53 protein-coding genes (2 of these 53 cut by a window edge) are annotated in these 56598 nt (G+C 64.7%); 22 read left to right on the forward strand and 31 right to left on the reverse strand.

Annotated features, from left to right (window positions below):
* Window positions 1-935 carry the 5' portion of a TRAP transporter substrate-binding protein gene (locus tag FOY53_RS03995; RefSeq protein ID WP_146585953.1) on the reverse strand. It extends 73 nt beyond the left edge of the window, so the window shows 935 of its 1008 coding nt (coding positions 1-935); its start codon is at window positions 933-935; its stop codon lies beyond the left edge, outside the window.
* A gap of 35 nt (window positions 936-970) precedes the next feature.
* The gene (locus FOY53_RS04000) at window positions 971-1453 is read right to left on the reverse strand and encodes a gluconokinase (RefSeq protein ID WP_281289548.1); all 483 of its coding nucleotides are present in this window, start codon (window positions 1451-1453) and stop codon (window positions 971-973) included.
* A gap of 142 nt (window positions 1454-1595) precedes the next feature.
* Between FOY53_RS04000 and gntR the strand changes: the two genes are divergently transcribed.
* Window positions 1596-2621, forward strand: a complete 1026-nt coding sequence (gene gntR / locus FOY53_RS04005) for an HTH-type transcriptional regulator GntR (RefSeq protein WP_146585957.1) — start codon at window positions 1596-1598, stop codon at window positions 2619-2621.
* 18 nt (window positions 2622-2639) lie between these two features.
* Here gntR and FOY53_RS04010 read toward each other — a convergent pair whose 3' ends face one another.
* The 7 genes from FOY53_RS04010 to FOY53_RS04040 all read right to left on the reverse strand — a co-directional run bounded on the left by FOY53_RS04010 (window position 2640) and on the right by FOY53_RS04040 (window position 9798).
* Window positions 2640-4010 (reverse strand): FGGY-family carbohydrate kinase, encoded by a 1371-nt coding sequence (locus tag FOY53_RS04010; RefSeq protein WP_146585959.1) that lies wholly within the window; start codon window positions 4008-4010, stop codon window positions 2640-2642.
* Window positions 4007-4321: an L-rhamnose mutarotase gene (locus FOY53_RS04015; protein ID WP_186766497.1), complete on the reverse strand. Its 315-nt coding sequence runs from the start codon at window positions 4319-4321 to the stop codon at window positions 4007-4009. Before FOY53_RS04015 ends, FOY53_RS04010 begins: the two co-directional genes overlap by 4 nt.
* Window positions 4321-5325 carry an ABC transporter permease gene (locus tag FOY53_RS04020; protein ID WP_146585963.1) on the reverse strand — a complete coding sequence of 335 codons (1005 nt, stop codon included), beginning with the start codon at window positions 5323-5325 and terminating at the stop codon, window positions 4321-4323. The genes FOY53_RS04015 and FOY53_RS04020 overlap by 1 nt, the downstream gene beginning before the upstream one ends.
* On the reverse strand, window positions 5322-6305 hold the full coding sequence (locus FOY53_RS04025; protein ID WP_186766498.1) for an ABC transporter permease: 984 nt from the start codon (window positions 6303-6305) through the stop codon (window positions 5322-5324). Before FOY53_RS04025 ends, FOY53_RS04020 begins: the two co-directional genes overlap by 4 nt.
* Window positions 6302-7843 (reverse strand): sugar ABC transporter ATP-binding protein, encoded by a 1542-nt coding sequence (locus FOY53_RS04030; protein WP_146585964.1) that lies wholly within the window; start codon window positions 7841-7843, stop codon window positions 6302-6304. The genes FOY53_RS04025 and FOY53_RS04030 overlap by 4 nt, the downstream gene beginning before the upstream one ends.
* An 82-nt stretch (window positions 7844-7925) precedes the next feature.
* Window positions 7926-8921, reverse strand: a complete 996-nt coding sequence (gene rhaS / locus FOY53_RS04035) for a rhamnose ABC transporter substrate-binding protein (RefSeq protein ID WP_146585966.1) — start codon at window positions 8919-8921, stop codon at window positions 7926-7928.
* Window positions 8922-8994: 73 nt separating this feature from the next.
* Window positions 8995-9798 (reverse strand): DeoR/GlpR family DNA-binding transcription regulator, encoded by an 804-nt coding sequence (locus tag FOY53_RS04040; protein ID WP_146585968.1) that lies wholly within the window; start codon window positions 9796-9798, stop codon window positions 8995-8997.
* A gap of 188 nt (window positions 9799-9986) precedes the next feature.
* Here FOY53_RS04040 and FOY53_RS04045 point away from each other — a divergent pair, with 188 nt between their 5' ends.
* Both FOY53_RS04045 and rhaI read left to right on the forward strand, forming a co-directional pair.
* Window positions 9987-12089 (forward strand): bifunctional rhamnulose-1-phosphate aldolase/short-chain dehydrogenase, encoded by a 2103-nt coding sequence (locus FOY53_RS04045; protein WP_146585970.1) that lies wholly within the window; start codon window positions 9987-9989, stop codon window positions 12087-12089.
* 25 nt (window positions 12090-12114) lie between these two features.
* The gene (gene rhaI / locus FOY53_RS04050) at window positions 12115-13389 is read left to right on the forward strand and encodes an L-rhamnose catabolism isomerase (protein WP_146585972.1); all 1275 of its coding nucleotides are present in this window, start codon (window positions 12115-12117) and stop codon (window positions 13387-13389) included.
* Window positions 13390-13433: 44 nt separating this feature from the next.
* On the opposite strand, the gene FOY53_RS04055 is transcribed toward rhaI, so the two are convergent.
* Complete coding sequence (locus FOY53_RS04055) at window positions 13434-13937, reverse strand: prepilin peptidase (protein WP_186766499.1); 504 nt, start codon at window positions 13935-13937, stop codon at window positions 13434-13436.
* Window positions 13930-14808, reverse strand: a complete 879-nt coding sequence (locus FOY53_RS04060) for a helix-turn-helix transcriptional regulator (RefSeq protein ID WP_146585975.1) — start codon at window positions 14806-14808, stop codon at window positions 13930-13932. Before FOY53_RS04060 ends, FOY53_RS04055 begins: the two co-directional genes overlap by 8 nt.
* 344 nt (window positions 14809-15152) lie before the next feature.
* Here FOY53_RS04060 and FOY53_RS04065 point away from each other — a divergent pair, with 344 nt between their 5' ends.
* The 8 genes from FOY53_RS04065 (at window position 15153) to FOY53_RS23390 (ending at window position 22933) form a co-directional block, all read left to right on the forward strand.
* Window positions 15153-15344, forward strand: coding sequence for a Flp family type IVb pilin (locus FOY53_RS04065; protein WP_146585977.1), 192 nt, complete (start codon window positions 15153-15155; stop codon window positions 15342-15344).
* Window positions 15345-15432: 88 nt separating this feature from the next.
* Window positions 15433-16878 (forward strand): pilus assembly protein TadG-related protein, encoded by a 1446-nt coding sequence (locus tag FOY53_RS04070; protein WP_146585980.1) that lies wholly within the window; start codon window positions 15433-15435, stop codon window positions 16876-16878.
* The gene (locus tag FOY53_RS04075; RefSeq protein ID WP_146585982.1) at window positions 16875-17366 is read left to right on the forward strand and encodes a TadE/TadG family type IV pilus assembly protein; all 492 of its coding nucleotides are present in this window, start codon (window positions 16875-16877) and stop codon (window positions 17364-17366) included. Before FOY53_RS04070 ends, FOY53_RS04075 begins: the two co-directional genes overlap by 4 nt.
* Entirely contained in the window at window positions 17366-17986 is a 621-nt protein-coding gene (locus FOY53_RS04080; RefSeq protein ID WP_146585984.1) for a TadE/TadG family type IV pilus assembly protein, read from the forward strand. The genes FOY53_RS04075 and FOY53_RS04080 overlap by 1 nt, the downstream gene beginning before the upstream one ends.
* Before the next feature lie 11 nt (window positions 17987-17997).
* Window positions 17998-19536, forward strand: a complete 1539-nt coding sequence (locus tag FOY53_RS04085) for a CpaE/TadZ family protein (RefSeq protein WP_146585986.1) — start codon at window positions 17998-18000, stop codon at window positions 19534-19536.
* Window positions 19536-20972 carry a TadA family conjugal transfer-associated ATPase gene (locus tag FOY53_RS04090; RefSeq protein ID WP_146585988.1) on the forward strand — a complete coding sequence of 479 codons (1437 nt, stop codon included), beginning with the start codon at window positions 19536-19538 and terminating at the stop codon, window positions 20970-20972. The genes FOY53_RS04085 and FOY53_RS04090 overlap by 1 nt, the downstream gene beginning before the upstream one ends.
* Window positions 20969-21940 (forward strand): type II secretion system F family protein, encoded by a 972-nt coding sequence (locus FOY53_RS04095; RefSeq protein ID WP_146585990.1) that lies wholly within the window; start codon window positions 20969-20971, stop codon window positions 21938-21940. Before FOY53_RS04090 ends, FOY53_RS04095 begins: the two co-directional genes overlap by 4 nt.
* Window positions 21941-21949: 9 nt before the next feature.
* Window positions 21950-22933 carry a type II secretion system F family protein gene (locus tag FOY53_RS23390; RefSeq protein ID WP_222435218.1) on the forward strand — a complete coding sequence of 328 codons (984 nt, stop codon included), beginning with the start codon at window positions 21950-21952 and terminating at the stop codon, window positions 22931-22933.
* Window positions 22934-23033: 100 nt separating this feature from the next.
* Here FOY53_RS23390 and FOY53_RS04105 read toward each other — a convergent pair whose 3' ends face one another.
* The 3 genes from FOY53_RS04105 to FOY53_RS04115 are packed head-to-tail and all read right to left on the reverse strand — an operon-like array spanning window position 23034 to window position 26179.
* On the reverse strand, window positions 23034-24416 hold the full coding sequence (locus FOY53_RS04105; protein WP_146585992.1) for an aspartate aminotransferase family protein: 1383 nt from the start codon (window positions 24414-24416) through the stop codon (window positions 23034-23036).
* A 15-nt stretch (window positions 24417-24431) separates the two neighbouring features.
* Window positions 24432-25466 carry a histone deacetylase family protein gene (locus tag FOY53_RS04110; protein WP_146585994.1) on the reverse strand — a complete coding sequence of 345 codons (1035 nt, stop codon included), beginning with the start codon at window positions 25464-25466 and terminating at the stop codon, window positions 24432-24434.
* Complete coding sequence (locus tag FOY53_RS04115) at window positions 25463-26179, reverse strand: GntR family transcriptional regulator (RefSeq protein WP_246107274.1); 717 nt, start codon at window positions 26177-26179, stop codon at window positions 25463-25465. Before FOY53_RS04115 ends, FOY53_RS04110 begins: the two co-directional genes overlap by 4 nt.
* A 134-nt stretch (window positions 26180-26313) precedes the next feature.
* On the opposite strand from FOY53_RS04115, the gene FOY53_RS04120 reads away from it, so the two are divergent.
* The 6 genes from FOY53_RS04120 to FOY53_RS04145 all read left to right on the forward strand — a co-directional run bounded on the left by FOY53_RS04120 (window position 26314) and on the right by FOY53_RS04145 (window position 33130).
* Window positions 26314-27081 carry a class II aldolase/adducin family protein gene (locus FOY53_RS04120; protein WP_146585996.1) on the forward strand — a complete coding sequence of 256 codons (768 nt, stop codon included), beginning with the start codon at window positions 26314-26316 and terminating at the stop codon, window positions 27079-27081.
* Window positions 27082-27137: 56 nt separating this feature from the next.
* Complete coding sequence (locus tag FOY53_RS04125; protein WP_146585998.1) at window positions 27138-28685, forward strand: ABC transporter substrate-binding protein; 1548 nt, start codon at window positions 27138-27140, stop codon at window positions 28683-28685.
* A 104-nt stretch (window positions 28686-28789) separates the two neighbouring features.
* A complete protein-coding gene (locus FOY53_RS04130) occupies window positions 28790-29767 on the forward strand; it encodes an ABC transporter permease (protein ID WP_146586001.1) in 978 nt (325 codons plus the stop codon).
* Window positions 29764-30603: an ABC transporter permease gene (locus FOY53_RS04135; protein ID WP_146586002.1), complete on the forward strand. Its 840-nt coding sequence runs from the start codon at window positions 29764-29766 to the stop codon at window positions 30601-30603. The genes FOY53_RS04130 and FOY53_RS04135 overlap by 4 nt, the downstream gene beginning before the upstream one ends.
* A complete protein-coding gene (locus FOY53_RS04140) occupies window positions 30600-32225 on the forward strand; it encodes an ABC transporter ATP-binding protein (RefSeq protein WP_146586005.1) in 1626 nt (541 codons plus the stop codon). The genes FOY53_RS04135 and FOY53_RS04140 overlap by 4 nt, the downstream gene beginning before the upstream one ends.
* Window positions 32222-33130, forward strand: coding sequence for a 2-hydroxyacid dehydrogenase (locus tag FOY53_RS04145; RefSeq protein ID WP_146586007.1), 909 nt, complete (start codon window positions 32222-32224; stop codon window positions 33128-33130). Before FOY53_RS04140 ends, FOY53_RS04145 begins: the two co-directional genes overlap by 4 nt.
* 35 nt (window positions 33131-33165) lie before the next feature.
* Here FOY53_RS04145 and FOY53_RS04150 read toward each other — a convergent pair whose 3' ends face one another.
* Window positions 33166-34107 carry a LysR substrate-binding domain-containing protein gene (locus FOY53_RS04150; RefSeq protein ID WP_186766501.1) on the reverse strand — a complete coding sequence of 314 codons (942 nt, stop codon included), beginning with the start codon at window positions 34105-34107 and terminating at the stop codon, window positions 33166-33168.
* Window positions 34108-34212: 105 nt separating this feature from the next.
* Here FOY53_RS04150 and FOY53_RS04155 point away from each other — a divergent pair, with 105 nt between their 5' ends.
* Together FOY53_RS04155 and FOY53_RS04160 are read left to right on the forward strand one after the other, a co-directional pair.
* The gene (locus FOY53_RS04155) at window positions 34213-35196 is read left to right on the forward strand and encodes a fatty acid desaturase (protein ID WP_146586011.1); all 984 of its coding nucleotides are present in this window, start codon (window positions 34213-34215) and stop codon (window positions 35194-35196) included.
* Complete coding sequence (locus FOY53_RS04160) at window positions 35193-36035, forward strand: sugar phosphate isomerase/epimerase family protein (RefSeq protein WP_146586013.1); 843 nt, start codon at window positions 35193-35195, stop codon at window positions 36033-36035. Before FOY53_RS04155 ends, FOY53_RS04160 begins: the two co-directional genes overlap by 4 nt.
* Before the next feature lie 54 nt (window positions 36036-36089).
* Here FOY53_RS04160 and FOY53_RS04165 read toward each other — a convergent pair whose 3' ends face one another.
* Entirely contained in the window at window positions 36090-37202 is a 1113-nt protein-coding gene (locus FOY53_RS04165) for an iron-containing alcohol dehydrogenase (RefSeq protein ID WP_146586015.1), read from the reverse strand.
* Window positions 37203-37651: 449 nt separating this feature from the next.
* Between FOY53_RS04165 and FOY53_RS04170 the strand changes: the two genes are divergently transcribed.
* Complete coding sequence (locus FOY53_RS04170; RefSeq protein WP_146586017.1) at window positions 37652-38533, forward strand: dihydrodipicolinate synthase family protein; 882 nt, start codon at window positions 37652-37654, stop codon at window positions 38531-38533.
* A 16-nt stretch (window positions 38534-38549) separates the two neighbouring features.
* Window positions 38550-39515, forward strand: a complete 966-nt coding sequence (gene pdxA / locus FOY53_RS04175; protein ID WP_146586019.1) for a 4-hydroxythreonine-4-phosphate dehydrogenase PdxA — start codon at window positions 38550-38552, stop codon at window positions 39513-39515.
* A gap of 105 nt (window positions 39516-39620) precedes the next feature.
* On the opposite strand, the gene FOY53_RS04180 is transcribed toward pdxA, so the two are convergent.
* The 13 genes from FOY53_RS04180 to FOY53_RS04240 all read right to left on the reverse strand — a co-directional run bounded on the left by FOY53_RS04180 (window position 39621) and on the right by FOY53_RS04240 (window position 53392).
* Window positions 39621-40772 (reverse strand): sialidase family protein, encoded by a 1152-nt coding sequence (locus FOY53_RS04180; protein WP_246107275.1) that lies wholly within the window; start codon window positions 40770-40772, stop codon window positions 39621-39623.
* Window positions 40773-40880: 108 nt separating this feature from the next.
* Entirely contained in the window at window positions 40881-41603 is a 723-nt protein-coding gene (locus tag FOY53_RS04185; RefSeq protein WP_146586023.1) for a FadR/GntR family transcriptional regulator, read from the reverse strand.
* A gap of 45 nt (window positions 41604-41648) precedes the next feature.
* Window positions 41649-42671, reverse strand: coding sequence for a four-carbon acid sugar kinase family protein (locus FOY53_RS04190; protein WP_146586025.1), 1023 nt, complete (start codon window positions 42669-42671; stop codon window positions 41649-41651).
* 48 nt (window positions 42672-42719) lie between these two features.
* A complete protein-coding gene (locus FOY53_RS04195) occupies window positions 42720-43670 on the reverse strand; it encodes a 2-hydroxyacid dehydrogenase (protein WP_146586027.1) in 951 nt (316 codons plus the stop codon).
* Entirely contained in the window at window positions 43670-44575 is a 906-nt protein-coding gene (locus FOY53_RS04200; protein ID WP_146586029.1) for a 5-dehydro-4-deoxyglucarate dehydratase, read from the reverse strand. The genes FOY53_RS04195 and FOY53_RS04200 overlap by 1 nt, the downstream gene beginning before the upstream one ends.
* Window positions 44576-44598: 23 nt before the next feature.
* On the reverse strand, window positions 44599-45285 hold the full coding sequence (locus FOY53_RS04205) for an SDR family NAD(P)-dependent oxidoreductase (RefSeq protein WP_146586031.1): 687 nt from the start codon (window positions 45283-45285) through the stop codon (window positions 44599-44601).
* A gap of 10 nt (window positions 45286-45295) precedes the next feature.
* Window positions 45296-46327, reverse strand: a complete 1032-nt coding sequence (locus FOY53_RS04210; RefSeq protein ID WP_146586033.1) for a DUF475 domain-containing protein — start codon at window positions 46325-46327, stop codon at window positions 45296-45298.
* A gap of 1 nt (window position 46328) precedes the next feature.
* The gene (locus FOY53_RS04215; RefSeq protein ID WP_146586034.1) at window positions 46329-47303 is read right to left on the reverse strand and encodes a 2-hydroxyacid dehydrogenase; all 975 of its coding nucleotides are present in this window, start codon (window positions 47301-47303) and stop codon (window positions 46329-46331) included.
* A 1-nt stretch (window position 47304) separates the two neighbouring features.
* Window positions 47305-48927 carry an ABC transporter ATP-binding protein gene (locus tag FOY53_RS04220; protein WP_146586035.1) on the reverse strand — a complete coding sequence of 541 codons (1623 nt, stop codon included), beginning with the start codon at window positions 48925-48927 and terminating at the stop codon, window positions 47305-47307.
* Entirely contained in the window at window positions 48920-49843 is a 924-nt protein-coding gene (locus tag FOY53_RS04225) for an ABC transporter permease (RefSeq protein ID WP_246107276.1), read from the reverse strand. The genes FOY53_RS04220 and FOY53_RS04225 overlap by 8 nt, the downstream gene beginning before the upstream one ends.
* A gap of 7 nt (window positions 49844-49850) precedes the next feature.
* Window positions 49851-50783: an ABC transporter permease gene (locus FOY53_RS04230; protein ID WP_281289547.1), complete on the reverse strand. Its 933-nt coding sequence runs from the start codon at window positions 50781-50783 to the stop codon at window positions 49851-49853.
* A 39-nt stretch (window positions 50784-50822) separates the two neighbouring features.
* Entirely contained in the window at window positions 50823-52322 is a 1500-nt protein-coding gene (locus FOY53_RS04235) for an ABC transporter substrate-binding protein (protein ID WP_146586040.1), read from the reverse strand.
* Window positions 52323-52519: 197 nt separating this feature from the next.
* The gene (locus FOY53_RS04240) at window positions 52520-53392 is read right to left on the reverse strand and encodes a DMT family transporter (protein WP_146586042.1); all 873 of its coding nucleotides are present in this window, start codon (window positions 53390-53392) and stop codon (window positions 52520-52522) included.
* A 206-nt stretch (window positions 53393-53598) separates the two neighbouring features.
* Here FOY53_RS04240 and FOY53_RS04245 point away from each other — a divergent pair, with 206 nt between their 5' ends.
* Window positions 53599-54537: a LysR family transcriptional regulator gene (locus tag FOY53_RS04245; protein WP_186766502.1), complete on the forward strand. Its 939-nt coding sequence runs from the start codon at window positions 53599-53601 to the stop codon at window positions 54535-54537.
* A 73-nt stretch (window positions 54538-54610) separates the two neighbouring features.
* Here the strand turns inward: FOY53_RS04245 and FOY53_RS04250 are convergent, their stop codons facing one another.
* Together FOY53_RS04250 and FOY53_RS04255 are read right to left on the reverse strand one after the other, a co-directional pair.
* The gene (locus FOY53_RS04250; RefSeq protein WP_146586046.1) at window positions 54611-56137 is read right to left on the reverse strand and encodes an aldehyde dehydrogenase (NADP(+)); all 1527 of its coding nucleotides are present in this window, start codon (window positions 56135-56137) and stop codon (window positions 54611-54613) included.
* A gap of 24 nt (window positions 56138-56161) precedes the next feature.
* Window positions 56162-56598 carry the 3' portion of an SDR family oxidoreductase gene (locus FOY53_RS04255; RefSeq protein WP_146586048.1) on the reverse strand. 304 nt of this gene lie beyond the right edge of the window, so only the last 437 of its 741 coding nucleotides appear in the window; the start codon falls outside the window, past its right edge; it ends in the stop codon at window positions 56162-56164.

Below are 56598 nucleotides of genomic sequence, written 5' to 3' on the forward strand. Positions count from 1 at the left end.
GCGACCTTCTCCCATTCGCCCTGGGCGATCTGGCGGAACTTGGCGCGCTCTTCGGCCGACCAGTCATGCACGGTGATCTTGCCACCGGCCTTGGCGTCGGCAACGGCTGCCTCATCCGCTTCCTTCAACGCAGCAACCTGCATCTGGCCGAATTCCTTGACCGACTCTTCCAGTGCGGCGCGCTGTTCGTCGCTCAGCGACTCCCACTTGGCCTTGTTCATCGAAATCTCGACCAGCGGCATCGAATGGAAGCCGGGGTAGATCGGGTGCGTGGCAACGTCATGCATGCCCTGCGCCTGGTTGGTCGAGAACACGGTATAGTCCGCCGCGTCGATCACACCCTTGTCGAGCGAGGTGAAGACCTCGGACCCGGGCAGGTTCACCGGCGCGGCGCCGGCCGCAGCAAAGACCTGCTGGACCAGACCTTCGGGGGCACGCATCTTCAGCCCCTTGAGATCCGCGACACCGTCAAGCGGCACCTTGGACACAAAGGCTTCGAGCCCGGGCGTGGTCGCGCCGATGAAGTGCAGGCCGTAGGGTTCGACCAGATCGTTCAACAGCTCAGCACCGCCGCCCTCGTACATGAAGTCGAACATTTCCTGCGGCGCGCCCCAGGCACCGACCGGGTTGGCGATCAGGCCAAAGGCCGGGTCCTTGCCCGAGAAGTACGAGGTGTCGGTGATGTGGCCGTCCAGAATGCCCGCGGCAATCGCGTCCTGGGTTTCGTTGTGCGCAACGATGGATTCCACCGGCAGCAGGTCGATGGCGATGGACCCGCCGGTCTTTTCCGCGACCAGCTTGGCCCAGTCCTGCTGCAGCAGGAAGTTGGGATTGCCGGCCGGGTCCGACGACTGGAACCGCAGGGTCATGTCCTGCGCCCAGGCGCCCGTGGCGACGGTGGCGGCCAGGATGGCCGTAAGTGTGAAATGTCTCATGTCTTTTCCTCCCATGATGACGTTGGTTTCAGGTATTACTCCGTGCCGAGCACGGTGTTGGCAAAGTCACTGGCCCGCGCGACAACTTCGTCGCGTGCAAGGGCCACATCGATGGCCAGAACTTCGGGTCCCGACGGTGGTTCAAGATCGGCAAACTGGCTTTCCAGCAGGCTGGCCGGCATGAAGTGATCGGCGCGCGCGGCCATGCGGTCGGCGAGCAGCTTTTTCGTGCCGTGAAGGTAGATGACCGCAAGCCCCGGCAAGGTCGCGGCAAGCCTGTCGCGGTACACTGCCTTGAGCGCCGAACAGGCGATGACGGCGCGTCCGGGTTCGGCCTGCGCCGCCGTGGCGATCCGGTCAAGCCAGTCCCAACGGTGGGCGTCTGTCAGCGGCAGACCAGAGGCCATGCGCGCAACCGCTTCGGCGGAATGAAAGGCGTCCGCCTCGACATAGGCCGCGCCCAACCTGTCGGACAGTGCCTTTGCCACAGTGGACTTACCGGTTCCACAGACGCCCATGACCAACAGATGCCGCACGTTTCCTCCGAATCAATGTCACATTCTCGCCTATGACAGCGCTGTCATTACTTGACAGCGCTGTCATTCGTCAAGGATAGCTTTGAACCATGAAATCTCACCAGACCTCCACCGCTGCCGGCAGATGACCGACGACGTGCCTCCACACAGCCGCCGGACGACGCTGGCCGATGTCGCGGCCCGCGTCGGCGTCAGCGCCATCACGGTGTCGCGCGCCTTGCGACGGCCCGACATGGTTTCCGAACCCCTGCGCAAGCGCATCGCCGAGGCGGTGGGCGAACTGGGCTATGTGCCGGACCCGGCCGCGCGGGCGCTGGCGTCGCGGCGCAGCAACGTGATCGGCGTCATCATTCCGTCCATCACCAACAACGTGTTTTCCGATGTGCTCACCGGGATCTACGACACGCTCGAAGGCACGGCCTACGACATTCAGCTGGGCAACTCGCGCTACAACGCCGCCAAGGAAGAAGCGCTGCTTCGGGTGTTCCTGAGCCAGAGGCCCGCCGGTCTGATCGTGACCGGCTTTGACCAGAGCCCGGCAGCGCGCAGGCTGCTCGAAACCGCCGGATGCCCGATTGTGCAGATCATGGAGACCGGCGGCAATCCGGTGGACATGATGGTGGGGTTTTCGCACTTCGACGCGGCGGGCGCGGCCACCCGGCATCTGATCGCCCAGGGATACCGCGCGCCCGCGTTCATCGGCGCCCGGATGGATCCCCGGTCACAGCGCCGGTTTCAGGGCTACCGCGCCGCCACGACCGAAGCCGGCGTGTTCAGCGAGGCGCGGGTGCTGACCACGGCCGACCCGTCCAACGTCAGCCTGGGCGCGCGGCTGTTTGCCGAACTGCTTGCCCGCGCACCAGAGACAGACGCCGTGCTGTGCAACAATGACGACCTCGCGCTCGGGGTGCTGTTCGAGGCACGCAGGCAGGGCATGGAGATTCCCGGTCGGCTGGGTCTGTGCGGGTTCAACGACCTGGAAATGATGGCCTGCGCCGAACCTCCGGTGAGCAGCGTGCGGACCTTCCGCCAGCAAATGGGCCAACAGGGCAGTGAAATGTTGCTGGCCCGGTTGAACGGACAGGAACCGGAACAGCGGCTTGTGAACCTTGGTTACGAACTGATCGTGCGGCAAAGCACCCTGCGCTGAAAACCCGGTCCACGGCGGTCACGCCGGGGCCAGCACCGCCGCCTGCCACCGGGCCGCGTAACGGCGCAGATCTTCGGGCATGGCGCAGTCAATCCGTTGCCCCGACCGCGCCCGGTGCCCGGTGGCAAACAACAGCGCGGCACCGCCACTGGTGCCGGTGGCCGATGGCGTCGCCTCGACCCCGCCCGGGCACAGCGCGGCAAGCATCTGCAGGAACCAGCGGTTGCGGGCGAAGGGTCCTTCGACGATCACAGGCCCCTCTGCGCCGGTCAGCCCGAGGCAGGTCCGGGTCATCAGCGCCAGATACCAGCCCAGCGCCACCATCCTTTCGTCCGCACTGGCCGGGGCGACAGCCCAGCCACCCGTCCGGCCCCGGAACGGTCCCGATCCGGGCTCGACCGCGGGCAGGAGCATGACGCCACGTGCCAGAACCGCGTCGGCGTCGGCGGCGCAGGCCTTGTCGCCGATGCCCTTGGCGATCAGGTCGAACTCGCGTCCGCCCATGAACCGGGCCGACGGCACGGGCGCCCCGGTGCCGCTGACATTGACCAGTGTGTCGCGGTCCGGATCCAGCGACACCTGGCGCCCGCCCACCGCCATCACAACCACCCAGGTTCCGGTCGACACCACCGCAAAGGGCGCGGCGCGACCCAGAACATGCGGATAGAGCGAGGCGTTGCTGTCATGGATGCCGCAGACAACGGGCGTGGTGGCGGACAGGCCGGTCAGATCGGCGACGGCAGGCTGCACGGTGCCCAGAATGTCAGAGGCCGGGCGCGGCGGCGCCAGCCGTCCGGTCAGGCCCAGCGCGGCCACAAGCGCCGAAGGCTTTCCGGCAAAGGGATCCCACAGATCGGTATGGCAGCCCAGCGAGGTCACGTCGCTGGCGATTTCCCCGGTCAGCCGGAAGCCCCAGTACTGCGGATAGGTCAGCACATGCGCCAGCCGGGCGTTCAGGCCCGGATCGGTGTGCAGCATCCAGTGCAGCTGTGCCCCGAGGTTCAGCCCTCCGCCCAGACGGGGCGACCCGGTGTCGGCAAATGCGGGACGCAGGGCATTGTATTCCGACGCCAGCGCATCCGGGCCGTCGTGTTCATAATCCAGCATCGGCGCGGCCAGTGCCCCCTGTGCGTCCAGCAGGACACCCGAGGCACCGTGCGTGGTGACGGAAATGGCGTCGACGCCGTGGGTTGCGTGAAAGTCACGCAGCGCGGCGACGAAAAAGGCCCAATGCCCTTCAAGATCAAAATGCGGCCAGGGCGGCCCGGGCAGCACATGGTTCGGACGGGTGACAACGGCGATCTCGTCCAGCGAAACGGCGTCGACCAGCGCCAGCTTGGCATTGGTCTTGCCGACGTCGATCACCGCGATATGACGGGGCGGGGTCATGGCAGATGAAACACCGTGTCCAGCACGACCACCTGCGGGGATGCATCCGGGTTGGTCGCCATCAGATCCGCCATATGCGCCCACCAGCGCTGCATCACCGGATGGCCCGGCAGTGCCTCCATGGTGTGGTCATCCCGCCGCCACAGCACCGCGAACAGGGCGTTGGTCTCGGGGTCGAGGTGGATGGAATAGTCGCTGATTCCGGCGTCGCGCAAAAGGTGCACCAGTTCCGGCCATATCTCGTCGTGACGCTTGCGGTAGTCTGCGGCCTTGCCCGGCAACAGGGTCATGCGAAAGGCGAATTTCTGCATCACACCCGCCCCCGGCGTAGCAGGCGGAACAGTCGCGGCAGCGCGATCACACCGATCAGCAGGCCGCCGATGAAGATCGACATCACGATCCCCGGCACGTTCAGCAGTCCCAGCCCGAAGGTCACCATCCCCATCACCAGCGCGGCAATCACCACGCCCAGGATGCTGCCCGATCCCCCCAGGATCGACACACCGCCCAGCACGACCATCGTGACGATCTCAAGCTCCCACGCCGAGGCGATGGACGGTCTTGTGGAACCCAGCCGCGCGGTCAGGCAGACGGCGGCGATGCCGGACATGAGGCCGGTGAGCAGGAACAGGATCATCTTGACCCTTTCGACCCGGATACCACTGAACCTGGCCGCCGTGGCGTTGTTGCCGATGGTAAAGACGTGCCGCCCGAAGTTGGTGAAGTGCAGCACCGCGCCATAGATCAGCGCAAGCACCACGAACAGCAACAGTTCGAAGGATATCACCCAGACCACATAGCCCCGCCCCAGCCAGGCAAAGTCGGTCGGGTAGCCGTTGAACGCCTGATCGCCCAGCACGATATAGCTCAGCCCCCGGAACAGGCTCATTGTGCCGATGGTCACCACGATGGACGGCAGGCCCAGCCGCGTGACCAGCACACCGTTGAAGGCGCCGCACAGCAGACCGACGCCCAGGCCGATGAAAATCAAACCCGGCGTGCCCACGCCAAACTGCAAGGCCCAGCCCATGGCCGTCGAGGCGAGGGCTATGATCCCGGCGACGCTGAGGTCAATCTCGCCCGCGATGATGAGCAGCGCCATGGCAAAGGCCACCATCGCCTTTTCCGTAAAGTTGAATGTGGCATCGGACAGGTTCCAGGGGTCAAGGAAATAGGGGCTGGCCTGGGTGTTGGCGAGAAAGATCAGCACGGCGATGACAAACAGCAACAACTCCCAGCTGCGCAGGATCCGCGCGCCCTGCCCGCTCAGGCGGTCGGGGATGTGGCGGGGTGTGGGGATGTCGGTCAGGCTCATGCCGTGCGCTCCGCTGATTTGAGGATGATGCGGCCCGGTTGGCGGGATCCGCGGGCATTGAAGGCCACCGCGATGATGATCGCAGCACCCGAGATTGCCAGTTGCCAGAACGGCGAGATGCCCGCGACCGGCAGGGCATTCTTGATCACCCCCAGGAACAATGCCCCCAGCACCGCCCCGCCAACGGTGCCCATGCCGCCGGCGATCGAGATGCCGCCGATGACGCAGGCCGCGACGACATCGAGTTCGAACCCGCCGGCAACATCGACATAGGCCACCGCATAGCGCGACACCCAGAGATAACCGCAAAGCCCGGCCAGCGCCCCCGAGATGGTGAAGGCCGCGAAACGTGTCCGTCCGACATCGATTCCGGTATAGACTGCGGCATGGGGGTTGCCGCCGACCGCATAGAACGCCCGGCCCAGCGGTGTGCGCGTCACCGCCACCGCAAAGCCGGCGATGACCAGGACAGCGATCCAGGACAGCACCGGCAGGCCCAGAAACACCGCACGCGGAAACGCCTTGTAGGCCGCGCTCATCTCGTGGCTGTTCACCCAGGATCCGTCGGACAGGAGGAACACCAGGCCGCGATAAATCGTCAGCGTGCCCAGCGTCACCACGATCGGCGGGATATCCAGTTTCCAGACCAGGATACCGTTGAAGGCCCCCAGAAGAGTGCCAAGCGCCACCGCAAGCGCGATGAGCACCACCACCGGAATGCCCGGAAAGGCGGCGTTCAACATCGCGGTGACCATGCCCGTCAGCGCCAGATTGGACGCCACCGACAGGTCGATGCAGCGGGTCAGGATCACCAGTGTCTGTCCCAGCGCAAGGATGATCAGGATCGAGGTGTCGTTGAACACCGCGGCAAGGTTGCGCGGCGCGGCAAAGCCCGAGAACCGGCTTTCCACCAGCACCAGCAGCGCCAGCAGCGCCCCCAGCAGGATCGCTTCGCGCGACTTCAGAATTCTCGGGATCATGCGGCGCTCTCCTTGTATCCGGCGGCTGCGCGGACCAGCTTTTCCGGGGTCAGCCCCTCACGGTCGAATTCCGCCGCGATGCGCCCCTCGCGCATCACGATCACCCGGTCGGACATGCCGAGGATCTCGGGGATTTCCGAGCTCACCATGATGACCGACAGCCCCTCGGCGGCCAGTTCGGCCATAAAGGCATGCACCGCCGCTTTCGAGCCGACGTCGATGCCCTTGGTCGGTTCATCCAGAATGATGACCTTGGGCCGTGTCGCCAGCCACTTGGCGATGACCACCTTTTGCTGGTTGCCCCCCGACAGCTCTCCGACAGGCTGATCCAGAGCAGCGGCCCGCAGGTCCAGCCGTTCGCTATAGGTGCGGGCCAGCGCGAATTCCTCGGCCAGATTCAGAAACCCGCTGCGCGACGTGCGGCCCAGTGACGGCAGGGTCACGTTCTGGAAAATCGGCATCGCGGTGATCGCGCCCTGCTTGCCGCGGTCCTCGGGCACATAGACGATGCCCCTGGCCACCGCCTGGGCGGGCGAGCGGATCACCGCGATCTTGCCGTCGATGCGCACCGCCCCCTTCGAGGGTCTGGTCACACCGAACAGGGCCTGCATGAACTCGGACCGTCCGGCGCCGACCAGACCATAGAACCCCAGGATCTCGCCCCGGCGCAGCTTGAAATTGATATCGGCAAATTCCGTCGGATGGGCATAGCCGGCGACCGTCAGGATCTCGTCGCCCACGGCGCGGTGGCGCTCGGGAAAGATCGTGTCGACCGCCCGGCCCACCATCTTTTCCACCAGCTGGTTTTCACTCACATCCGCGATCAGCCCGTCATCGACCATCTCGCCGTCACGAAACACCGTGTAGCGGTCGGCGATGCGGAAAATCTCGTCGAACTTGTGGCTGATGAACAGGATCGCCTTGCCGTCCGACTTCAGCCGGTCGACCAGTTCGTACAGCTCTTCGATTTCGGCCTGGCTCAGCGCGGCGGTGGGCTCGTCCATCACCACGACACGGGCTTCGATCGACAGAGCGCGGGCGATAGCGACCAGATGCTTGCTGGCGATGCCAAGGTCGCGCAGCGGTGTGCGCGGGTCCAGCCGGGCGCCGATGCGGGTCAGGATATCCTGCGCGCCCGCATTCATCCCGGCCCAGTCGATCAACCCGAAGCGCCCGCGCGGGGCATGGCCCAGATAGATGTTCTCGGCCACCGACAGGTCGTCAAACAACACGGTTTCCTGGTGGATCGCCGTCACGCCGGCGTTGGACGCGGCAGTTGCGGTGGGAAACCGGATCTCGGTGCCGTCCACCTCGATGCGCCCCTCGTCAGGCTGGTAGATGCCGGTCAGGATTTTCACCAGCGTCGACTTTCCGGCACCGTTTTCGCCGACCAGCGCGGTCACCTGCCCCGGATACAGCGCCAGTTCGACCCCGGACAGCGCCCGCACCCCCGGAAAGGTCTTGGTGATGCCCGACAGGCGCAGCACCGGGTGTGCAGCCACCTCGACAGGTTCTGCGATCTCGCTTGAAAAATTCATCTGGCCCCCGATGGGATGCGGTCTGCGGCCCCGCCGCAGTCAGGTGGAGCGGGCCCGCCCGCATGGACAGGCCCGCCTGCAATCAGAAGATGCTCTTGAACTCTTCGATATTGCTCTTGTCATAGGTGAACGGCTCGGACATTGCCGCGCTGTTGGTGTCGTCCAGCGTCACGCTGCCCATCCGGCCGGTGCCGATCGTCGCGCCCGGTTCCGCCGTGGCACCGTCGGTGGCCAGCGCATGGGCGATCATGGCCGTGGTGTAGCCCAGATCCACCGGATTCCAGATTGCAAAGCTTTGCGATGCACCCGAGTCGATGGCCCCGGCCATTTCCGACGGCAGACCCAGTCCGGTCACGTTGACCTTGCCGATCATGCCCGCATCCGCGACGGCCTGCGCCGCGGCGACAATCCCGACCGACGTCGGCGCGATGATCGCGTCAAGATCGGGATGCGACTGCATGAGGCCCTGTGCCTCGCGGTAGGATTTGTCCGCCAGGTCGTCGCCATAGACAGTCGCGACCACTTCGATGTTGGGGTAGTCGCCCATCACCTTGTTCATCTCGGCGATCCAGGTGTTCTGGTTGGTCGAGGTCGAGGTCGCGGACAGCACCGCAACCTTGCCGCCGTCAGGCAGATGGTCGGCGGCCAGCTTGATGATGGTCTTGCCGATCAGCTCGTCCGAGGAGGGCGCGAGGTGCATCTCGCGCCCTTCCGCCGCGACCCCCGAGTCCCAGGAAATCACGGTGATCCCGCGCTGCATCGCCTTTTGCAGTGCCGGCACCAGGGCGTCCGGGTCGTTGGCCGAAATCGCGATGGCGTCGACACGCTGCGCGATCAGGCTGTTGATCACTTCGATCTGGCCTTCGGCGGTGGTGTCGGTGGGGCCGGTATAGATGATCTCGGTGTTGCCGAGCTCGGCGGCAGCCTCTTCGGCGCCGCGTGCGGCGGCCTCGAAGAACCCGTTGCCCAGCGACTTGGCGACAAGCGCGATCCGCACCGGATCCTGCGCCATGGCCGTGGTGCCTATAAGGCTCGCGGCAAGCGAAACCCCGATGGCCAGTCTTCTGGTAAATGTCATGATCTTCCTCCCAAAGTTTGACAAAATTGTCACCGGCGCCGCGGGCTGTCCCGCATCCGCCGCCTGTCGCGGGTCAACCCGCCTCTTCTGCCGACACGCCGAACCCGAGGGGCGCGACGATCAGTTTCACATCCGCCGCGTCCAGCATTGCCGCGTGGCGGTCCTCTATCCCTTCGTCGGTGATGATGGTGCCGACCTTTTCCAGCGCGCAGAGGATCAGGCTCGACCGCAGGTCGAACTTGGAACTGTCGGCCAGGATCACCAGTTCGTCCGCCTGCCCGATCAGCTTCTGCTCGGCCTGGATGACCAGCGGATCCGCCTCCATGATCCCCAGCGGCGCGATCCCCTGACAGCCCATGAACATGCGCCGCGCGTAGAAATTGCGCGTCACGTCATTGTCGAATGGCGACAGGATGATGTTCTGTTCGCGGTAGATCGTGCCGCCCGACAGGACGACCGTATTCTTGGTCTGCTTCAACAGGTGTTCGGCAATGGGAAACGAGTTGGTAAAGACCTGACAGCGCCGGTTGGCCAGCGGGTGCACCATCTGAAAGGTGGTCGTGCCGCCGTTGATGATGATCGATTCGCCGTCCTCGCACAGCGCCACCGCCGCGCGGGCAATCGCCTGCTTCTGGCGCGCATGCTTGCCCTGATTGACCGAGAACGGCCGCCCGGCAAGACCGACAAAGGCGGGCGGCGCGTTGGATTCGGCCCCGCCACGCACCCGGCGCAGCTTTTTCTGCATGTGCAGGGTGGCGATATCACGACGGATCGTCGCCTCGGAGGATTCCGTCAGTTCGACCATTTCGGCGACCGTGACGAACGGCTTGGCCTGAATGGCAGACAGTATGATCCTGTGGCGTTCGTTTTCGTGCATGACGTCCTCCCGTTGCGGCACGATGCCTCAGCAAACCAATCAGTGTCAATCAAAAATAATCGTAATATCTCTTTCTGCGCCTGCATAATGATCGTTTGTGATTGAACTTGATTGACAACGCGCGGCGAATCCGCAACCTTGCGGTCGACTGGCACGGGGCGCAGACCGCTCCATGGGGAGGAAAATCCATGCTCAAGACTGTTTCCGGATCGCGGATAGAAAACCTGTGGGACGTGTCCCATGCGGACGCGCTCAGCGAGTCCGACAAGCTGCTGTATCGCTCGAATCTGCTGGGCTCGGACAAACGGGTGACGAACTACGGCGGCGGAAATACCTCGGCCAAGGTGATGGAAACCGACCCGCTGACCGGCGCGCAGGTCGAAGTGCTGTGGGTCAAGGGGTCCGGCGGCGACATCGGAACCATGGACAAGGCCGGGTTTTCAACACTGTACATGGACAAGCTGACCGCCCTGAAGGCGCTGTACCGCGGCGTGGCCTTCGAGGACGAGATGGTGGCCTACCTGCCGCACTGTACCTTTGACCTGAACCCGCGGGCCGCGTCGATCGACACACCGCTGCACGCCTATGTGCCGAAGAAACACGTCGACCACGTCCACCCCGACGCCATCATCGCCATCGCGGCAGCCTCGAATTCGCAAGACCTCACCCGGCAGATTTTCGGCGATTCCATCGGCTGGCTGCCGTGGAAGAAACCCGGCTACGAACTGGGCCTCTGGCTTGAGGATTATTGCCTGAAAAATCCGGACGCCAAAGGCGTGGTCCTCGAGAGCCACGGGCTGTTTTGCTGGGACGATGACGCCGAGACCTGTTATGCCACCACGCTCGGGACGATCAACCAGGCGATTGCATGGTTCGAGGAACAGACCGCCGCCATCCCGGCCTTTGGCGGCAAGAGGCACCCCACCCTGCCAGCCGCCGAGCGCCGCCGTATCGCGGCTGCCCTGATGCCGGCGATTCGCGGCATGATCTCGGCCGACAGTCACAAGGTGGGTCACTTTGACGATCAGGACACCGTGCTGGAATTTGTCGGCGCCGCCGACATGCCGCGCCTCGCAGCGCTCGGCACCTCGTGCCCGGACCATTTCCTGCGCACCAAGATCCGGCCGCTGGTGGTGGATTTCGACCCCGCGGCCCCGGATATCGACGCCACGCTGGCGGGGCTTGCCGCCATGGTCGATGCCTACCGCGCCGATTACACCGCGTATTACCAGCGCTGCAGACACGATGACAGTCCGGCGATCCGCGACCCGAACGCGGTGGTCTACCTCGTGCCCGGGGTCGGCATGATCACCTTTGCCAAGGACAAGGCCACGGCGCGGATCTCGGGTGAATTCTATGTCAACGCGATCAACGTGATGCGTGGCGCAGATGCGGTCAGCACCTATCAGGGCCTGCCCGAGCAGGAAGCCTTTGACATCGAATACTGGCTTCTCGAAGAGGCCAAGCTGCAGCGGATGCCGAAACCGAAATCGCTTGCCGGGCGGGTCGCCATCGTGACCGGCGGTGCCGGCGGGATCGGTGCCGCCACAGCCCGGCGATATCTGGCCGACGGGGCGTGCGTTGTACTGGCCGATATCGACGCCGCGGCGCTGGCCGATACGGCCCAGACCCTTGTGGGCGTGTATGGCCGGGATGTCGTGCGCACGGTCGAAATGAACGTCACCTCGGAAGAGGCCGTCATTCAGGCCTATACGGATATGGCGATCGAATTCGGCGGCGTGGATATTGTGGTCTCGAACGCCGGGATCGCCTCTTCGGCAAAGGTCGAGGACACATCGCTCGAGCTGTGGAACAGGAACATGTCAATCCTGTCGACCGGTTACTTTCTTGTGGCCCGCGAGGCGTTCAAACTGCTGAAAACCCAGGGCATCGGCGGGTCGATGGTGTTCGTCGCCTCGAAAAACGGCCTGGCCGCATCCCCCGGGGCGGCGGCGTACTGCACCGCCAAGGCCTCGGAAATCCACCTTGCCCGGTGTCTGGCGCTGGAGGGCGCACCGGACGGTATCCGGGTCAACGTGGTGAACCCCGACGCGGTGCTGCGCGGATCAAAGATCTGGTCCGGCGAGTGGCTGGACCAGCGTGCCGCCACCTATGGCACCGACAAGGGGGGTCTGGAAGAGATGTATCGCGAACGCTCGCTGCTCAAGCGGTCGGTCCTGCCGGAAGATATTGCCGAGGCCTGCTATTTCTTTGCTTCGGATCTCTCCGCGAAATCGACCGGCAACATTCTGAATGTCGATGCCGGAAATGTGCAGGCGTTCACACGCTGAACGACGACCCTTGGGAGGGGCCAAAATGATTGACACAACCGTTATCGAGGCGTCGAACGACGACGCCCGCCAGGACCTGCACGCCGACTACGCGGCCCTTGGCGCGCATCTGGACCGTCGCGGGATCGACATCGATGCGATCAAGGCCAGGGTGGCGGCCTACGGCGTCGCAGTTCCGTCCTGGGGCGTGGGCACCGGTGGCACCCGTTTTGCCCGCTTTCCCGGCGCCGGAGAGCCGCGCGGAATCTTTGACAAGCTGGATGACTGCGGCGTGATCCACCGCCTGACAGCGGCGACTCCTGCCGTCTCGCTGCATATCCCCTGGGACATGGCGGACCCTGCGGACCTGCGCGCCAAGGCCGAAGAGGTCGGGCTCAGCTTTGATGCGATGAATTCGAACACGTTTCAGGACCAGAACGCACAGGCGCACAGCTATAAATTCGGATCGCTGTCGCACACCGACGCGGCGACCCGAACCCAGGCGATTGAACACAATCTTGCCTGTATTGAATTGGGGCAGCAGATCGGGTCAAAGGCGCTGACGATCTGGGTCGGCGACGGGTCGAACTTCCCGGGGCAGAGCCATTTCACCCGCGCGTTCGAACGTTATCTCGACAGCGCCCGCAGCATCTATGCCGGGCTGCCCGAAGACTGGCGCCTGTTCACCGAACACAAGATGTACGAACCGGCGTTCTATTCGACCATCGTTCAGGACTGGGGCAGCAATTACCTGATCGCCAAAGAGCTGGGCGAACGCGCGTTCTGCCTGGTCGACCTGGGACACCATGCGCCCAACGTCAACATCGAGATGATCGTCGCCCGCCTGATCCAGTTCGGCAAGCTGGGCGGATTTCACTTCAACGATTCGAAATATGGCGACGACGACCTGGACACCGGGTCGATCGACCCCTACCGCCTGTTCCTGGTGTTCAACGAGCTGGTCGAGGCCGCCGACACGCCGGGATTCGACCCCGCCCATATGCTGGATCAAAGCCACAACGTCACCGATCCGATCGAAAGCCTGATGAGCAGCGCGATCGAGGTGCAGCGGGCCTATGCACAGGCCCTGCTGGTGGATCGCGCCGCGCTGGCCGGATATCAGGATGAAAACGATGCCTTGATGGCGTCGGATACGCTGAAACGGGCATTCCGCACGGATGTCGGGCCGATCCTCGCAATGGCGCGGCTGGACAAGGGTGCCGCCATTGATCCGGTCGCGGCTTACCGTCGCTCAGGCTATCGGGCCGGGGTTGCGGCGCGGCGGCCGGTGTCCAGTGGTGCGGGGGGCGGCATTGTCTGAGACCGGTCCGGGCGCAAGCGGCGCAGGGGCCGGTCAACGCGGTTCTACGCCAGCAGAAAACCCCAGAACAGCAGCCCGGCAGCGCCAAAGGCCGGGCCCATCGGCAGGCGCCGACGCTCTTGCAGGAACTGCCAGCCATGCCCCGCCGCCGGCAGGACCCGGCGCGACACCAGCAGCAGACCGGTACAGATCAGCAGGCTGAGAGACAGGACAAAGGCAAACAGCGTGTAGGTTCCGGGGGGCACAAACAGGACCAGCGCCGCCAACAGTTTGACGTCACCGCCGCCGATCAGCCCGGCGGCAAAGGCTGCCACAAAAACCGCCAGCACCAGCAAAGCCACTGCCAGTCGCAGGGCGAGTTCGGGCACTGTCAGGAACGGCGCCACCGCAGCGGCAAACAGCAGGACAAACATCAGCACCAGCCGGTTCGGAATCCGCATCTGGCGCAGATCCCACAGGATCGTCACAACCAGCAGCAGCCCCAGACCCCAGATGACCGGCACCGGCAAGGCCGCGAACCCGAGCACCCCGGCAAGCGTTTCAGTCATCATCGACGGTGCCGTTGCGCGCCAGAGCAATCAGGGACACCTGCCCGTCGGTGCCGGTCTTGCTGTAGAGGTTGCGCAGATGTGTGCGCACCGTCGCCACCGACAGGCCCAATGTCTGGGCAATCGACTTGGGTGCCAGCCCGTTGGACAGGTGGCTGCAGACCCGCATTTCTGCCTGGGTCAGTGCATAGGGATTGTCGGCACTCAGCAGTGCCGCGCCCTCAAGGTGCGGCGCGGACTTTCGGCGCGAACTCTGGGCGATGATCCGTGCGATCACACCCGGTGTCCGCATCCGCCAGACGTCGGACAAAGCCGTGGCTATGATGCTGGAGGGCAGTTCCGGGCTGCGCGGCGGTGCGGTTTCAAAGCTGAGTTCCAGCAGGTCAAAACGGTTGTCGGACGCTTCCAGCAGGATCAGGCTGACCTCGAAATTGTCGCTCCGCTCCCGCCATTCGCGCTCGGCATCCGAGCCCGCAAAGCCCGGCAGGACGCGCACTTCGCTCAGCCGCCAGATCTGCCCGTTCTGCAGCGGACCCGTGGTCCGCGCCAGCACGAAACGCGCCAGCGCGCCGGTCACCACTAGCGGCCGGTTGCGGTCGGCAAGCCGGTCATGTGACAGAATGGGCGTCACACGCCCGCGCGGCATATCGAGCCGGTACAGGCCAACATTGGCCGCCTGTGTCTGGCGCGCGATGGTGGTCAGCACATCGGCCAGGTCATACTGACCGGTCAGCGCCCCCATCCAGTCGGTGACAAGCGAAAAGGACCTGGCAATCCGGTGTTGCAGGTCAGTCGCAGTGTCAAAAGGCAGGACATCGGATCGTCCCTGATATTGTCGCTTCGGCATCTCTTCGCCCGTGATTGCTGCCACGCCGGAGAATGCGTGGATTCGTGAGTGTCGGGGGGACGCCGTGGGAACAGCGTCTGTAGAATACTTCGTGTTCTGACCTGATATTGCGGCATTTCTATGGACCCGGCATCGTCGCGACCCGTCCGGAGCGCAAAGTCACAATCCTATCCGGTATGTGTCCGAACCCACCAAATTGCGCCGCAATGATACCTTGATGTCTCATCCACCTGAGCGATGAGCAGGGCGACAACTTGGTCTAAATTGAGTTCATCGGGTCCGGAAGCCGCTCTGAGATCACTCTGGTGCCGGACCGAAGATCATCACTCATGGCCCGCATGGGCACCTACGGATCATAGGACAGAACAATGAAAAAAATGACTTCCCTTCTCAAGCGCTTCCGCCGCAACGAAGACGGCGCCACCCTGGTTGAGTACGGCATCGCCCTCGGCCTTGCCGTGACTCTGGGTGCCGGCGCCCTGCTGACCCTGTCGGGGGATGTCGGTGCCACCATGACCGCAGCCAGCACGGCCATGCCGGTTCAGGCAACTTCCCCGTAATCGACTGCCCCGCACCCAACGATCCCGGGCGCTGTCATGGCCCCGGGATTCTTGCGTTTTACCCCCCCCCTTTTACCGGAGCATTCACATGCTGCCCCTCGCGCGCCTCAGATCCTTCGGAACCGACGAGTCGGGCGGGATTCTGGTGTTTTGGGGCGTGGCTCTGGTGGTCATCCTCGGGCTGGCCGCAGTTGTCGTCGACTCGGGTCGGCTTGTCAGCACCCAGTCCGAATTGCAGTCCTATGCCGATTCCGTGGCGCTGGCCGCTGCGGCCGAACTTGACGGGCGCGCGGACGCGCTGACACGGGCGCAGACCGCCGCCAGCACCCTGATCACCGACAGCCAGACCTTTGGCGCAGGTGGCAGCGCCCTCACCGGCGAACAGATATCCCTGACCTACTACCGGATCGACGCGAATGGCGGCTTCAGCCGCGATCCCGGACTTGTCACAACCAACCCGTACAATGCGCGCTATGTGTCGGCCAACCTGGCCGAGCGGACGGTGAGCCTGCCTTTCAGCGCCGCAATGGCTGCGGTTGGCGGCAGCGCCGAAGTGGATGACACGGTTGCGGCCAGTGCTGTCGCCTCGTTCTCCGTCGATGCCTGTGACGTGACCCCGATTGCGATGTGCCTGCCCTCGCTGGATTTCAGCGCCGAGGCCAGCATCGGCAGTTCCCTGTCGCTCCGCACCGCGGCCTCGGCAGAGCTGATGCTGCCGGGTGACATGATCGCAGTGGATACCCTGAGCGGCCTGCTGGACGGGCTGGAGGTCTGTGCCGGCCTGTTGGGCAATGCCCTGAACGCCTGTCTCATTGCCGCTCAGGAGCCGCCCAGCGCCTGCGGTGGCGGCGGCGGGCTGTCAATTGCCGCAAATGTGGACGGCAATGATCTTCTCGATGCCGTGAATGCCCGGTTCGGTGAATTCCAGGGCCTGGTCGCCGGCCTGGCCGGAAACAGCGATTTCCCCGTTGCCCCCGGATTGCTCGACGGGTTGCTGGCACCCGCCGGACTGTGCCTGCCGAACCCTCTGAGCGCGGGCGAGGACCGGTCCCTGCCGCTGGATGACTGCTTTGCCTCGGGAACCTGTGCCATACAGGGTTCGGGCAGTTGGTCCGCCGGTCGCACCGCCTATGTTGCGGCGCATTACGACGGCACCGACCCATTTCCCGAGGCCGAAACCCGGTTCGAATTCTACCAGGCCGAGGTGGCGGCCGGCATCGGCCCGGCGCGTCCCGCACCCAACCCCATCGGCAGCCTGATCGGCACCGTCACAAGCACGGTCCTGCCCCAGCTTTGCGTGCCGGAAACCGAAGCGGATGAAACCCGCCGGTTGATGGTCGTCGCGGGAATCGACTGTTCCGTGCTGCTGGCAAACGGCAACACGCCGCCGGTCCGGGAATACTTCGAGGTGTTCGTGCTGGGCCCGGCGCGCGACGGGGTGTTGAACGTCGAAATCTCCGCCTGCCTGGGCGGCGGCTGCGGCACCGGGGCTCTGGACACGGAGATCCTCGACGTGGTGAGGCTGGTCGAATGAGCCGGCCCGGTCCCCTGCGCAGGTTCCTTGGCAATGACAGCGGCGCCGCGCTGGTGGAATTCGCGCTGTTGCTGCCCTCTTTCCTGGTGTTTCTGGCCATCAGCGTCGAAGGCGCACGGGTGTTCTGGTCCTATCAGACCACGATCACCGGAGTGCGCGACGCGGCCCGGTTCCTGTCGCGCGCGGCCCCCCGCGACATCTGCGCCAGCCCGGCCGCGATCGCGGACTGGAACACCCGCCTGGCAGAGATCGTGCGCGACACGCAGGGCGGCGATACCCTGTTTCCAATGGCGGTCACCATCGACACGGTCAGCGCCTCGCTGGTCTGCGGCGGCTCCGGCCTGCGCGGCGGGGACGCGCCCGTGGCCACGGTCACCGCAAACCTCAGCATCGACTATCCGTTCCAGGGCATGCTGCGCTTTGCCGGTGCCGAGACGACCCGCATCCGGACGACGGTGTCGGACAGCACCCGGGTGATCGGCGGATGATGACGCGCCCGCCCAGACTGCGCCGGTTCTGGCGCGAGGACGACGGCGCGGTGCTGGTGGAACTGGCCGTGGTGCTGGGCATTTTCCTGTTGCTGCTGTTCGGGCTGATCGATTTCGGCCGCCTTGGATTTTCGAATGTGCTGGCGGAAAAGGCGACTGAATCCGCCGTGCGCATGGCCGTCGTGCGCCCCGCGATCTGCGAGGATGTGCCCACCCGCGTCAACCGTTCGCTGTTGGGGCTGCTGCGGTTGGACGTGGACAATGGCACCCGCTGTGCCGACGTGCCGGGGGTCTGCCAGGCGCCGGAAACCGTGACCTGCACCGGCGATGCCGCGCAGCCGCAGGTGGCGGCGATCTGGGCCCGGATCGAGCCGCTTCTTCCGGTCAACGCGACGCCGGAAAACCTGAGCTTCAGCTACAGTTACGACCCGGAGCTGAACCGGGTTGCTGCCCGCTACGCCCCGATTGTCACCGTCGAGATCACCGGGCTCGACTATCAGTTCATCTCGCCGCTCGGCGCATTTGCCGCGCTCGCCGGGGCGCAGGGGTACGAATCCCTCGGCGCCAGTTTCACCTTCCCGTCGATGAGCGCCTCTCTCCCATCCGAAGACCTCATGTAAGGAGCCTTGCCATGACCTATGCCTTTACTTCGATCAACGGGCTGGCGGCCGAGCCGCAAATCGCTGATTCCGGTGCTGTGGCCGCAACGATGCAGGTGTTGATCCTCGCCCCCGATGCCGCGTTCGGGGCGATGATGGGGGCTTCGATGGCCTCCGATCCGCTGGTCGAGGCGCACCTGATGGTCGGCACCCTTGCCGAGGCTGTCGCGGACAACGACCGGGACTGGGCGGCCTGCGACTTTGTCGTCTTTCATACCCGGGTCGACGATGACGCGGACCTGGAAGCGGTTCGCGCGTTGCTGGCCCGGCCAGAGGTGCGCCTGCACTGCATCGCCATGACCGATGTGCCGGTCAGTGACGCGCGGCGCGCCACCCTGTTCGAAGCCGGTGTCCAGGAGGTGTTGCCTGCTCCGGTGCGCCCGGCTCTCAGCCTCGGAGATTTCAAGGTGACCCCGGCCGCGTCTGCGGCGCCGGTCGACGCGGCGACGGTCGATGCGGTACAGGAAGCACTGCCCGCGACGCCAGCCTCGGACGAGATGCCCACATCCCGCCGGGGTGTGGCCGGGTCCGAACCGCCGCGCGCTGCCCGGTTCCACCTGTCGCTTCCGGCATCGGAACTTGGGCTGACGGACGACGCTGCGCCCGCCCCGGAACCGGCGCTGCCGCTGCCAACACCAGACCGCGATGTCAGCGCAGACCCGCTTCCTGCCAAGGGCGGGAATCCCGCCCCTGCCCCGAAAGCCTCGCCGCCCACCGTCCTCGCGCCGGTGCTCCGGCCGGGCAGCGGACGGATCACCGCGGTCCTGCGTGCGCGCGGCGGCTCGGGCGCGTCGACCCTTGCGGTGAACCTTGCCGCCGATCTGGCGCGACAGGGCAGCGGCGGACCCCGGGTCGCCCTGGTCGATCTCGATATTCAGAACGGCTCGGTTGCCATCCTGATGGACCTGCCGGATTCCGCCGAGGTGTCAAAGCTTCTCAGCATCGGCGCCATGCCCGACGATGCCTTTCTGGACCGGGCCATGACCCGCCACGCCAGCGGTGTCGACGTGCTGGCCGCACCTGATGTCTTTGCCCCGCTGAGCGCCGTGACTCCGGCAATGATGACGGCATTGGTCGGCCTGTTGCAGCAACGCTATGACCAGATCGTCTTTGACATGCCGCAGGCGATGATGGACTGGATCGAACCGGTTCTGGACCATGCCGCCACCGCCCTGCTTGTCACCGACACCTCGGTTCCCGCAATCAAGCGCACCCGCCGCCTGATCGACATTCTCGGCGAAGAGCACATGACCCTGTCGGTACAGGTCGTCGTGAACCGCGAAAAGCGGCCCTTGTTCCTGTCCCCCGCCCAGAAAGAGGCGGCGCGCCTGCTGGGCCGCGACCTTGCCCACTGGATCCCCGAGGATGCCGCGACCGCCCGCAAGGCGCTGGATTCCGGCGTGCCGCTGTTGATGGGCGCGCGTCGCTCGCGCGCTGCAAAGGCGATCCAGAGCCTTGGCAAGACGCTCTTTGCACCGGCAAGGGCCACACCCGAACAGGAGAAGAGCTGATGTTCCGGTCTTTCCACGCAGGCCGCCCGGCACCCGAGACGCCCGCGGCCGTGACAGCTCCGTTGCCGCTGGATCACGTCGCCGCGCAGGCTGACCTCACGGCCGCGCCACGTGCCACGCCCCGGCTGGCACGCGTCCCGGCGCCGGTTGCAGCGCCCGGCCCGGGCGAAGCGCACCTGCGGCTGAAGGTCCGTCTGCATCAGAAACTTCTGGAAGACCTGAACCTGTCGCTGCTCGACAAGGTCGCAGAGACCGACCTGCGCCGGGAAATCGCGTCACTGGCCGCCCGCGCCTTGCAGGATGACGGTCAGGTCATGCCCGCACAGCCGTTTCAGGCGCTGGTTGACGAACTTCTGGACGAAGTGCTCGGCCTCGGGCCGCTGGAACCGCTGCTGGCCGATCCCAATGTAAGCGACATTCTGGTCAACGGCATCCACAAGGTCTTTGTCGAACGCAACGGCATCCTGGAGCGCAGCGATACCCGGTTTCACGATGAACGCCACCTGTTGCGCATCATCGACAAGATCGTGTCGGGTGTCGGGCGGCGCATCGACGAGGCGCAGCCCTGGGTCGATGCCCGGCTCGAGGACGGCAGCCGTGTCAATGCCATCATCCGCCCCTGCGCCATTGATGGGCCCAGCCTGTCGATCCGCAAATTCTCGCGGGTGCCGCTGCGAATGGACAAGCTGGTCGAATATGGCGCCCTGACCACGTCGGCGGCCCAGTTTCTGCAAGCGGTAGTTCAGGGGCGGCTGAACACGCTGATTTCGGGCGGCACCGGGTCGGGCAAGACCACGATGCTGAACGCGATGTCGGCCTTTGCCGATCCGCATCACCGCATCGTCACGATCGAGGATGCCGCCGAACTGCAACTGCAACAGGATCACGTCGTCCGGCTGGAAACCCGCCCCAGCAATGCCGAAGGCAAGGGCCAGATCACCCAGCGTGACCTGATCATCAACGCCCTTCGCATGCGCCCCGACCGCATCATCGTCGGCGAGGTGCGCGGCACCGAAGCCTTTGACATGCTGCAGGCCATGAACACCGGCCACGACGGGTCGATGACCACCATTCACGCCAACTCGGCCCGCGACGCCATTGGACGGCTGGAACAGATGGTGGCGATGAATGGCGGGGACATCCCGCTTTCAGTGATCCGGGCGCAGATCGCCAGCGGCATCCAGATCGTCGTACAGACCAACCGGCTTGGGGACGGACGCCGCCGGATCACCTCGATCTCCGAGGTCACGGGGCTGGATGAAGGCACGATCCTGATGCAGGAAATCTTTGTCTTCCGCCGTGCCGGTCTGGACGAGGACGGGCGCGTGCTGGGCCGGATGCTGGCCACGGGGGTGCGTCCGAAATGCCTTGAGCAGCTGACCGCGCTCGGGTTCGACCTGCCCGCCGACGCCTTTCAAACCGGGGTGGCGGCATGACCGCAGCGCCTGCCCCGCTGGATCCCATACTGCTCTGGTGGTTGCTGATCGGTGCGGTCGTGCTGGTCCTGCCGATGGCGCTCAGCCTGCTGATGAGCACCCGCCGCCGCCGCGCGACACAGGCTCTGGTCCGGATGCAGCGTCTGGCACCTGCACCGACCGCCAAGGCTGCGGCGGTGCCCCTGCAGATGCCACGCAAGGTGGCGACACCGCGCAGGCTGCCTTTTGTCGGGGATCCCGACGCCCTGTGCGCCCGCGCCGGGGTGCAGATGAGCGGCAACGCCTTTCTCGTCTTGTGTGCCGTCGCCACAATCGGCCTCGGCGGCATTGCCAGTCTGGCATTCGGGCCGCTGTTCGGGGTTGCGCTGGGTCCGGGGCTGGGACTGCTGGCACCGGTTGCGGTGCTCAGGGCACGTCACGCCCGCCGGGTGGCGACCTTTGCGCAGCAACTGCCCGATGCGCTGGATCTGATGATGCGCGGGCTGCGGGTCGGGCATCCGATCAGCGCGACCATTTCGAACGTCGGCCGGACCATGGCCGACCCGATCGGCGCCGAATTCCGCACCATGGCGACCCAGATCAGCCATGGTGATTACCTGGCCGATGCGTTTCAGGATCTTGCACAGCGGATGCAACAGGAAGACATGGACTATCTGGCGGTCAGCATCAGCATCCAGCACGGCACCGGCGGAAATCTCGCCGACATGCTCTCGACCCTGTCGCGCGTGATCCGCCAGCGCATCATGCTGCGGCGGCGGGTCAAGGCGCTGTCATCCGAAGGACGGATCTCGGCGATGCTGCTGTCTTCGTTGCCGGTGATCATCTACGGCGCAACCTCGATTCTCGCGCCGGATTATTACGGCGCCGTACAGGATCACCCGATGTTCATGCCCATCGGCTTTGTCATCGTCGGACTGGTCCTGGCCAATTTTCTGGTCCTGCGTCACCTTGTGAATTTTCAGGTTTGAGAGTGTGGTATGACTGATCCCAACATGATCGCCGCGAACGGCGCCTATCTCAGCCAGAACATCCCGCTGTTTGCCGCGGCATGTGCGTTGCTGCTGCTCCTGCTCGGTGGGCTGGGAGTATTGCTGCAGCGCGACAATTCGCTGCTGCGGATGCGGGCGGTCGCAGGCAACAGCGGCGGAACCTCAGGATTCCGGCTGACCAAATCGCGCAGCGATGCGCCCCGTGGCCTGGCCAAGGCGCTGATCCCGGATGACCCCAGCGAGTTGGCGCAGATCCAGTTCCAGCTCAACAAGGTCGGCTTTACCCATGTAAACGCGGTTCAGCATTTCTTTGTCATGCGCCTGGTGATGGCCATCCTGCCGCTGGTGCTGGTGTTCGGAGCGGTTGCGCTGGCCCGCGCGGGGCTGCTGCCGGTTTCGGCGCGTGATGCCGTGCTGGGCTTTCCGCCGCTGGGCCTGATGCAGATCGCCGCGGTGGGCACCGCCATCGGATTTTACGGTCCCAGCTACCTGCTGCGCACCCAGATCAAGGCGCGTCAGGCCCGGGTGCGCAACGGGTTTCCCAATGCACTGGACCTGCTGCAGATTTCGGTCGAGGCGGGGCTTGGCTTTGACGCGGCGCTGGCACGTGTCGGCACCGAACTGTCGCGGGTCTCGCCCGAGATTGCCTATGAGTTCCTGACACTTCTGAACGAGGTGAACGCCGGGCGCGACCGCGAGACCGCGATGTTCGACATGGCCGAACGCATGGGCATCGACGAGGCGAAAAGCTTTGTTCTCGTGGTGGTGCAGTCGATGCAGTTCGGCACCAGCCTGACCAAGTCGTTGCGTGCCTATGCCATCGAAATGCGCGAGAACCGCGAGTTGTCCGCGCAGGAAAAGGCCAACAAGCTGCCGGTGCAGATGTCCGCGGTGATGTCGCTGCTGATGCTGCCGGCCCTGTTCCTGATCACGTTGACGCCGATCATCATCCGCTACAGCGCGATATACTGACGCCCCGGGCACAACCGGTCCAGCTTGACACCGGTGTGTGGCGACAAGGAACCGGGCGCGCCGCCGCAGCGACGCGCCCGTGATCCAACGTTGCGGACGCTCAGTTCAGACCTTCGGCCTGCACCCATTCCCAGGTCAGATCCAGCGCGCGGCCCATCCGTTCGAGGATCTGGTCGATATCGTCTGCCGTCACGATCAGGGGCGGGCACAGCGCCAGGGTTTCATAGACGTTGCGGCAGATCAGACCCTCCTGGGCGGCAAATTTGGCCGCCTGCGCCGAGACCTTGCCGGCGGCGGCAAAGCTGCGCTTGCTGGCCTTGTCCGCCACCAGTTCCACGCCGGCGATCAGGCCGACGCCCCGCACCTCGCCGACCAGCGGGTGATCCGCAAATTTGCGCAGACCCTCCTGAAACTGCGGCTCCAGCCGGGCGGCATTGCCGATCAGATCGCGTTCTTCGATGATCGCCAGATTCTCGAGCCCGACGGCGCAGGCCACAGGATGCCCCGAACCGGTGTAACCGTGCCCGAAGGTGCCCAGCTTTTCCGAATTGTCAGCGATGGCGTTGTAGACCTTGTCGTTCATGATGATCGCCGCCAGCGGCATGTAGGACGATGTCAGCTGTTTAGAGGTGACCATGATATCCGGGGTAAAGCCGTACTTCTGGCAGCCGAAAGTCGTGCCCAGCCGTCCGAACCCGTTGATCACCTCGTCCGAGATCAGCACGATATCGTACTTGCGGCACAGGGCTTCGATGCCCGGCCAGTACCCTTCGGGCGGGGTCATCACGCCTCCGGCACCCATGACCGGCTCGCCGATGAAACCGGCGATGGTTTCCGGACCCTCGGCCAGAATGGTGTCCTCGGCTTCCTTGAGCAGGCGGGCGGTGAACTCTGCCTCGCTTTCTCCGTCCGCGCCCCAGCGCCAGTAATGCGGGCTGGTCAGATGCGTGACCGGAATGGCGGGCAGATCGAAATCCTTGTGGTTTGCCGGCAATCCGGTCAGCGACCCGGAGGCAATGGTGATCCCGTGGTAGCCCTTGTTGCGGGCCAGGAATTTCTTCTTTTCCGGGCGGCCAAGGCCATTGTTCATGAACCACAGCATCTTGATGACGGTGTCGTTCGCCTCGGATCCGGAATTGGTAAAGAACACCCGGTTCATGCCCTCGGGGGCCATCTCGGCCAGCTTTTCACCCAGTCGGATCGCCGGTTCATGCGCCTTGTGCGCAAAGCTGTGATAGTAGGGCAAAAGGTCCATCTGCCGCACGGCGGCATCGCGCAGGCGCGGTTCCGAAAATCCGACGGCGACGGACCACAGCCCGGCCAGACCTTCGATATATTCCTTGCCGTGGTCGTCATAGACCCGGACGCCATCGCCGCGCGCCATGATCATCGGCCCCTGCTTTTCGTGCAGGCGCATGTTGGTATAGGGGTGCACGCTGTGGGCGATATCAGCGGCGGCAAGCGAATTTGACAGGTCGTTCATATGGCTCTCCGATAGTCAGGCGCGCGGATCGCGGCCAAGGAATCCCCCGAGGAAGGAGGCAAGCGACGTTGTGAGGTCAGGCGACAGATAGCCGCCCTCCTGGATGAGGACAGTGGGCAGGCCCGCGGCGGCGATGAGCGCGCCCGCCTGCCGAAAGCCGTCAAAGGTGACCTTCATGCCCTTTAGCGGATCGTTTTCATGGGCATCAAGCCCCAGACTGATCACCAGAGCACTTGGGTCGAACGCCCTCACTCCGGCGAGGGCATCCGAAATCGTCGCGCACCATTCGTCGTCCCCCGTGGTATCCGGCAGCGGCAGGTTGACGTTATAGCCCTGCCCGGCGCCTTGACCGGACTCGTCCGCATGGCCGGCAAAGAACGGGTAATAGCGGTTCGGGTCGGTGTGGACCGAGATGAACAGCACGTCGTCCCGGTCATAGAAGATCCACTGTGTGCCGTTGCCATGATGCACGTCTATGTCCAGTATTGCCACCCGGTCATGTGTCCCGCGCAGGCGCTCTGCCGCGATGGCGGCGACATTCAGCAGGCAGTGACCCGCACAGGTCTCTGCATCCGAGTGGTGTCCCGGCGGGCGGGTCAGCGCATAGGCGGAGCGCTCACCGCCCAGAACCGCGTCCGCCGCTGCAACCGCGCAGTCAGCGGCGCGGCGCGTCGCGGTCCAGCTGTTTGGACCGAGCGGCGCCGATGTGTCGCCCATATGCCAGCCCGCGCGCCCGACGATGCTGTCGGGGTACTTGGCCCAGGCTTTCTGGGCAAAGGCGTTGGGCACGACTTCGGGCCCCGCACCCGGCAGTTTCTGCCATTCCGCCCAGGCCGTTTCCAGAAACGTCAGCAGTTCGCGGCTGTGCACCGCCTCAAGACAGGCGCGCGGCGCCACTGCCGGCTCTTCGGTTTTCAGCCCGAGCTGGTCCAGTCCGGCGATCAACAGACTGGCCCGCTCGGCCTGTTCGGCGTTGCGCATCAACGCACCGTGGGTCAGCCGGAACCGCGGGTCGTGGGCTTCGGTTTCCTTGGCGTAAAAACACTTCATTTAGCGGTCTTGTCCTCCAGCAGACGGAACTGCTGGCAGACGAGCGTCCGCGCCGTTCCGATATGATAATCTATGGCACTCACCGCCGCATCGCTGTCACCGGCGGCAATCGCGTCGATAATGGGTTCGTGTGTCTCGGCCATCCGGTGCGGGTCGTCATACATGCGTCCGATCAGGATCAGCCCCAGCTTGGTTTCGTTGGCGATCTGGTCGAACACGGTCAGATACCGCGGATTGCCCGAGCCACGACAGATCAGCCGGTGGAACTGCATGTCCGCCTCGACCTGCTGCGCCATATCCTCTCCGGCCTCGGCAACGCGGTAAAGTTCGGCCAGTTGCGCATGCAGCAGCGGCAGTGTCGCCTCGGCGCCCTGGGCCACCAACCGTGCAATCGCCGCGCGTTCGATGACGATGCGGAATTCATAAAGATTGTCCAGCGCCTCGGACGAGACCGTCTGCACAAAGAAACCGCGGTTGGTGCGATATTCCACCAGACCCGAACTTTCCAGCAGCCGGGCCGCCTCGCGGACCGGGGCGCGCGACACCCCCATATCGCGGGCGATGGTCGATTCGGAAAGGCGCGCCCCCGGCAGAATCCGGCCGGCCATGATGGCCTCGGCCAGCAGATTTGCGACCCGATCCACCAGCCCGTCACGGCTGAGCGGCTTGAACCGGGAGTCGGGGGGCGAAGCAGGATCAGCGGGGTCAAACACGGCAAGGACCGTCCATATGGTATGCACCTTTGCCAAAGCGTAACTGCTCTAATGTCGATTGTCGACAATTTACTTGACTCACGTTCGGGAACCGCAATGCTGAGCGCATCTGCAACCGGACCAAGGACTGACCCATGCCGGACGGCACGACCGACCTGCCCGTTTCCGCCCTCCGCCGTGATCTTGCGGCGGCCTACCGCCTGATTGCGCTCGAGGGGATGGATGACAGCATCTACACCCACATTTCCGCCCGGCTGCCCGACGGGCCCGACGGAGAAAAGCGTTTTCTCCTGAACCCTTACGGCCTGCGCTTTGACGAGGTGACGGCGTCCAACCTGGTCACCGTGGATGAAACCGGCGCCGTGATCGACGACCCCTACGGGTCGGGTGTGAACGCCGCGGGCTTTACCATTCACTCTGCCGTGCACATGGCGCGGCACGACGCCGTCTGCGTGCTGCACACCCATACCGTTGCCGGAGTTGCCCTGTCGTCGGTGCGCGAAGGGCTGCTGCCGCTCAACCAGTGGTCGGCACAGTTTCACAACCGCATCGCATTTCATGACTACGAAGGCATCGCGCTGGATCTGGCGGAACGTGACCGGATCGTCGACGACCTGGGCCGGAAATACGTGATGTTCCTGCGCAACCATGGCGTTCTGGTGCTGGGCCGCTCGGTGGGCGAGGCCGTGACCTATGCGATGAACCTGGAACGGTCCTGCCAGGCGCAGATTGCGGCGCTCGGCATGGGGCTGACGCCGGTGGTCCTGTCCGAGGACATCGCCGAACACACGGCCCGGCAATATGAAAAGGCCTATGACAGCGCGCACGCCAAGGGGAGCGACCCCGAGTGGGCCGCCATGATGCGCCGCCTTGATCGGGCCGCGCCTGAGTATTCCGACTGATCCCGGACCAACCGGGGCGCCCGAAACATATCCAAACACACGACAGGGAAAGATCCATGAACTTTTTGAAAACCACCACCTTTCTGATCGCTGCCGGCCTGGCCCAGCCACTGCTGGCACAAGACGCCGGCGGGAGGGTCGACATCGTGGTGCAGCCCGAACCCCCCAGCCTGATGCTGGGTCTGGTGCAGAACGGCCCGACCCAACAGGTCGCCGGTGACATCTACGAGAGCCTGCTGCGCTACAGCACCGACCTGGAGCCGCAACCCAGCCTGGCCCGGAGCTGGGAGATTTCCGAAGATGGCCTCACCTATACCTTCAAGCTTCAGGAAGGTGTGAAATGGCATGACGGCGCGCCGTTCACCTCTGCCGATGTGGTCTTTTCCGCTGACGTCTTCCTGCGCGAAACCCATGCCCGCATGCGCTCGTCGCTCGCCCATGTCGCCAGCATCGAAGCGCCGGATGATCTGACCGTCGTCTTCAACCTCAAGCAACCCTTCGGCCCCTTCATCGGTGTCTTCGAGACCGGCACCATGCCGATGATCCCGAAACACATCTACGAAGGCACCGATTTCGCCAACAACCCGGCGAACGCGACCCCGATCGGAACCGGCCCCTTCAAATTTGAGTCCTGGGAAAAGGGCAGCTTCATCCATCTGGTGAAGAACGAAGACTACTACCTTGATGGCAAACCTTATCTTGACGAAGTCTATTACCGCGTGATCCCCGACGCCGCCAGCCGCGCCGTCGCGTTCGAGACCGGTGAAGTCGACGTGCTGCCGGGCGGATCGGTGGAAAACTGGGATGTGGCGCGGCTGACCGGACTCGACAACACCTGCTCGACCGGCAAGGGATGGGAGTTCTTCGCGCCGCACGCCTGGATGTGGCTGAACAACCGCCAGGGACCGACATCGAACCCGTTGTTCCGTCAGGCGCTCATGTACGCGATGGACCGCGAATTCGTCCGGGATGTGGTCTGGAACGGCTTTGGCAAGGTCGCCACCGGCCCGGTGTCCTCAAAGACCAATTTCTATTCGGACGATGTGACCCAGTACGACTATGACCCGGAGAAGGCCAAGGCGCTGCTCGAAGAGATGGGTTATGACGGCGAACCCGTCCGCATCCTGCCGTTGCCCTATGGCGAGACTTGGCAGCGCTGGGCCGAAGCGGTGCGCCAGAACCTTCAGGAAGTCGGCATCGAAGTCACAATCGATTCAACCGACGTCGCCGGGTGGAACGAAAAGACCGCCCAGTGGGATTACGACATGGCGTTCACCTATCTCTACCAGTACGGCGATCCGGCGCTGGGCGTGTCGCGCAACTACGTGGAATCGCAGATCGAAAAGGGCAGCCCCTGGAACAACGTCGAAGGGTATTCCAACCCGGAACTGGACAAGAAATGGGATGCTGCCGCCATCTCGCCCAGCCCCGACGAGCGCACACGGCTGTATGACGAGATCCAGAAAGAAATCGTCAATGACGTGCCGGTCGCCTGGCTTCTCGAAATCGAGTTTCCGACGATCTACAACTGCAATCTGCAGGACCTTGTGACCACCGGTATCGGTCTCTCGGACGGTCTGCGCGACGCCTGGATCAAGCAGTAGCCGAGCCGACACGGGGCGCCGGAATTCCCGGAGCCCCGCCCGCTGGGGCGTTGGCTGAAATTCGCGCATCAACACATTGACGTCATTGAGGATCCCCCCGACAGATGTCCCTTTTGACCACCATCTTCGGGCGGCTGATCAAGGCAGTGCTCACACTGCTGGCGATTGCCGTGCTGAACTTCTTTCTGATCCACGCCGCCCCCGGAGATCCCGCCGCCGTCATTGCCGGCGAGGCGGGGGCCGCTGATCCGCTGTTCATCGCGCAATTGCGCGAACGTTTTGGCCTGGACCAGCCGCTCTATGTGCAGCTCTGGTCCTATGTGAAGAATGTGCTGACGCTCGACCTAGGCTATTCGTTTCGTCAGGGCATGCCGGTCTACGACCTGATCGCTGACCGCCTGCCCGCAACCCTGCTGCTGACGCTGAGTTCCTTTGTCATCTCGCTGAGCCTTGGCATCGCCTTTGGCGTCGCCGCAGCCGCGCGGGTGGGCAAGGCTTCGGACAGCATCCTCACCACCATTGCCCTGCTGTTCTATGCCACCCCGCTGTACTGGGCGGCACTTATGGCGGTGCTGGTGTTCTCGGTGCAACTGGGCTGGCTGCCCGGATTTGGCTATGAAACCGTCGGCAGCGGCTATTCCGGCCTGCAGCGGACCTGGGACATCCTGCAGCACCTGATCCTGCCGGCGCTGACGCTGGGGCTGTTCTTCATGGCGGTCTACATGCGGATGACGCGGGCCTCGATGCTGGAAGTCAGCCAGATGGATTTTGTGAAAACCGCCCGCGCCAAGGGCCTGTCGGGCGCGGTGATCCGGCGTCGTCACATCCTGCGCAACGCCCTGCTGCCGGTGGTGACGCTTGCCGGTCTGCAGGCCGGTCAGCTGATCGGCGGCGCGGTGCTGACCGAAACGGTCTTTGCCTGGCCCGGGATCGGACGGTTGATGTTCGAAAGCCTCGAGGCCCGCGATTACAACACCATTCTCGGGGTGTTCCTTGTGTCCGCCGCAATGGTGATCCTGTTCAATATCCTGACCGACATCGTTTACCGGCTGGTCGACCCGCGGATCGGAGCCAAATCATGACCTTCTGGAAACGCTTTGCCACCAACCGCGGTGCGGTGATCGGGCTGGTCCTGCTTGCGGCGGTGATCGCCATCGCCCTGCTGGCCCCGGTGATCTATCCCGGCGGCCCCTGGAAGATGGTACAGCGCCCCTTCCTTGTCCCGTTCACGACGGACGGTCTGCCGCTGGGCACCGATACGCTGGGCCGCAACGTCGCCGCAGGCCTTGTGCACGGCGCGCGGGTATCGCTGCTGGTGGGACTTGTCTCGACGGTGATGGCGCTGCTGATCGGGGTGCCGCTGGGCGCGCTGGCGGGGTTCTATGGCGGCTATGTCGACGAGGGCGCAATGCGCTTTACCGAGTTTTTCCAGACCATCCCGAACTTTGCCCTCGCGATCGTGCTGGTCGCGATCCTGCAACCGACGCTGGGGTCGATCACCCTGGCAATCGCCATCGTCTCCTGGCCGCCGGTCGCGCGGCTGGTGCGGGCCGAGGTGATGTCGCTCAAGCGGCGCGAGTTCGTCGACGCGGCGCACCTTGCGGGACTGTCGAACATCCGCATCCTGGTCAGCGAAGTGCTGCCCAACGCGGTTTCGCCGATCATCGTCATGGCTTCGCTCATGGTTGCCACGGCAATTCTGCTGGAATCCTCGCTGTCCTTTCTTGGCCTGGGAGACCCCAACATCATGTCCTGGGGCTACATGATCGGCGCGGCGCGCACGGTGATCCGTTCGGCCTGGTGGCTGTCGTTCTTTCCCGGGCTTGCGATCCTGCTGACCGTTCTGGCGCTGAACCTGATCGGTGAGGGACTGAACGACGCCTTCAACCCGCACCTGACCAAGAAGGGCCGCACATGAGTGACCCCATCCTGTCCATCGACGCCCTGACCATCGACCTGCCCGCAGGTGCGGACCGCCCCCACGCGGTCGAGGATGTCAGCTTTGATCTCAGCAAGGGTGAAATCCTCTGTGTGGTCGGCGAATCCGGTTCGGGCAAGTCGATGACCGCCAACGCGCTGATGGGTCTGCTGCCGGACGGCGTGACCGTCGGCAGGGGACGCGCGGTGTTCGACGGCACCGATGTGCTGCCGCTGTCAGAGGTGCGCAAACAGGCCCTGCGCGGCGCACGCATCGGCATGATCTTTCAGGAGCCGATGACGGCGCTGAACCCGCTGATGCGGATCGGCGACCAGATTGCCGAGGTTTTTGCCGCCCACAAGCTGCACAGCAAATCCGAACGCCGCGCCCGGGCGCTGGCGCTGGTGAAAGAGGTCGGCCTGCCCGACCCGGAAAAGATCATCCGGGCCTATCCATTCCAGTTGTCCGGGGGCCAGCGGCAGCGGGCGATGATTGCCATGGCTCTGGCACTGGAACCGGAAATCCTGATTGCTGACGAACCGACAACGGCGCTGGATGTCACCACACAGGCACAGATCCTGCGGCTGATCCTTGCCCTGCGGGAAAAACACGGCATGGCGGTGATGTTCATCACCCATGACTTTGGCGTGGTGGCCGAAATTGCCGACCGGGTCATCGTCATGCGCCATGGCAGGATTGTCGAGGCGGGGCTGGCCCAACAGGTGCTCGAGACGCCGCAGCACAGCTATACCCGTGCCCTGCTGGACGCGATCCCCACTGGCAGGGTGCCCGACCTGCAGGTGATCACCGCGGCGCCGGCGCTGGAAATCCGCAACCTCAACAAGATTTACCGCACCGGCGGCGGTGTGTTCCGCCCGGCCCGCGAAGTGCGGGCGGTCAACGATGTGACCCTGACGATCGCCAAGGGCGAGGTGCTGGGTCTGGTCGGTGAATCCGGCTCCGGCAAGTCGACGCTGGGACGCGCGGTGGTGCGGCTGGTGACCCCGGATTCCGGGCAGGTGCTGGTCGGCGGTGTCGACCTCGCCGCGCTGGATGCGAAGGCGCTGCGCCAACAGAGGCACCGGGTTCAGATGGTGTTTCAGGACCCTTATGCCTCGCTCAACCCGCGTCACCGCATCCTGCGTTCGCTGTCGGACGGCCCCATCGCCAAGGGTGTGCCGAAACGGCAGGCCCACACGAGGGCGCGCGAGTTGCTGGACATCGTCGGTCTGGGCGCCGATGCGGCGACGCGGTTTCCGCACGAATTTTCCGGGGGCCAGCGGCAGCGCATCGGCATCGCCCGGGCGCTCGCCATGGACCCGGAACTGATCATCGCCGACGAGGCGGTGTCGGCGCTGGACGTGTCGATTCAGGCGCAGGTGCTGGCGTTGCTGGCGGATCTGCGCCGCAAGATGGGCCTGTCGATCCTGTTCATCACCCACGACCTGCGCGTCGCGGCGCAGGTCTGCGACCGGATCGCGGTGATGCAGTATGGCAGGCTGGTCGAAGTCGGGCCGGTGCGAGAGGTGTTTCACGCCCCGCAGCAACCCTATACCCGCGAACTTCTGGCGGCCGTCCCCGGCGCCGGATGGGCGGTCGCGCCTGAGGCCGTTTCGGCATGACCGGGCAGCGCTGGATCGGCGTTGTCGCCTGCCGCGCCCTGAACCTCAAGGACCGGTACGGCCCGGTGTTTGCAGAACTGGCCCCCGGCATCACCCTGTTGCGCCCCGAAGAGGTATCCGATCCGGAAGCCGTGGATTTTGTCCTGTCCTGGGCGCCGCCGGACGATGCCTTTGCACCCTACCCCAACCTCAGGGCTATCTTTTCGATTGCCGCCGGGATGGACGCCATCCTCGCCTGCCCGTCGCGCCCCTCCGAAGTGCCGGTGTTCCGGGTCGAGGATCCGGATCAGGCGTTGCAGATGGCGGGCTTTGCGGTCTTTCACGTGATCTGGCATCACCGCAAGATGCGCCAGCACCTCGCGGATCAGGCGCGTGGCCTGTGGAACCGGCCCCGAACCGGCCGCTCTCCGGCACAGGTGCGGGTCGGGGTCATGGGCCTTGGTTTCATGGGCCGGGCGGTGGCGCGGGGCGTAGCACAGCTTGGCTATGATGTGGCCAGCCTGTCGCGCAGCCTGCCCGCACGGCCCGAGCCGGGCATCGCGCATCTCACCGACACCGACCGCAGGGCGTTTCTGGCGCGCAGCGATATCCTGATCAACGTCTTGCCGATGACAGCCGCCACCAGGGGGCTGTTTGACGCCGACCTGTTCGCCGCCCTGCCTGCTGGCGCCGCGTTCATCCATCTGGGGCGCGGTGCGCAGCTCGACGAGAAAGCACTGCTGGATGCGCTTGAGACGGATCATCTGTCCGGCGCGTCCCTCGATGTCTTTGCCCCCGAACCCCTGACCGCCGGCCACCCGTTCTGGTCTCATCCCAGGATCCTTGTGACGCCGCACACCGCGAGCGAGGCAGAGTCGGCGGCGACGGTGAACAATGTGGTGACCCATCTGTCGGCGATGGGCTGAACCGGGCGTGGGCGATGCGCCCGGTATTTGCCCGGTCACCCGGCCCGGCCACCTCGGGGCGCCTGCGCCGCCCCCGCCTGCCCCTGTCCGCCATCGGTGATTTCGCGACGCAACCAGCCACAGAAGGCCAGCGCCGACGGCGACTGGCGAACCTCGGGCTGCGTGACCAGCGCATATTCGCCATGGGGAAAGGCACTTGCCCCGAACGGGCGCACCAGCGCCCCCGCGGCCAGGGAGCCGCCGCCAAGAAACCCGTCATCAATGGCAAAGCCCGCGCCACTGCGCGCCAAGGCCAGCGCGTCCTGGGTGTTTGATGCGTGAACGTGGCGCCGGGCCGGGATCTGCTCGGCCCCCATGGCGGCAAACCAGCGCGCCCAGAGCGCGCCGTCGTCCTCGTGGATCAGCGTCGCGCCGCGCAGGTGCGACGGAAGCATCACTCCGCCCTGATGCAAAAGGGCCGGCGCGCAGACCGGGAACATTTCCAGCTGCACCAGCCTCTCGACCCGAAGGCCGGGGAACGCCACCTGATTGAACACAATCGCCGCATCGACCCGTGGCAAACCGGCGTCGATCATCGCGGGCAGCCGCGTGAGGTTCAGACTCAGATCCGGAAACAGGTCCAGAAACCGCGACAGTCGCGGCACCAGCCACTGCGCTGCAAAGGCGGGCGGCGCGGCGACGGACAGGCTGCCCGACAGGGCATCCGCGCCCAGTTGCAGCGTCGTCGCCGCAATCTCGTTCAGGGCCCGGGCGACGGTATCGCGCAGCCGCCTGCCGTCCGGGGTCAGCACCAGACGCCGCCGGTTCGCCTCGAAGAGCGGCGTGCCCAGCGCGGCCTCAAGGCTGCGGACCTGATGGCTGATCGCGCTTTGGGTGATATTGAGCTCTTCGCCCGCGCGGCGCATGTTGAGATGGCGCGCCGTGGCTTCAAAGCCCTGAAGCGCGTTGAGCGGCAAGTTGTGCGGACGGATACGCATGGCTTTCCTCAAAATTGGCTCATCGAAACTGTGATGCATTCGCATTTTACATTGGTTTATTTGCCGTACATCCTTTGCCTGCGCCTGAAAACACTGAGGACCGATATGGACGCCACATTTTCCCGACGCCGCCTGATCGCCCCCGACCGCCTGCGCGCCCTGATGCAGAGATCCAATCTGCGCGGCGGCCTGCAACTGGGCAGCCATCTGGGGGCCATCGCGGTGGCAGGGACATTGCTCTGGATCACCTGGGGCAGCCTCTGGGCACTGCCGCTGTTCATGGCGCACGGGATCCTGATCAACTTCCTGTACGCAGCTCAGCACGAGCTGAGCCACGGCACGGTCTTTGCCACTAGGGGGATCAACGTGCTGTTCGGGCGGATCTTCGGCTTTTTGCTGATCTATCCGCGGGATTTCGACAAGATCCAGCACTGGGCACACCATCAGCACACCCAGAACTGGGAGAAGGACGGGGAACTGGTGCGCGAACCCTATACGCTGCGCTCGTATCTGCTGTGGTTCTGGGGCCCGAGCTACTGGCAGACCCGGGTGAGCCGGATTCTGCGCTTCTGCCGGGGCGTGGTGATCGAGCCCTATATCCGGCCCGGTGAACAGGCACTGGTGATCCGCGAGGCGCGCATTCACGCCGCGCTCTATGCGCTGGTGGCGGGGCTGTCGCTGGTCCTCGGCAGCTGGGCGGCGGTGCTGTTGTGGCTGGCGCCGATGCTGGTGATGAAACCGGTGCACCAGTTGCAGAACACGATCGAGCATCTGGGGCTGAGCCACAAGGACGACATCCTGGAAAACACGCGATCCACCCGGAGCAATGCGCTGACGCGCTGGCTGTGCTGGCAGATGCCCTACCACACCGCGCATCACACGTTTCCCAGTGTACCGTTCTGGCAGTTGTCGAATCTGGACAGGGCGATGCGCGCCTCGGGGGCTGAACCGCACCAGATGGGCTGGATCGAGTTCCAGATCGAAGTGATCCGCAAGCTGCGCGCCAGGTCCGAAGCGGATTACCCCTATGACGAGGTGTGGATCGTGCCGCGCGGTGATGGCCGCAGCACCCGGGTCGAAGCGGCATGAGGCGCCTGCAGGTGTTCCAGTCGCTCTGGGCGATGCAGCCGCATGACGCCTCGGGTCAGGCGCTGCCGCTCGACCGGGTGGCGGGAATGGTGGCCGAAGCGGGGTATGCCGGTCTCGCCATCGACCTTGGGGCATCGGACGTGGCGGTGGCGCATGCCATCCGCCCACATCTGCAACGCGAAGGGCTGTTGCCGCTGATCGTCGCCTTTCCGCGCGCGGTGAAATCACTGCGCGACACGCTGCTGATGGCGCAGGATTTCGGTGCGCCCTTTGTGAATGTGGTCGGACAGGTGTTTCCGCTCACGGTTGCGGGCGCCATCCCGGTGGTCCGCGAGTGGATTGAAATGTCGGAGCGGATCGGCATGCCGGTGCAGTTCGAAACCCACCGCAACTGCATCACCAACGACCTGTTCGCCACCTTGTCATTGCTGGATGCGGTGCCCGAGATGCGGCTGGCGGCGGACCTGTCGCATTATCTGGTGGATCGGGAATTCAAACTGCCGTTGCAAAGCTGGGAACGCGGATTGCTGACGCGCTGTCTGGCGCGTTCGGACAGCTTTCAGGGGCGGGTGTCGGGGCGCCAGCAAATCCAGTTGCAGATCAATTTTCCGCAGCACGCGCCCTGGGTCGCCCTGTTCCGGTCGCTCTGGGAGGAGGGGTTTGCCAGTTGGCGCAACCGCAACGACAGCGGCGACATGGTGTTCCTGTGCGAACTCGGCCCGCCGGAATACGCGATGACCGACGCGGACGGGCGCGAGATGTCAAACCGTTGGGACGAGGCGTTGCAGATCAGGGCCATGGCCAAAGACATCTGGAACAGGCTCGGCGGCGACGGCTGACTGTCGCCGCCAATGGCACGCCGCATCTGCGCGCACAGAGCCCCGGATGGGCCGTCAATAAGCCGCGCGATAGAGCCTGGTGATGTCGTCAACCGACAGATCGACCGGATTCCAGTCCAGCAGGCGGCGGATGCCATGCGCCTCCTGCGCCATGACGGGCAGGTCGTCTTCGGGTACATCATAGGCCCGCAGGTGCATGTCCAGACCCAGGGATTCACAGAACGCCCGCGCCCCGCCCAGCACGTCGCCGGTGCTGTCAAACCCCAGCGCCGTGCAGATCCGCGCGGTTTTTTCAGGCGTTGCCGCCGCATTTACCGCCAGAACATGCGGAAAGATCAGGGCGTTGGCAATGCCATGCGCCAGTTTGTGCCGGGTGCCCAGCGGATAGGCCACGGCATGACCGGCCGTGGTGTTGACCGGCCCCAGGCATATGCCGCCATAGAATGCCGCCAGCGACAGACCGGCGCGGGCCTCGGCATCGGTGCCGTCGTCGACGGCGCGTTGCAGGTAACGCCCCACCAGTTCGATCCCCTGCATGGCATAGGCGTCGATGATCGGATGGGCGCGCTTCGAGGTAAAGGCCTCGACACAATGCGCCATGGCATCGACACCGGTGGCAGCGGTGACGAACGGCGGCACCGAATGGGTCAGTTCCGGGTCGATGACCACGAGATCGGCCAGCATGTGACGGCTTTCCGTGGCGATCTTCGAACGTGTTTCCGGGTCCGTGATCAGTGCCCGGGTCCCGACCTCGGAACCTGTGCCGGCGGTTGTGGGGATCTGCACCAGCCCGACGGCCCGGGGGGGTGCGCGGTGCGGGCCGCTGATGTCGGACAGCGGGCGTCCCTGCCCCACCATCACCGCAACCAGCTTGGCCAGATCCATCGCCGATCCGCCGCCAAAGCCGATGATCAGATCAGAGCCCTCCGCCGCGCGCACGGCGGCCTCCAGGTTGTCGATATCCGGTTCGGGCACCACAGTGCCAAAACACGCGGGCGTGCCGATGCCAAGGCGGTCCAGCCGCGCGGCATTGACGGGATCGGCAATCACGAACGGTCTGCGATGTCCCTGCGCTGCGATCCACTCTGCCAGACACTCCAGCGTCCCCGCCCCGAAGCGCAGGGTGGCAGGACGCAGCATTTCGATTTCATGGGTGAGCGCAAGCATCTGGTGTCTCCGATTGGAAGGACAGCACACCACGGCGGGCAGCCGAAGACGGTTGTGCTGAGTCTGGCTCAAACTGACGCCGACACATAAAGTTGTCAACTTATTTGGCAATTTACGGCGGGCAAAAATGCTCCGGCCTGCGGGATATCCTGTGATGCGAAATGAATTCCGGCGTTAAATTCAACAGTAATATGATGTTTATAAATACTTTTTGCTCTGACATCGCACTACTGCCTGACGTGCGGACCGCCCGCCGCAACAGGAATATTGACATGTTATCAATTTATGCGCATTCTCGCCACAAATCCGTACTGCCCGCGGTCGGCGGCCCGGAGTCACCGCTTCGAACCGATCGCGTTTCCAAGACCCGCCCTGCCCCGCTGCTGCCCTGCATCCGGAGCCAATCCTGACCGCCCGCGCCTGTCGTGGCCCCTGATACCGGACTGCACATGACCCGTTCCGCCTATGTCGCCCTCGTCACCTGTTTCAACGAGGATGAGACCCTCAACCTCGACGCCACGCGCGCGCAGGTGCGCCGCCAGGTGGCCGCCGGCAACAACATCATGTGCGCCGGAACCAACGGCGACTTTTCGGCACTCACCCACGGCGAGAAGCTGGACCTGCTGGAGGCGGTGGTCGACGAAGCGGCCGGTCGGGTGAAGGTGATCGTGAATGCGGGCTGCCCCGCCACCTTCGAAACGCTGCAACTGGCGCGCGGGTGCGATGCCATTGGCGTCGACGGCATTGCCATCGTCACTCCGTATTTCATCGCCTGCACGCAGGACGGTCTGGTCCGGCACTTCAGCACCGTGGCCGATTCAGTGCAGACTCCGGTCTATCTGTACGACATTCCGGCGCGCACCCAGAACCATATCGAGCCTGACACCGCGCGGATCCTGGCCCGGCATCCCAACATCGCGGGCATCAAGGATTCCGGCGGATCAACCGAAACCGTGATGGCCTACCTTGATGTCGCCAGAGATTCCGATGGCTTCGAGGTCTACTGCGCACCGGATCATCTGGTGCACTGGGGATTGAAAGAAGGTTGCAGCGGGGTGATTTCCGGCCTTGGCAACGTGGCGCCGCACATCCTTGCCGCCATTCTCGACGGGTTCAACACCGGTGACACCGCCGCAGCCGATGCCGCGCAGCAGGTCTTTGCCGACCTGCGCAAGGACCTGTATGCGCTGGGATATCCGCCTGCGATGGTCAAACGGGCCCTGTACATGATGGACCCTTCGGTGGGCCTGTCACGCCAGCCCGCGCTGATGCCCGACGCCGCCCAGGACGCGGCCATCGCCACCATTCTCAAATCCCACAGCCTGACCTGAGCCCGAGGAAAATCGTATGAGCAACTCTCCTATCGTTATCACCATGGGCGATCCTTCCGGAGTCGGCGCCGAAGTGACGGTCAAGGCAATCGCTTCGCTTCCGGCGGCGGCCCGGGCAGGTTATGCGGTGATCGGCGACGCAGACACGCTGGACCGTGCGGTCACCGCCACCGGCGTCGACCTGACGCTGGGGGACGCTCCCGGGGGCCTGCGGGTGATCCATGTTCCGGTGGACGGGCTGCCGGGCCGCTTTGGCGTGCTCTCCGAGGCCTGTGGCGAAGCCTGTTTCCGCTATATCGACAAGGCGGTGCAGATGACCACAGGCGGTGAGGCCGCAGGCATCGTCACCGCTCCGATCAACAAGGAGGCGCTGAATTCTGCCGGACATCACTATGACGGCCACACCGGAATGCTGGCGCATCTGACAGGCTGCGCGGCGTCCTGGATGCTGCTGGCCTCGGAAACACTCAACGTCATCCACGTGTCGACGCATGTGTCGCTGAAGGATGCGATCAGCCGCGCCACCCCGGACCGCGTCGCCGAAACCATCCGCGTCGGCCACCGGCACTTTCAGCGCATGGGGGTGGCAAATCCCCGCATCGCCGTGGCCGGCATCAATCCGCATTGCGGCGAAAACGGGCTGTTCGGACGCGAGGATGACAACCAGGCGGCGCCCGGAGTTGCGATCGCCCGCGCCGAGGGGATCAATGTCGTCGGCCCGATCTCGGCCGATACGGTCTATTACCGCGCGCACCGTGGCGATTTTGATCTTGTCGTGGCGCAGTACCACGATCAGGGCCACATTCCGATCAAACTGATCGCCTTTGACTCTGCGGTCAACGTGTCGCTCGGGCTGCCGATCGACCGGTCTTCGGTCGATCATGGCACCGCGTTCGACATCGCCGGCACCGGCAAGGCGAACCATGTGAACATGCTCTCGGCGCTGGATTATGCGGGAAAACTGCGGACCGGACGGCCCTGACTTGACTGCGGCGCCGTCGGCACCAGCCTGAAACCCAAACGCCGCGTCCGCCCGTTTCCGGGCAGGCGCGGCGCGCTGACTCTGCCCGGAAACGGATCGCGTCTGTTACAACTTTTCCAGCCGGTCGCGCCACCCCGAGGCAAGCCGGACATGTTTGATCGCCCGGCGATGGAACGTGTAGGCCAGATGCAGACAGCCGTCCGAGGTTTCGAGCAGCCAGGGATAGGACAGCTCGCGGTTGTGCCCGTCGACCGAGTTGTTGCTGAGGCAGGCGCCGTCGCCCTGCTCGACCAGAAATCGCTGCGGGAAGGTCCGGCCGCCATCGTGCGACAGGCACAGGGCAACCGGCGCGCGGGGCACCCCCCAGACCGGAACGCAGCCCCCCGACGGGTCCGCGTCGGGGCGCGTGTCGTCCTCTCCCAATTCGTCGTAGAGCGAGGCGCGGCGCGCCTGTGACATCTCTCCGTTCACCGGATTGCAGATCATCGCGACCTCGCCCCCGGCCAGCCGGATCACCGAAACCGAAGAGTTGTTGTTGGGCACATCCGTGGCCACGGGCGCGGTCCAGCTGCGTCCGCCATCGCGGCTTTCTGAGCGGTGGACATGGTCGGCCTGACGGCGCCGGTAGAACGCCGCGAACGCGCCGTCCAGCGGCACCGGACACATGTGAACGGCACCGACGGAACCAGGGACTTCGGCATAATCCCATGTTTTTCCGTTATCTTTGGACACTGCGGTCGCGGCGACATCGTGACTGCCGGTCCACTTCTGGCCCGGACGCTGAACACAGCGAAAGATCGGGAGCAACCAGCCCCCGTCGTCCAGAACCTGTAGCGGAGCACGGATAAAGCAGCCGCGCGGCAGATCCAGATACCGGCCTCCCTCTGCCGACATCGCGGTGCCGTCGCGGCTGACAACCGCCATGCGGACGCGGCATTCATCCTGATTGCCCGCGGGCTGCGACGTGTGCAAGAGATACAGCACGCCGTCTGGCGCCGCGAACAGCACCGGGTTCTGCTCCGAATGGTCCGGGTCATGGCTCAGCGTCGTCACAGGCCCCCAGGCATCCGCCCCGGGCAGCAGCACCGAGGCGCGGACCGCGATGTCGGACTTGCCTTCCAGCGAGCCGCCGAACCAGGCACAGATCACGGCACCATCCGCCGCTTCGTGCAGAAATGCCGCGTGGTTCTGGATCATCGGTGACGGCAGAAACGCTTCTGACCGCCCCTCGGACACGCGGGTCAATTGCCCGGTCATGGCCTTTTCAATCACATCGACATGCATGGATCGCCCCCCTTGTTGCAAGGGGATTTACGCCCGTGACAGCGCAGAGGTCAAGTAATTTGTCATGTTGTAAGTAACTTGTTATTCCGGCATCCGCAGATCAATCAGTCCGCCGCCGAACAGCCGGTCGCGCGACCGCTCGAGATGCCCCGACATCAGCGTCGAGGCCGTGTCGGGGTCGCGCGCCGCGACGGCTGCGTAGATCGCGCTGTGTTCTTCAAAGACGCCCTGAAGCCCCCGGGCGCCGTCACTCATCAGCGACTGGCCATGCAGCTTCATGCCGACATAGATGTGGTCGCGCAGGGCGCGCAGGGTTGCCTCGAAATACTGGTTGCTCGCCGCCTTGGCGATGGCCAGGTGAAACGCGAAATCCGCATCTTCCCGGTGCGTGAGCGAGCCGGTGGCGTCGCGCAGCAGGTCCAGTGCGCGGGCAATTTCCTCCAGCGCGACGGTGTTGTGACGCTCGGCCGCCAGTCGCGCCGCCTTGGTTTCCAGGGTGATGCGGAATTCATAGCAGCGCTGGATGTCGGCCAGCGTCTCGACCCGGGCAAAGCCGACGGGGGCATTGATCGGGATGCGCACGTAGCTGCCGGCCCCCTGACGGGAATAGATCAGCCCCTCTTCCCGCAGGCGATCCAGAGCGGCCCGCAGAACCGGGCGCGAGACACCGAATTCCAGCGACAGGGCATTTTCCGGCGGCAGTTTCTGGTTGGTGGGATATTCGCCGTTCGAGATCCGCGTGAACAGGGTGTGATAGACACGATCTGCAAGGGTCGTGCGCGATCTGGCCTTCTCCTCTTTCATGACGACTCTCCTGATCCTGGGGCAGTGTTCACGTGTTATGCTGCTTTACCCGGCCTTTGCAAACATGTTGACCAGTTGTTTCAACAATGTCGCCTCTCCGAACCCGCCCGATTTGGTGATGACGTTCAGGCCGCTTGCCGGACAGCGTGCGACCGGGACACCGGGCAGAATTTCATCCAGCAGATCCAGATGTCGGATGTCGAGGCCCCGCAGCAGCGCCGCCGCCGTCTCGCCGCCACAGGCAAACAGCGTGGCGGGCATGGCAGCGCGCAATTCCCGCACCAGCTGGTCGGCAAACTGGGCACCGACCTCCACACCTGGCGCCGGTCCCGGACCCGCGGTCAACTGTACGATCTGCACCGCTTGGCGATTCATCGGCGGCACACAGCCATCCGGCGCAGCAGTCACCGGCAGGGACAGGGCCGCAATCTGCGCCAGCGTGATCGGGTCGCGCGACCCGATCGCCATCAGCAGCGGCAACTTGGGTTCGGTATCACAGGGCGCCGCCGGTTGTGCTGCAAAACGGCGGGCCAGGGCCTCGGCCAGGCCGGCGGCGCCGACATAAAGCGGCCCGCTCAGGTCATCAGGCAGCGCTGCGTCAATGTCCGCATCGCGTCGGGCATCGACAATCGCCGCCTCAAGACACAGCAGCGGCGCGACCGGGATCGGCCGCGCCACACCCGCCCCCGTCACCGCGGCGTTGTCGACAAAGCGTCCGAGGCGGGGAATCGCCGGGCAGGCCAGCACCGGACCCGGACGCAGCCTCGCAAGTTCGGCGAGTTCAGAGGCGATGTTGCCCTTGAGGCGGCTGTCGACCTTCTTGAAGACGATGCCGTCGAACGCCGCGATTTCGGCCGCCATGTCGCGGATGATCCCTGCCGCAGCCCCGGGCGTCAGTTCCCGGGTCGAGGTCGCGACCGCAATGATCTGCAGCGACGGATCATCAAGTGCTGCGCCCAGGTGCCGCGGCTCGGTCGCCACGCGCACCCTGAGCCCCCGGACAGCAAAGGCCGCGGCACTGTCCAGAGCACCGGTCAGGTCATCCGCGATGAGCAAAAGCCGCGTCACGCCGCAACCGCCCCGCCGTCCCGAAGACGGCCGCGAAAAGGGATGCGCCTATGCAACCAGATCACCGGCGGCAATCTCTCCGCCCGCGGCGTGCAGGCGGATGTTGGTGGCCCAGTGCCGTGCGACACGGGCAAAGTTGTCGCGGGTGCGGCCGCCGGAATGGGCGGAAAACACCGTGTTGGGCGCGCGGCGCAGCGGCGAGTCGGCCGGCAGCGGCTCCTGGGCAAAGGCGTCCAGACCCGCGGCGCCGATCTGGCCTGTGTGCAGGGCGGCTGCGAGCGCGTCCTCATCCACCAGTTCGCCACGTGCGGTGTTGATCAGCACCGTACCGCGCTGCATCTGGGCGATCCGCGCGGCATTGATCAGGTGCCGTGTCTCCGGCGCGGCCGGCAAATGCAGGCTCAGCACATCGACCGAAGCGATCACCTCGTCCAGGGGCCGCGACCCGTCGGCACCCGATGCACGGTGATGCAGCACGTCACAATCAAATCCCGCCAGACGGGCCGCGACCGCACGCCCGATGGCGCCATAGCCGATCAGCCCGACCCGCGTGCCGGCAAGGTCCCGGCCGGTGTCATAAAGATCCGGTTCGGCCCAGTGACCGGCGCGGATACGGGCATCAGCCACCGGGATCCGCCGCAGGCAGGCCAGCATCAGGCCAATTGTCAGATCCGCGACCGAGGGCGCATTGACCCCCGGACAACGCGCGACGGTTATGCCCCGGGTCCGGGCAGCGGCGACCGGAATGCCGTCGGTTCCGGTGCCCCACTGGTGGATCAGTTTCAGACGGGGGGCGGCATCAAGCAGGCTTTCCTCCATCTTCACGGCACGCACCACGGCATAATCCGCGTCTTCCAGTGCGGCGCGACGATCTGCGATGGTATCAGAAGCGCAGAAGATCAGCTCGAGTCCGGGCGCCAGATCGCGCAGGCGCGGCCTGACGCTGTCATCGAAATGTTCCAGCACTGCGACCCGGGGAAGTCTCTGCGCCTGTGGCATCAGTCGCGGCCCCGCATCAGATCCTGCATCAGTTCGACCTCTTCCCCCGTCAGGTCGGTCAGCGGCGAACGGACCGGACCGGTCGCAATGCCGCGCAGCTTGACACCCGCCTTGATCGCCGAGACGGCATAACCGGTCTTGCGGTCGCGGATCCTGGCAAAGGGATAGTAGAATTCGCGCAGCAGCTGTTCGCAGGTGGCATCGTCGCCCGCGGTAAAGGCGCGGTGGAATGCAAGCGCGGTGCCGGGCACAAAGTTGAACACAGCCGAGGAATAGGTCGGCATTCCCGCCCCGCGATAAGCCTGTGCAAAAAGTTCGTGTGTGGGCATGCCGCCGATATAGCTCAACCGGTCGCCCAGTTTCAGGGTCACCCGGCGCACGGTGTCGATGTCGCCGGTGCCGTCCTTGAACCCGATCAGGTTCGGGCAATCCGCGGCCAGATGCTCCAGAATTTCGGCGCTTACCCGGCTTTGACCCCGGTTATAGACAATCACGGCCATCTTGGTGGACTTGCAGACGGCGCGGATATGCGCCTCGATCCCGTCCTGCGGCGCACCGATCAGGTAGTGCGGCAGCAACAGGATGCCGTCCCCGCCCGCAGCCTCGATCGCCTGCGCCATTTCGCAGGCCATGCGGGTGCCATAGCCACAGCCCGAAATGATCGGCTGGCCCGGTTGCGCCGCCTTGGCGGTGCGCACGACCTCGACCACTTCGGCGGGGGTGAGCGAAAACAGCTCGCCGGTGCCGCCGGCCACAATGAGGCCCGCAACCGGATAATCGGACAGCCATTCGAGGTGTCCAGCAAAGGCGTCGGCCGCAAAGGTGTCGTCATCGTTGAAGGGGGTTACCGGAAAGGACAGCAGGCCAGTGCGGATACGCGCCTGAAGGTCTTGATTGTCGAGCATGGGAATCTCCTGAGGATGTGGGTCTAAAGCGAAGCGCCGCCACAGATGGTGATGGTCTGGCCGGTGATGGCACCGGCATGCGGTGAGAGCAGGAAGGCGGCGGTTTCGGCCACCTCCCGTGGTTGAATCATGCGGCCGATCGGCGGCAATCTTGGTGCCTCGGAGGCGCGGGCCGGATCGCGCAGCATCGGCGTGTCGGTGGCCCCCGGGGCGACGATGTTGACGGTGATGCCGCGCGGTGCAAGCTCCGCGGCAACCGAGCGCACAAGGCCGGTCAGGGCCGATTTCGAGGCCGCGTAAAGCGCGCGGTTGGCGGCACCGTTGGCAACGCGGCTGCCGATCATCACAAAGCGGCTGCCCTGCCCCATGCGCGGTGCAAGGGTGCCGATCAGGCGGGCGGCGGTGTCGACGTGCAGCTGCCACATCCGTGCCCCCTCGGCATGATCAAAGCGTTCCAGAGGACCGACCCGCAAAAGTCCGGCGGCATGTATCACCGCGTCGGGGGGCGGCAGATCCTGCAACGCCGTGGTCAGCGCAGAGGGATCTCCCAGGTCCGCCGCGATATGGCGATACCCGGGGCCGGGGTGTTCCGGCGCCCTGCGGCTGAGACCGGTAACCTGCCAGCCCTGGGCCAGCAGGGTCTGGGTGAGACACAGGCCAATGCCTGAGCTTGCCCCGGTGATCAGGGCGCTGCGGACGGATTTGGGCATCTGCGGTATCTCAGCCTTCAGCCCGGAACAGGCGGTTGTGACGGAGGGACGAATTCAGCGACAGGGCAATGAACCCCGCCCCCAGCAGGCCGGTGATGGCCTCGGGCACATGCACAAGGGTCTGTGCGAACATGATCACGGACAGGATCAGGATCGACCAGAAGGCGCCGTGTTCGAGGTAGCGGAATTCGGCCAGAGTCTTGCGCTCGACCAGCATGATGGTCATCGACCGGACATACATCGCCCCGATGCCCAGGCCGATGGCGATCAGGAACAGGTTCTGCGTCAGCGCAAAGGCTCCGATCACGCCGTCAAAGCTGAACGAGGCATCCAGCACTTCGAGGTAGAGGAATGCCCCCAACCCGCCGCGCGCCACCTGCCCCGGTGCATTTGAGGCGTCCAGCAGGTGACCCAGTATTTCGACGGCCAGGAAGGTCACGATCCCGAAGACGGCCGCGAACAGGAAGGTGCCGACATCCTCGGGGGGCAGGACCATCGCAAAGACCAGCACCAGCAGCAGCACAAAGGCGATCTCGACCCCGCGCACGGCACCGCAATGGCGCATGCCCTTTTCCAGCGACTTGATCCAGTCGATTTCCTTTTCGTCGTCGATGAACCAGCTCAGCGACACCATCATCAGAAAGGCCCCGCCGAAGGCCGCGATCGACAGATGCGCGCCATTGATGATTTCGGCATAGCGCGCGGGATCGGTGGCGGCGAGGCGGATCGCCTCGAGCGGATTGATGTGGGCGGCGATGACCACCACCAGCAGCGGAAAGACGATGCGCATTCCGAACACGGCGATGAGAATGCCCCAGGTCAGGAACCTTCGCCGCCAGACCGGTGACATGGTTTCAAGCTTGTTGGCGTTGACGATGGCGTTGTCGAACGACAGCGAGATTTCCAGCACCGCCAGAATGGTGCCGATCATCAGGAAGCCGAATGCGCCGCTCAGGCTGCCGGAATAGCTCCAGCCCAGCCAGAAGGCGAGGACCAGCCCCAGCCCGGTGACACCGTAGGCCCAACCGAAATATCGCAGCATCTCAGTTCGTTTCCGTTGCCGGCACGTACCCTGCCAGGTCGACCGGGGTCAGCAGCGGCTTGCCACTGAAAAACGCGTCCAGATTGTCGACCAGCAACTGCGCCATGGCATCGCGCGTCTCAACCGTCCCCGAAGCGTGGTGCGGATAGTTCGTGACATTGGGCAAGCGGGTCAGACGCGGATCGGCATCGGGTTCGCTGGCATAGACATCCAGCGCCGCCGCCCCCAGCCGCCCGTCGGACAGCGTTGCGATCAGCGCCTCTTCGTCCACGACCGAGCCGCGCGCCACATTGATCAGCAAGCCCTCGGGACCCAGCGCTTCCATCACCTCGGCGTCGATCAGGTGCCGCGTCCCTTCGCCGCCGGCGACGATGACAATCAGGGCATCGCTGTCGCGGGCAAGCTGGATCAGATCCGCCTGAAAGATCCAGGGAAGATCCTTGGGGCGGCGGTTCCAGTAGCTCACCTGCTGGCCCATGGCGCGGGCGCGCTCGGCGATGGCCTGACCGATGGTGCCCATGCCGACGATGCCCAGTTTTCCACCCTTGAGACTGCGCTGCAACGGGAAGGCCCCGTTGCGGGCCCAATCGCCGCTGCGCACCCAGGCTTCGGCCGGAACAAGGCCGCGACGGGCCGCAAGCAACAGCATGATCGCGGTGTCGGCGACGTCGTCACACAGCGCGGGCGAGGTGTTGGTCAGTGCAATGCCGTGTTCCGCCAGCGCGGCCACGTCAAATCCGTCAAAGCCGGCCGAGGAACACGAGACCAGACCGAGATCCGGCATCAGTTCGACTATCTCCCGCGTCACCGGTGCGTGGCCATTGGTGGCAATTGCGCGGCACCGGGGGGCGAACTCGGCGACAAAGGCAGCCTTGTCATCCGCCAGGTCATGGCGGTGCAGCGTATAGGCAGCCTCGAGCTGTTTCATAGCCTTGGGACGCTGGGGGTACAGCATCAGCACATCGGGTTTGGTCATGTCAGACGGTCTCCTGGGCCAGCCGTGCCTCGCGGCGGCGGGCCTGTATCTGTGGGTCGGGATCCAGCGACGCCGCCAGCAATCCCTGGGTGTAGGCTTCGCGCGGTGCCTCGAAAATCTGGCGGGTCGTGCCCTGTTCTACGATGCGGCCCGCCTGCATCACCACCACCCGGTCGGCGAAATCGCGCACGACCGGCAGATCATGGGCGATGAAGATGTAGCTGAGGCCGAACTCGTCCTTGAGCCGGTCCAGCAGTTCGATCACCTGCGCCTGAACCTGCACATCCAGCGCCGAAACCGCCTCGTCACAGACAATGATGCGCGGTTCCAGTGCAAGGGCGCGGGCAATGGCAATGCGTTGCCGCTGCCCGCCCGAGAACTGGTGCGGGTGGCGGTGCATGTGTTCTGCCGTCAGGCCCACCTGTTCGAGAAGCAGGGCCACCCGGTCGCGCCACTGCGCGCGCGGCAGGATGTCGGGATGGATCTGCCAGGCCTCGGAAATCAGCTGGTAGACGGTCATCCGCGGATTCAGGCTTTGCGTCGGATCCTGAAACACCATCTGGATGTCGCGGCGCATCTTGTACAACTCTTTCGGCGACAGCGTGAACAGGTCGCGTCCCTGATAGATCGCCCGCCCGCCGCTGGCCGCCTCGAGTTGCAGCAACAGCCGCGCGGTGGTGGACTTTCCCGACCCGGATTCACCGACAATCGCCAGCGTCTCGCCCTCGTGCAGCACCAGATCGACGCCCTTCAGCGCCTGGAATGCGGCATAGTTCTTCGACACGTTCTCGAGCCGCAGGACCGGCTCGGTGCCCAGCGGGTTGTCGTGGATCGCACCCTTGCCCGGGGCCGCGCCGATCAGACGTTTGGTATAGGCATGCTGCGGGTTGGCATAGACTTCGGCGGCAGTGCCCTGTTCGACGATTTCGCCCGCGTTCATCACCACAACACGGTCGGCGATTTCGGCAACCACACCGAGATCATGGGTGATGATCAGCAGCGCCATGCCGGTTTCACGCTGCAACTCTTCGAGCAGCGCCAGGATCTGCGCCTGCACGGTGACATCCAGCGCGGTTGTCGGCTCGTCCGCGATCAGCACGTCGGGCCGCAATGCCAGCGCCATCGCAATCATCAGCCGCTGCCGCTGGCCACCGGAGAACTGGTGCGGGTATTTCTGTGCCGCCTGCGCGGGCTCGGGGATGCCGACGCGGTCCAGCAGAGCAATGGTCGCGGTCCGCGCCTCGGCGCGCGCGGTGCCGTGGATCACCATGGTTTCCTCGATCTGCCAGCCGACCTTGTAGACCGGGTTCAGATGGCTGAGCGGATCCTGAAAGATCATCGCGATCTTCTTGCCGTTGATGTGGCGCCGCTCGAGCCGGTCCATCGTCAGCAGATCCTTGCCACGGTAATAGATCTCGCCGCTGGTGATTTCCCCCGGCGGGCAGTCGATCAGGTCCATGACAGCCGAGGCCGAAACCGATTTCCCCGATCCGGATTCCCCAAGAATGGCAAGCACTTCACCCTTGTTGATCGACCAGCTGACGTTTTTCACGGCCTGCACCGGGCCCCGCGCGGTGTGGAAGGTGACGGACAGGTTGCGGACGTCCAGAAGCGGTTCAGACATTCTTGCGGCCTCCCATTTCAAGGCGCCAGCGCTGGGTCGGATCAAGCGCGATCCGCATCCAGTTCGACAGCAGGTTGAGCGACAGGGTCGTGAGGATGATCACGAGGCCGGGCCAGAACGACAGCCACCAGGCGGTGGTCAGGTACGGGCGGCCCTGGGCGACCATCAGCCCCCAGGTCACCTCGGGCGGCTGGATGCCGATGCCCAGGAACGACAGCGAGGATTCGGCCAGCATCACAAAGGCAAAGTCCAGCGTGGCGATGGTGAGGATCGTCGGCAGGATCATCGGCATGATGTGGCGAAAGATGATGCGCGGCGTCGAGGCCCCCATGACCAGTGCGGCCTGCACGAACATCCGCTCGCGCACTTCAAGCACCTCGGCGCGGGTGGTGCGCAGGTACACCGGGATGCGGGTGATCGCCAGGACAAGGATGATGTTCCCGACAGACGGCTCCAGCATGTACAGCACGATCACCGCCAGCAGCAGCGACGGGAAGGACATGATCACATCGGCAAGCCGCGGGATCAGGTCACCGGCACGGCCACGGGAATACCCCGCGCACAGCCCCAGGGCAGATCCGATCAGCATCGACGCCAGCACGGCGCCCGCGGCAATCGCCATGGTGTTCGAGGCGGCCACCACGATGCGCGCCAGCAGCGGCCGACCCAGCTGGTCGCCCCCCAGGATCAGCAGCCAGCCCTTGGCCAGGTCAAAGGGCGGCGCGTTGCGACCGCGCAGGTTCTGACGGCTGGAAACCTGTTCCAGCAGCATCGGACCAAACACCGCGCACAGGACGATGACCAGCAGGAAAACCGCAGCGACTGTCGCAGGTTTGTCCGCCCAAAGCAGCTTCAGGGCTGTCCGCAGGCGCCCGGCTTCGGGTTTGGCGGGTGAGAGGATGCGTTGTTCTGCCATGGTCATTTCAATACCGGATCCGGGGATCGAGCGCGCCATAGGCCAGGTCGATCAGGATGTTCATCAGGAAGATGGCGAAGGCGGTGACCATGATCGAGGCCAGCACCACGGCAAAGTCGCGTTGCAGGATCGAATCGATCATCAGCTTGCCGACGCCGGGAAAGCCGAAGATCGTTTCCACCACCACCGCGCCGTTCAGCATTCCGGCGGCCTGGTCACCGATCACGGTGATGACCGGCAGCATGGCATTGCGCAGGGCGTGGACAAAGATCGTGGCCCGGGGCGCAACGCCCTTGGCGCGGGCGGTTTTGACATAGGCCGAGGACAGCGCGGTGATCATCGACCCGCGCACCACCTGCAGGATGAGTCCGAAAGGGCGGATGAACAGCACCGATACCGGCAGGATCCAGTGCCAGACCGTCCCGGTGCCGGAGGTCGGCAACCAGCCAAAGCCGACGGCAAAGACCACGATGGCGACGATGGCGATCCAGAAATCCGGCGCCGAGGCACCGATAAGGGAAAAGAAGGTCGCGACCCGGTCAAACAGTCCGCCCACCCGGAATGCAGCCAGCGAGCCGAGGACGATGGCGGCGAATGTCACGCCCACCATGGTGATCGCGGCCAGTTGCAGCGTCCATACGAAGGCTTCGGTCACCACTTCCAGGGCGGGGCGCGCCCGACGGATCGAGTCACCGAAATCCAGTTGCACAAGGTCCAGCATGTAATGGCCGAACTGCACGTAGAGTGGATCGTTCAAGCCGTGGATCTGGCGAAAATTCTCGCGGGCCTCGGCCGAGGCATCCACCGGCAGGTACAGATCGGTCGGATCGCCGGTCAGGCGCGACAGGAAGAACACGGCAATGACCAGCAGGACGAGAGAGATGGCGCTGGACACGGCGCGCCTGGCTAGGAATTTCTGCAAGGTGTGGCCCCTTTTCATCAGGTCGGGGCGGCAGAGGATCCGCCGCCCCGGGGAGCGTTACTTGAACTTGATCTGCGACAGTTGCAGTTCCGAGTTGGTGGCGATGGTCGGCGTAAAGTCGAGCCGTTCCGAGACCCGGCTGAAGCCCACCATGTGGAACAGGAACACATCGGCCGACAGGTCATGCGCCTTGGCAAAGGCCTTTTCCCAGGCCGCGCCGCGTCCCTCACCCGCAGTTCCGGTGGCTGCGGCGATGTCAGCGTCGAGCTCGGCGTCGCAGATGCCGGACTGAAGTCCCTCGCAGGCGTACTTGAAGAACATCGAGAACACCGGATCGCCCCGGTTGTTGTCGTGCATGGCCTGAACCATGGCAGGCGTTTCGCCGGCTGCGAACGGCTTGGAGTAGTACTTCACCCACTCGGCCACTTCGACCATCTGCAGCTTGATGTTGAAGCCGCCGTCGGTGAACATCTGCTGCAACGCTTCCATCACTTCGGTCACGTTCGGAAAGTTGCCAAGACGACCCAGCAACAGGATCTCGGTATCGACCGGAACCCCATCCGCGCGGGCTTCTTCCAGCAGCGCCTTGGCGCCTTCGGGGTCATAGGCCGGAACCTCCAGCGCCGCACCGGCACCCAGGGTCGTGGGCACCGTCATGTGGGTTGCGATCTGCGCATCCGCCGGGATCAGCGTGCCGAGGAATGCCTCGCGGTCCACCGCCAGGTTCAGCGCCTGGCGCACCCGGACGTCATTCAAAGGCGCGATGTTGCTGTCGATGCGCAGATAGGTGGTTTCCGAGTTCGGATAGGAAAAGTCGGTCTCCGCATTGGTGGCGTCGTTCTGGCTGATCAGTGGCGAAATATCCGCCTCGCCGGTGGCAACCATTGCCGCGCGCACGGCATCGTCCGAGCGGAACAGGTAGGTGGCCTTGGTCACTGCCGGCTGTTCGCCCCAGTAATCGTCGCGGCGATCCAGAATGATCGACTGGCCGATATTCCATTCCGACAGCACATAGGGACCGGTGCCAACGGGTTCGCGGGTGAATTCGATCGGCGTTTCGGCCGGCACAACTGTCAGGGTCGACAGCAGCAGCGGCAGGATCGGCTGCGCCGGGTCCGAGGTGATGTCGATGGTCAGATCGTCCACCACGGTCGGGGTGATGGTCATGCCGCCAAAATACTTCGCGCCGATTTCACAGGTAAGGTCGGGCGAGAGCGTGCGCTCGACGCTGTGCTTGATGTCGCCTGCATCCAGCGTGCTGCCGTCGGAAAAGGTCACGCCGTCGCGCAGATGGAAGCGCCAGGTGCCACCGCCCACATCTTCCCAGCTTTCGGCCAGACGCGGCATCAGGTTGCCGTTATCCGTGTTCAGCTCGGTCATCGTTTCCGAGATGTTCTGCAAAAGCACGCGGCCGATGTTGGACTGCGATGCCATGCAGGGCTCGACGACCTCAAGCTCTTCGTTGAGCGCGATGATCACGTCGGTTTCCGCGGCAAATGCCGGTGCCGCACAGGCAAGCAGAGCCACCCCGCAAAGCAGGTGAGTTCGGTAATTCATTGGATTTCCTCCCAAATATCATGAGGTGTGTGAGTTTTCCCGGCGGACACCACCCTTGTGCCGGGGTCACTTTGATCCGATGCGTCTCCTGCGTATCGTGTGGATCAAAGATGAGTGTGGTGGTATTTTTGATGCCGATCTACAGCGATTCTACGCTGTTTGATCCAATCTTGGTATCAGTCAGCCCTCCTTGGGTATCACCCGATTGGTAAGACCCGCGACCGGCGGGCGCTGGCCGTCATCACGATGATGGCGACAAAGATGAGCAGCGCGCCGACCCAGGTTTCGACGCGCGGAATTTCGGCGAACACCAGCCATCCGGCCAGCGCCACCAGCGGCAGACGCAGGAAATCGACAGGGGCGATCAACGAGGCATCGGCCAGCTGAAACGCCCGGGTGACACCCAACTGGCTGAAGGTGCCGACAAAGCCCTGCAATGCCAGCAGCCCCCATTGCGCCGCTGTCGGTTGCGTCCAGAACCACCAGGCCGGGATGGCGGCAAGTGGCACGCTCAGGATCAGGTTCCAGGCCACAAGGGTGTCGGCACTGTCCGAACGGCCCATCAGTTTCAGCATCAGCTGGATGGTTGCCGTCAGCGCCGCCGCCAGCAGTGCCAGCATCAGTGCCCCGCCCTGCCCGACCCCCATGGCCGGCCCCAGAATCGTCACCACGCCGACAAATCCCAACCCGAGTCCGGCCAGCCGCAAGGCGCCGGGCCGCTCGGTGAAGAAGGCCCAGGCGCCCAGGGTGACGAACAGCGGCGCGGCAAAGCCGATCGCGGTGACCGTGGCGATCGGGGCCGCCTGCAAAGCCGCGAACATCGCCACGAGCGACCCCAGCTTGAGTGCGGCGCGCAGCACATGGCCAAACCGCGCCTTGGTGCGCAGCATCTGCGGACGGCGCAGGATCAGCGGCAACATCGCCAGAAGACCAAAGCTGACCCGGGTGAATCCCACCACGAAGGGATGGATCTCACCCGCAAGCAGCCGCACGATCACACTGTCCAGCGCCCCACCAAGGGCCACCAGCGCCATGATCGTGACCCCCGCCAACGCCGCGCGTTCCTGCATGCAAACCTCCCCTGGAAGGACCGGAAACCGGCCTTCTCTCCCTGGCTATCTTATATTTTTGTAAACATGTTACAACTTATTATTTATTGCTAAAATTCAACTACTTAATGAATTTTTACCTACACAAGTTCACATTAATTGTGATAACTATACATAAACTGACGAGTCGGCGCCCCGAATCCGGCGCGAAAGAACAGGAGCCTCGCATGGCCGGACATTCGATCGAACTCAACCAGCTGCGGTACTTTGTGGCGGTCGCGGAAGAATTGAATTTCCGCCGTGCGGCGCGGCGGCTCAACATGACGCAGCCGCCGCTGTCGCGCCACATCGCACTGCTCGAGCACACCGTCGGCACGCCGCTGTTCGATAGGACCAAGCGGTCCGTGCGGCTGACCCCTGCCGGCCGTCGCTTGCTGATCGACGCGAGCGATATCCTGACACGGACCGAAAGCGCGGTGCTGTCGGCGCGTGAGGCCGCAAAGGGGCGCGCCGGAATGATCCAGCTCGGCTTCATCCCGTCGGCCTGCGTCGACATCATTCCGCGCATCGCCCGCCGTATCACCATGGAGATGCCCGAGGTCGACCTTCACCTGCGCGAAGTCATGACCTTCGAGGCCACGGAATCGCTGGGGGTCGGCTCGCTCGATCTGGGTATCATCCGGCTGCCGCGTTTCGGCTCCGGCCTGCCGATCGAAAAACTGTGCAGCGAACCCTTTGTGCTGATCGCGCCGCGCGGGCACCCCTTGCTGGCACTGCGCACCGTGGATATCACCGACCTCGATGGCGTTGATTTCATAGGCTACTCGACCGAACGCGGCGGTTTCCTGTTCGACGTGGTGCAGGGTTTTCTCAGCGCGCACGGCGTGGCGCCTCGGATGATCTATCAGGTGGCGCAAAGCCACACGATCATCGCACTGGTCAATTCGGGCTTCGGGGTTTCGATCGTGCCGCGCTCGAACGGTCTGACCGCCATGCCGAACACCATTGTGCGCGACATCGGCCTGCCTCCGGACGAGCTGCACTCGGATTATTACCTCGCGCAACGCCCCAAGGAGCCGGAGCCGCTGCTGCGGGATGTGGTGGCACTGATCCGGAGCGAGCTGAACCCGGACATTCTGCCCGCGCCAAAACCCGCCGGGGGCTGAGGCGCGAGACACTGTGGCCGGGCGGCGGGCGCCCGGGCCGGTCTGACGGAGAGCATTCTCCGTCCGCATGGGGTCAGGCCAGATCGGCCGGCAGGACATCCGCCGGGATGTTCTGATAGCACACCGGGCGCAGGAAGCGGCGGATCGACAGCGTCCCCACGGACGTGGCACCAAAGTTGGTCGACGCCGGGTAAGGTCCGCCGTGCACCATGGTGTCCGACACCTCGACTCCGGTCGGGAAGCCATTGGCCAGAACCCGGCCCGCCTTGCGTTCGAGCACCGGCAACAGTTTGCGGGCGAGAGCGGCGTCAGCGGCGTCCAGTTGCAGCGTCGCGGTCAGCTGTCCTTCAAAGCCTTTGGCCAGCGGGATCATGTCCTCGGCGCTGTCCACCCGGACCACCAGACCCAGCGGACCAAAGACTTCCTCGCCAAGCGCATGATCCTGAAGATAGTTGGCCGCGTCGGTTTCATACAGCGCCGGTTTGGCGGTCCGCCCTTCATTTTCGTTCACCAGCAGCGGTGCGACGGCATTGCGCCCGTCGAACCGCGCGGTGCCGTCCCGATAGGCCTGGGCGATACCGTCCGTCAGCATCACCTGCGGCCCGACCTGGGCCAGAGCAGCCTTGGCCGCCGCGACAAAGGCGTCCCCCGCGGCGCCCTTTTCGATGACCGCGATCCCGGGATTGGTGCAGAACTGGCCCGCGCCCATGGTCAGCGATCCGGCCCAGCCGGTGCCGATCTCGGCGCCCCGCGCCGTCGCCGCCGCAGGCAGGACAAACATCGGGTTGACCGAGCCCAGCTCGCCGAAGAACGGGATCGGCTCGGGGCGCTGCGCGCACAGGTCGAACAGCGCGCGGCCCCCGCCCAGCGATCCGGTGAACCCGACCGCCTTGATCAGCGGGTGCTGCACCAGCGCCGTCCCCACGTCGCGGCGTCCGCCCTGGATCAGGCTGAACACGCCTTTGGGCATCTTGCAGGACTCGATGGCGGCAAGGATCGCTTCGGCGATGATTTCACCGGTGCCGGGATGGGCCGAATGGCCTTTGACCACAACCGGGCATCCGGCGGCCAGCGCGGCGGCGGTGTCGCCGCCTGCGGTCGAGAACGCCAAAGGAAAATTCGAGGCGCCGAACACGGCGACCGGACCGATGGGGCGCTGCATCATGTACATGTCCGGACGCGGCAGCGGCTTGCGCTCTGGCAGGGCCGCATCGTGGCGCACGTCCAGATAGGCACCGTCGCGGATGTGGGTCGCGAACAGGCGCAGCTGACCGGTGGTGCGTCCGCGTTCGCCCTGAAGCCGGGCCTCGGGCAGGCCCGTCTCCTGGGTGCCGATCTCGGTCACGGCATCGGCGCGGGCTTCGATTTCGTCGGCGATGGCATCCAGGAACGCGGCGCGTTCCTCGCGGCTGGTGTAGCCATAGGTCCAGAAGGCCTCTTCCGCGGCTTCGCAGGCGGCGTTGACCAGATCGACGGTGCCGACGCTGAACTCATGGGCCGGGCCGTTTGCGGGTTCGGATGCAAAGGTCTGGCCCGAGGTGATCCACTCACCCGCGATCAGGTGGTTGCCGTGTGGTTTGAAGATTGCGTCGTCAGTCATAAAATTCTCTCTTTCCTTGGCGCGTCATCCGCGCCCGATAAAAGGCATGGCCGAAGCCATGACCGTCATGAATTGTACGTTCGCCTCTGGCGGCAGGCCGGCCATGTGCAACACCGAAGCAGCCACATGTCCAGCGTCCATCATCGGCTCGACCGCGATCGAACCATCGGCTTGCGGCACGCCTTTGGCCTGCGAAGCAGCCATATCGGTCATTGCGTTGCCGATGTCGATCTGACCGCAATAGATTCCGAAGGCGCGGCCATCAAGAGACAGGCTGCGCGTCATGCCGGTAACCGCATGTTTCGAAGCGGTATAAGCGATGGACCCCGGTCGCGGCACCTGCGCCGAGATCGAGCCGTTGTTGATGATCCGGCCGCCCTGGGGCGTCTGTCGGCGCATCCGCGCAAAGGCCGCGCGGGCACACAGGAACATGCCGGTGATGTTGGTGTCGATCACCCGCC

The sequence above is a fragment of the Puniceibacterium confluentis genome, assembly GCF_007923445.1.
In the GTDB taxonomy this organism is placed as follows: Bacteria; Pseudomonadota; Alphaproteobacteria; order Rhodobacterales; family Rhodobacteraceae; genus Puniceibacterium; species Puniceibacterium confluentis.

Coding starts and splice junctions, on each gene's coding strand:
- FOY53_RS04000 (WP_281289548.1), bottom strand. CDS start 1,453: ATGGGCGTCTGTGGAACCGGTAAGTCCACTGTGGCAAAGGCACTGTCC.
- gntR (WP_146585957.1), top strand. CDS start 1,596: ATGACCGACGACGTGCCTCCACACAGCCGCCGGACGACGCTGGCCGAT.
- FOY53_RS04010 (WP_146585959.1), bottom strand. CDS start 4,010: ATGACCCCGCCCCGTCATATCGCGGTGATCGACGTCGGCAAGACCAAT.
- FOY53_RS04015 (WP_186766497.1), bottom strand. CDS start 4,321: ATGCAGAAATTCGCCTTTCGCATGACCCTGTTGCCGGGCAAGGCCGCA.
- FOY53_RS04020 (WP_146585963.1), bottom strand. CDS start 5,325: ATGAGCCTGACCGACATCCCCACACCCCGCCACATCCCCGACCGCCTG.
- FOY53_RS04025 (WP_186766498.1), bottom strand. CDS start 6,305: ATGATCCCGAGAATTCTGAAGTCGCGCGAAGCGATCCTGCTGGGGGCG.
- FOY53_RS04030 (WP_146585964.1), bottom strand. CDS start 7,843: ATGAATTTTTCAAGCGAGATCGCAGAACCTGTCGAGGTGGCTGCACAC.
- rhaS (WP_146585966.1), bottom strand. CDS start 8,921: ATGACATTTACCAGAAGACTGGCCATCGGGGTTTCGCTTGCCGCGAGC.
- FOY53_RS04040 (WP_146585968.1), bottom strand. CDS start 9,798: ATGCACGAAAACGAACGCCACAGGATCATACTGTCTGCCATTCAGGCC.
- FOY53_RS04045 (WP_146585970.1), top strand. CDS start 9,987: ATGCTCAAGACTGTTTCCGGATCGCGGATAGAAAACCTGTGGGACGTG.
- rhaI (WP_146585972.1), top strand. CDS start 12,115: ATGATTGACACAACCGTTATCGAGGCGTCGAACGACGACGCCCGCCAG.
- FOY53_RS04055 (WP_186766499.1), bottom strand. CDS start 13,937: ATGACTGAAACGCTTGCCGGGGTGCTCGGGTTCGCGGCCTTGCCGGTG.
- FOY53_RS04065 (WP_146585977.1), top strand. CDS start 15,153: ATGAAAAAAATGACTTCCCTTCTCAAGCGCTTCCGCCGCAACGAAGAC.
- FOY53_RS04070 (WP_146585980.1), top strand. CDS start 15,433: ATGCTGCCCCTCGCGCGCCTCAGATCCTTCGGAACCGACGAGTCGGGC.
- FOY53_RS04075 (WP_146585982.1), top strand. CDS start 16,875: ATGAGCCGGCCCGGTCCCCTGCGCAGGTTCCTTGGCAATGACAGCGGC.
- FOY53_RS04080 (WP_146585984.1), top strand. CDS start 17,366: ATGACGCGCCCGCCCAGACTGCGCCGGTTCTGGCGCGAGGACGACGGC.
- FOY53_RS04085 (WP_146585986.1), top strand. CDS start 17,998: ATGACCTATGCCTTTACTTCGATCAACGGGCTGGCGGCCGAGCCGCAA.
- FOY53_RS04090 (WP_146585988.1), top strand. CDS start 19,536: ATGTTCCGGTCTTTCCACGCAGGCCGCCCGGCACCCGAGACGCCCGCG.
- FOY53_RS04095 (WP_146585990.1), top strand. CDS start 20,969: ATGACCGCAGCGCCTGCCCCGCTGGATCCCATACTGCTCTGGTGGTTG.
- FOY53_RS23390 (WP_222435218.1), top strand. CDS start 21,950: ATGACTGATCCCAACATGATCGCCGCGAACGGCGCCTATCTCAGCCAG.
- FOY53_RS04105 (WP_146585992.1), bottom strand. CDS start 24,416: ATGAACGACCTGTCAAATTCGCTTGCCGCCGCTGATATCGCCCACAGC.
- FOY53_RS04110 (WP_146585994.1), bottom strand. CDS start 25,466: ATGAAGTGTTTTTACGCCAAGGAAACCGAAGCCCACGACCCGCGGTTC.
- FOY53_RS04120 (WP_146585996.1), top strand. CDS start 26,314: ATGCCGGACGGCACGACCGACCTGCCCGTTTCCGCCCTCCGCCGTGAT.
- FOY53_RS04125 (WP_146585998.1), top strand. CDS start 27,138: ATGAACTTTTTGAAAACCACCACCTTTCTGATCGCTGCCGGCCTGGCC.
- FOY53_RS04130 (WP_146586001.1), top strand. CDS start 28,790: ATGTCCCTTTTGACCACCATCTTCGGGCGGCTGATCAAGGCAGTGCTC.
- FOY53_RS04135 (WP_146586002.1), top strand. CDS start 29,764: ATGACCTTCTGGAAACGCTTTGCCACCAACCGCGGTGCGGTGATCGGG.
- FOY53_RS04140 (WP_146586005.1), top strand. CDS start 30,600: ATGAGTGACCCCATCCTGTCCATCGACGCCCTGACCATCGACCTGCCC.
- FOY53_RS04145 (WP_146586007.1), top strand. CDS start 32,222: ATGACCGGGCAGCGCTGGATCGGCGTTGTCGCCTGCCGCGCCCTGAAC.
- FOY53_RS04150 (WP_186766501.1), bottom strand. CDS start 34,107: ATGCGTATCCGTCCGCACAACTTGCCGCTCAACGCGCTTCAGGGCTTT.
- FOY53_RS04155 (WP_146586011.1), top strand. CDS start 34,213: ATGGACGCCACATTTTCCCGACGCCGCCTGATCGCCCCCGACCGCCTG.
- FOY53_RS04160 (WP_146586013.1), top strand. CDS start 35,193: ATGAGGCGCCTGCAGGTGTTCCAGTCGCTCTGGGCGATGCAGCCGCAT.
- FOY53_RS04165 (WP_146586015.1), bottom strand. CDS start 37,202: ATGCTTGCGCTCACCCATGAAATCGAAATGCTGCGTCCTGCCACCCTG.
- FOY53_RS04170 (WP_146586017.1), top strand. CDS start 37,652: ATGACCCGTTCCGCCTATGTCGCCCTCGTCACCTGTTTCAACGAGGAT.
- pdxA (WP_146586019.1), top strand. CDS start 38,550: ATGAGCAACTCTCCTATCGTTATCACCATGGGCGATCCTTCCGGAGTC.
- FOY53_RS04180 (WP_246107275.1), bottom strand. CDS start 40,772: ATGACCGGGCAATTGACCCGCGTGTCCGAGGGGCGGTCAGAAGCGTTT.
- FOY53_RS04185 (WP_146586023.1), bottom strand. CDS start 41,603: ATGAAAGAGGAGAAGGCCAGATCGCGCACGACCCTTGCAGATCGTGTC.
- FOY53_RS04195 (WP_146586027.1), bottom strand. CDS start 43,670: ATGCCACAGGCGCAGAGACTTCCCCGGGTCGCAGTGCTGGAACATTTC.
- FOY53_RS04200 (WP_146586029.1), bottom strand. CDS start 44,575: ATGCTCGACAATCAAGACCTTCAGGCGCGTATCCGCACTGGCCTGCTG.
- FOY53_RS04205 (WP_146586031.1), bottom strand. CDS start 45,285: ATGCCCAAATCCGTCCGCAGCGCCCTGATCACCGGGGCAAGCTCAGGC.
- FOY53_RS04210 (WP_146586033.1), bottom strand. CDS start 46,327: ATGCTGCGATATTTCGGTTGGGCCTACGGTGTCACCGGGCTGGGGCTG.
- FOY53_RS04215 (WP_146586034.1), bottom strand. CDS start 47,303: ATGACCAAACCCGATGTGCTGATGCTGTACCCCCAGCGTCCCAAGGCT.
- FOY53_RS04220 (WP_146586035.1), bottom strand. CDS start 48,927: ATGTCTGAACCGCTTCTGGACGTCCGCAACCTGTCCGTCACCTTCCAC.
- FOY53_RS04225 (WP_246107276.1), bottom strand. CDS start 49,843: ATGGCAGAACAACGCATCCTCTCACCCGCCAAACCCGAAGCCGGGCGC.
- FOY53_RS04230 (WP_281289547.1), bottom strand. CDS start 50,783: ATGAAAAGGGGCCACACCTTGCAGAAATTCCTAGCCAGGCGCGCCGTG.
- FOY53_RS04235 (WP_146586040.1), bottom strand. CDS start 52,322: ATGAATTACCGAACTCACCTGCTTTGCGGGGTGGCTCTGCTTGCCTGT.
- FOY53_RS04240 (WP_146586042.1), bottom strand. CDS start 53,392: ATGCAGGAACGCGCGGCGTTGGCGGGGGTCACGATCATGGCGCTGGTG.
- FOY53_RS04245 (WP_186766502.1), top strand. CDS start 53,599: ATGGCCGGACATTCGATCGAACTCAACCAGCTGCGGTACTTTGTGGCG.
- FOY53_RS04250 (WP_146586046.1), bottom strand. CDS start 56,137: ATGACTGACGACGCAATCTTCAAACCACACGGCAACCACCTGATCGCG.